The organism is Vibrio floridensis (genome assembly GCF_021852965.1).
Lineage (GTDB): Bacteria > Pseudomonadota > Gammaproteobacteria > Enterobacterales > Vibrionaceae > Vibrio > Vibrio floridensis.
The window spans coordinates 173,014-230,684 of the sequence record NZ_JAKGCY010000001.1; the positions used below are offsets into that span (position 1 = coordinate 173,014).

Genomic DNA, 57,671 nt, shown 5'->3' on the forward strand with positions numbered 1-57,671 from the left:
TTTGACCTCTATCGCGGCGAAACATTGTCGGTCATTGGTGAGTCAGGTTCTGGCAAATCGGTGACGTCGTCCGCCATCATGCAGCTACTGGACAAGCCGGGCCGCATTGATTCGGGTGAAATCCTTTACCATAACGAGCAAGGGCAGATCATCGACATTGCACAAATGGATCCGCGCAGTAAAGAGATGCGCTACATGCGCTGCTTCAACATCTCCTTGGTATCGCAAGAACCGATGGCGGCGCTCAGCCCAGTGCATACTGTGGGCGACCAAATTAAAGAAGTGCTCTGCTTGGTTGAGCCGAACATCACCAAAGCGCAAGCACATTCACGCACGTTGGAGCTGCTGACTCAAGTGCAAATGCCAGAGCCGGAAAGTTTGATCAACAAATACTCGTTTGAACTCTCTGGGGGGCAGCGTCAACGTGTGGTGATTGCCATGGCGATTGCCTCTAATCCAGATATCTTGATTGCCGATGAGCCAACCACGGCGCTGGATGTGACCACGCAGGCGGAGATTCTCGACCTGTTTGCCGCGCTACAACAGCAATTTGGCATGGCGATTTTGTTCATTACCCACGACTTGGGTGTCGTGGCACAGATTTCCGATCGCGTCGCGGTGATGGAAAAAGGGATATTGGTCGAATGTGGCGAGGTACGGCAGATTTTTGAGAACCCTCAACACCCCTACACGTGTAAGTTAATGGAAGCAACGCGCGCTTTGGAAAAACCGTCCAAAGTGAAAGTGCCGTTTGCGCTGGATGTCAACAATCCGCCTCGTCCGATTCTAGATTTGAATGGCGTGAGTAAGATTTTTGAAAAACCGGCAAAAATGTTCCAGAAAAAGCGGTTTATGACGGCGGTCGATAACGCCTGCTTAACCCTTTACCCTGGGGAATCCTTAGGCATCGTTGGCGAATCGGGTTCCGGAAAAAGTACCTTGGGTCGTGCGATTTTGGGCATGTCACCGGCGAGTACGGGCTCGATTCAATATGTAGACGAAGTGTCTGGACGCGAAATTGAACTGTCTAACTACAAGCGTCAGAAACGCGATCCTTTGTTTGCCGATCTGCGTTTAATTTTCCAAGACCCATGGTCGTCGTTGAACCCGCGCATGACAGTGTTTGACATCATTGAAGAGCCACTACTTAAGCTACGCACGGAAATGAACAAAACACAGCGTGAAGAAAGAGTGCGCAACATCATGAAATGGGTAGGGCTTCCGCCAGAATTCTCCAGTCGCTACCCGCATGCTTTCTCAGGCGGTCAGCGTCAGCGTATCGTGATTGCACGCGCTTTGGTCACCATTCCTAAAGTGGTGATTGCCGATGAAGCGACCGCAGCACTCGATGTGTCGCTGCGTTCTCAGGTATTGGATCTGCTGATTGAATTCCAAAATACCTATGGCACGGCGTTTATCCTCATCACTCACGACATCGCAACCGTGAAATATTTCTGTGACCGCGTGTTGGTGCTGCAACATGGTCATATTGTTGAGCAGGGAAGCGTTGAGCAGGTCATTTTCAACCCGCAGCAAGCCTACACCAAGCAGCTCATTGCCGCGGTGCCAGTTGCAGAGCTCCCACCGGAGGAAGCAGCGGCAAAAAAGATTGCATAGCTCCTTGTTAATCATGGGGTGACACCTACAAACAGCCTCCTGTCACCCAGGAGGCTTTTTTTGTCTAAGCAAAACGAAAAGGACCTAAATCATGGGGAAGAATACCTCGATCATTCAGCGCATTCAGTGGCTGGTTGTGTTGTTGACTCTGGTTTTGATTTCACTTTCTGGCTTGTCGATTTGGCAGGGCCAACAGCTCATCCATCAATTAGATCACATTTCTGACAACACCATGCGACAGATGCAAACGCAAGCGGAGGCACTCAGTGTCGTGAGTAATGTGGAGAACCGTATTCTCTCAGTGCCAACGGCTCAGAGTGATCAGCTGGATAGGCTTGCCGCGGAGATCGAGCAAGAGATGTCCTGGTTGCGGCAAAGCGGTTTTGTCCAATCGCTCAATGCCAATACAGACGAGCTGAACAGCCAAACAGCAGGCTTACTTGAGCTGGCGCAATTGGGCACCAGTTTGCGAGTGCAGCTGGAGAAAAAACGTCAGGTGAATCAACTCACCGTGACTAAGGTGAAGCGCAAAATTTACGCATTGGCCGTCAGCTCTGATGATATGAACACCACGATGTTGGCGGACAGTTTGAGTAGCGAAATAGATGGGTTGGACTTTAATACCAATCGAGCACTCACCAGTCATCAACCGACAGAGATTGAGCAACTGCAAGAAAAGAATCGCGCTTTGGCGGTATCGATTCGAGCCAAAAGCGAACAACTGAAAGCCCGCAGTCGTCAATATGGCCAAAGTGATCTGGAGCGAGTTGAGAAAGTGTTAGTGGATGCATTTGAGCCATCTGGTGTGGTACACGAACACCTCACTGTTATTAAAAATCAGCAACTCGTTCAGCAACAAGCCCAGCAGCTAGCGATGCGTTTAACCCATTTGGGGGAGACACTGGAAATCGTGAATCGACAGTTACTGGAAGAAGTGGCGTTCATGGTTGAAGCCACACAAGCGGATCAATCCCGCTATCACATGCAGCTTGTCGGCTTTGTGCTGATTGTTGGTGGCGTCAGCGCCGTGATGGCAGTGAATGTATCAAACACACTCAAACGTAGCCTGCGGTTACTGATTGGTACTATTCAGCGGATGGCGGAGAGTGATCTGACCCAATCGGTGCCCAACTCATTGCCTGCTGAGTTTGGCCGATTAGCCCGCCATTTAGAGCAGTTGCGTCAGTCTCAACTGGCGATGATTGACACCCTTACCCACAGTTCGACGAAATTAAACCAAGTCATCCAACAGAATGGCCAGCGAACTTCAGGCCTAACTCAGGCGTTGCAACAGCAAGCCGAGCGAACAGCGAGCGTCGTTCATCACACACATCAACTCACGCAGTTTATTGGCGATATTGATGATGAAAGTGCATCCGGAGCACGTCAGGCGACACTAGCAAGCCAAGAAGCGTATAACGGTTCTTTGAACGTCAATGAAAATATTGAGCGTCATTTGGCGTTAGAACACAAACTGCAATTGGCGGTAGAGACCATGCATCGTCTAAAGCAGAGTGCCGCACAGATAAATTTAGCGATGAAATTTATTGATGAAGTCGCCCAGCAAACCAACTTGTTGGCGTTAAACGCGGCAATTGAATCCGCGAGGGCGGGCGCGCATGGGCGTGGGTTTGCGGTGGTGTCCGATGAAGTGAGAACCTTAGCCGAGCGCACCTCTGGCTCGGTGGTGGAAGTGCGAGATATTATCGATGTGCTTCATCATGACGTAGACACCGCGGTGGTGCAGATAGAACATTGTAATCGAGAGATGCAGGATTCGATGAACAGTGCCAAACAGGCCGTTGAATCGGTCAACCGTGTGAAAACGTGCCTAGATCTGAGCAGTCAAACTGCGCAATCCATCTCAGCAGCAACGAAGCAGCAGCGCAGCCTCACGCGGCAAATCGCGGCGAAAATTGCCGAAATTCAAAGCGATTCACAGACCAACTTAGACCAAATTAGCCATTTGGTCACCGCAGGAAACGAGTTGCAAACCATGGCTGCTCAGCAGCAAAAATTGGTCGCTCAATACGTTGTGTGAAAAGGCTTAACGGCAAGCTAAGCTTCATCTCCTTGTTACTTCAAATAGCACAATAGCAAAATATCAAAGGGGCGCAATCTTGCCCCTTTGTTGTTACTTTCTCGTCGACTAAGCGTAGGTTTTGGGGGATTTTTGCATTCCCTTGCCGATCACGACTCTGATCACTGCTCCAAGTAGAACCGGAGTCAGTAAAAAGTCCCAATTTTGCCCTGTCATCATAATCAGCAACGGATTCGCACCCGCACGTGGGTGCGTGGTTTTCGTCAGCAGCATTGCTGAGACGGCGAGGCCGCTCGCGAGCGCCAAGCTTACGGGGTTCCCCCCTGTCTAGTAAGCAAAAAATAGCCCAACAAACGCGGTGATGGCGCAATGCATAAACACCCTCAATCGACTGCAACGATGAAGCACAAACGGATACGATGAAAAAAAGCCCGGCGTTGAGCCGGGCAAAATACAGTGGAATGAGAGGTTAAATTATTTGAGTTTTACGCTGTATGAAATCAGCACTTTTGTATCGTTACGATCCGCTTTGTGTACGATGTCGTCGCCACGGAATTTGCTGCGGAAGGTGCGAATATTTAGGCCTTCCAATGCGCCATCCATGAACTTGTAGCCGATGTTCCAATCGAAAGAATGCATAGAGCCATCGTACTCTTTCTCGGTTAAGCTTGAGCGAACATTGGTACCGTAGTTACCACCGATACCCGCGGTCAGCTCTGGCAGATTCCAGCTGGCAAAGTTGTAGTTCAGTGCCAATTTAACCGCTTTGGTGCCATCTACGCTGTAGTCTTCTAGGCCAGAGGTGGTTTGCTGGAAGTTACGGTTATCCGAGTTAGCCCATGGAGTGAGGCGGAAGTTGTAACTTACTTCTTGACCGTCTGTATCGGTGCTGCTGACGCCCGCAATCCAAGTAAAGCCGCCGTGCTTGATGTTGGCGCCAAGGCCTAGGTAGCTTTGCGCTTCTTCTCTGTTTTGTTTGTAACTCGTCGTTAGCTCATTTTTTTCGAGAATTGAACCGTGGTAAAACGCGCTTAAGCCCACTTTGGCCGAACCAAGATCGAAATCGTATTTCCCTAGAGCTTGCCAGTTTTGGCGGAAGTCTTTACCCACACCGTAACCGACGTCAATTTGGCCTTGGTCGAACTTATAGATCGCACCGAGCGTTTGGATGTGGTCTATCGCTGTGTTGGTGGTGTTAGCACCTTTCAATTGGTTTTGGTGCCATTTGGTGGTTATCGGCAAAAACTCCTTGCGCCAATCGTTTTTAAACTGGTCCGCAATCGCGTAGCCGACAATCAAGTTACCAAAATGCGCTTTGGCTTCTAGGCCGCGATAAGCGTGCGGGTTCAGGCCCCAGCTAGAACGAATGGTACCAATGTTGATTTGGGTGTAACCACCACGCAGAGCAAGGCCAGCATCGTCGTTACCAAATTTCGCTTTCAGCGCGGCAACAGAAACAGCGGCATAAGATTTGTCACATGCTTTGCCATCGTAGGCTGGGTTGTTTTGACACTCATGATCAAAGTAAAGGATCTCCGACATGCCCGTGGTGTTGCCAATTTGCAAGTTGGTGTTCGCCCAGATATCCAGACCGATGGTGTCTTTGAAGTAGCCTGATTTGTAGTCCCACGCCAGTTGTAGAGTTTGGTTTTCAATGTTTGGCGACCATTCACCCGTGGTCATGTTTTTCTGTTCGCGGTCACGAATGTATAGAAATGAGTGTAGACGAGAGGTCGAACCGTCGTAAAACGCCTGTTTGGCTTCAGCGGCTAGGTCAACCGCCGCGACACTCTGGTTACGAACATCGTTTGGGTCGACATCATTGGCGAAAACAGTACCGGAAGTTAGGGCGGCCAGTACAGCGGTAGAGATCAGAGATAGATTGATTCTATGTTGCATATCCATATATTCCATTTTTGTGTAGAGGAGAATTCTATTTGCGATGTGAATATTATTGATATTTGTGATTATTTAAACTGAAACATCGTTTTGTGTTTTAAAAACCGGATGTTCATCAAAAATAAAAGATTATTGTGATTTTCGTTTATGCTCTCTGTTTCTTATGGTTTTTCTGTCTTAAATTAAAAAATTGAGCAAGGATAAATAGGGAGATAAGACGACTTTGTTGTGCGGTTCGTTTAAATACAGTGATTCATCTGTAGGTAGGGTTATCTGTTGGAAGTGATTTTTTGATGAATTTGGATTTTTGTTAAGTTTTTGATTTTTATTTTGTTTGTTGGTTTTGTTGAGGGTGTGGAAAAGAGAAAGAATAAGAGCCCCATAAGGGGCTCTTAAAGATTGCAAACAATATCTAGGAAAACTGTCAGCTATATCCAATTTTCACTAATAACTACTTTCATAGGGCCAATATCAATGAAAATTCGCGTGGAGTTGTCGACGATTTTATTTGCAAATTTTGAATAGAGTGATTGCTCTTTTATGTTTCTACTGTCACGTCTAAATAATCGATATGCAATACCTTTTAATGAATAGTGTGATTGTATCTTTTATTTTATTGATGAATGCTTCTGCTCTGGCTTCAATTAATCTGTGCAGTAATCTCTCAAATTTTGACCGATGCTAGCATTCACTTACCCATTTAATCCATTTTGAAATGATGTTTTATAATCAAAATCACATAATTCAAATCAATTAATCATTAAAAATGAAAAGATGTTTCGTTTCTATTGATTGGTTTGGCTTGGTTGTTTATAGTTCTGGCATTCACGCTGTTTATGTGTGCCTTTTCGATGGAATAGCGGCTACTTCAACGTGTTGGGGTATGTGAACAAAGTAAGCCAACGTCGTGGTGGAAAGCGCCATGACAGCGGTTTTGACGTGAAAATTAACCACTTTTAAGCATGCCTCTGCTACCTGCTAAGCAACGCAATGACGGTGTTTTGTGAGGACCAACCAATGGTAGCAGAGGCCGCTGCTTAACCGTTGGCAAGCGCGTTACCCCACCAGTGCGCGCTTTCATCTTCCTTTTTGAAATCGACAGTTGTTAGAGGAATAGTGATGCGCGCTGTGAAACACCGCCAACTATCGCTGCTTTTTCCCTTTTTAAAGTGGTTACCAAAGGTCAACGCTCAATCGTTGCAAGCCGATTTTTGGGCAGGCCTGACTGGGGCGATTATTGTTCTGCCGCAAGGCATTGCTTATGCGATGATTGCAGGATTGCCTGCTGAGTTTGGCTTGTACACCGCCATCATTCCGGCGATTTTGGCCTCATTGTTTGGTTCTTCCCATCATCTTATTTCTGGCCCAACGGCGGCACTTTCGGTGATTGTTTTTACTACGGTTAGCCAGTTCGCAGAGCCGAGCACACCGCTTTATATCCAGCTCTGTTTCACCTTGACCCTATGCGCAGGCGTTATTCAGTTGCTGTTTGGTTTGCTGCGTTTTGGCGCAGTGGTGAATTTTGTGTCCCATTCGGTGGTGCTGGGTTTTACCGCTGGGGCGGCGATTGTGATTGGCGTGAGCCAGTTAAAACACGTACTGGGTTTGCAGTACAGTTCTGGCGAAACCGCGATTGAAAACTTGCTGCTGCTGGGGAGTAATGTTGTTCACTTTGATGCCAAAGAGCTGTCAGTCGGTATGGTCACCATCGTGGTGTGCGTAATGTGCAAACGAATTTGGCCGAAGCTCCCCCATATGCTACTAGCGACACTAGCCTCAATGGCTTTTGCCTTGTGGATGAATCACGCAGGATACCCAGTTTTGATGGTGAGCGAGGTGAGCAGCCGTTCTCTCAGCCTCTCCTCGCCATTTGCTGGATTGAGCCATGTTGAACCCATGCTAGGAGGGATTGTCGCGGTGGCGATGCTCGGTTTAGTCGAAGCGATTTCAATCAGCCGCTCAGTCGCGCTCAAGTCACGTCAATCACTGGACAGCAACCAAGAATTTGTCGGTCAAGGTTTCTCCAACATTGTAGGCTCGTTCTTCTCTTGTTACGTCTCTTCCGGTTCGTTTACGCGTAGTGGCGTTAACTACAGCAGCGGTGCGAAAACGCCGTTAGCGGCGGTATTTGCTGCGCTTTTGTTATTGGTGATCATGCTGCTGTTTGCCCCTTATGCGGCTTACATTCCCATCGCGGGGATGGGCGGCTTACTCTTAGTGGTTGCTTGGCATTTAGTCGATGTTCACCACATTACCACCATCGTCAAACACGACAAAAAGGAAGCGGTGGTGCTGGTTGCCACCTGTTTGGCGGCGCTGTTTCTTCATCTTGAACTCTCCATCTATGTCGGCGTTGGCGCTTCGCTGTTTTTTTATCTACGTAAAACCTCGCGCCCAGCGATTGAACGGCTTAGCCACGATGAGCTGAACCTTGAGCAGCAGGACGACATTGCGGTGATCCGTATTAATGGCTCGATATTTTTTGGCTGCGTGCAATATCTTCATCAAGAGATGCAGAACGTCAGTGCCAAGCATCTGATTATTCTCGGTCGAGGCATCAACTTTATTGATCACCTTGGGGTGCAAATGCTTGAAGACTATGTTTCTACCAGCGGTCGAGCTGTCTATTTTTGTCGCTTTAAAGCCAACGCCAAAGCGTCCCTGTTAAAGGGGGCATCATCGGTTCGAGAAGAACATTTTTCCGAACGATTGACGCCGCTGTTAAATCAAATTTGTAAGAGGTCATTATGAAAGTACTTGTGACGGGGGGCTGTGGCTACATTGGCAGTCACGCTTGTGTCGCTTTGGTCCGCGCGGGGCATCAGCCGATCGTGCTGGATAACTTCAGCAACAGCCACCCCAATGTGGTGGCACGAATCGAAACGTTGATTGGTCAACCGTTGGTGGTGTATCAGGGCGACATTCGTGACCGACTGGTGCTGGATGCTATTTTTGATCAACACGAGATTGGCGCCGTGATGCATTTTGCTGGCTTAAAAGCGGTCGGGGAGTCGGTCGAAAAACCGCTGGAGTATTACGACAACAACCTGACCGGGACGTTGAACTTGCTTGCCGCGATGCGTGTGGCGCATGTTTGTCGGCTGATTTTCAGCTCATCGGCCACCGTCTATGGCGACCCCAAAGCGGTACCCATTACGGAGGCGGCCCCAACGGGTGCCACCACCAATCCTTACGGCACCAGCAAACATATGGTGGAACGCTGCTTAAGCGATTTTTCCGCCGCCAACCCCGACTGGAGCATTACCTTACTGCGCTATTTTAACCCTATTGGTGCGCACCCCAGCGGCTTGATTGGTGAAGACCCGAGCGGCATACCGAACAATCTGATGCCCTTCATTACTCAAGTGGCGATTGGTCGCCGTGAGAGATTGTCGATTTTTGGCGACGACTACCCAACAGCCGATGGCACCGGCGTGCGCGACTACATTCATGTGCAAGATCTGGTGGAAGGGCACGTGGCGGCACTGGAAAAGCGGGGCAATGTCCGTGGTCTGCACACATACAATTTAGGCACTGGAAATGGGGTGAGTGTGTTGCAGATGGTGGCCGCGATGAACCGAGTGTTGGGGCGCGAACTGCCAGTACGCATTGAGCCACGCAGAGCCGGTGATATTGCGCAATGTTTTGCCCAAGCCGACAAGGCCGCGCAGGAACTGGGCTGGAAAGCACAGCACGATTTAACGGATATGGTTGAGCACAGTTGGCACTGGCAGCAGCGCAATCCAAACGGTTACCAATCTTAGTTTGAAAGGAAACATTATGTCTCACGCATTTGATGTCGCCGAGCATCCACATCGTCGTTATAACCCACTAATGGGGGAATGGGTGCTGGTGTCACCACACCGAGCGAAAAGACCTTGGCAAGGTCAACAAGAAACCCTCAATGTTGAGTCATTGCCCAGCTATGAGAAAACCTGTTTTTTGTGCCCGACCAACACGCGCATTGGCGGTGATGTCAACCCGGATTACCAAGGCACCTTTGTCTTTAAAAACGATTTTGCGGCGCTGACCGAGCACACGCCGGATTCTCCGGTGAGTGACGATCCGCTGTTCCAACTGCACAGTGCCAAAGGGGAGAGCCGAGTGATCTGTTTCTCGCCGGATCACAGCCGCACTTTGCCAGAGCTAGCTCAGGAAGAGATTGAGCAAGTCATCACCACATGGATGACGCAAACGGAAGAGCTTGGCCAGCGTTACCCTTGGGTTCAGGTGTTTGAGAACAAAGGCGAAAGCATGGGCTGCTCTCAGCCCCATCCGCACGGGCAGATCTGGGCCAACAGCTTTATTCCCACCATTGTGGAGAAAAAAGATCATCATCAGCAGCGTTATTTTGAACAGCATCGCTCTCCGTTATTACTCGACTACATTGAGCGTGAGTTAGCAAGCGGTGAGCGCATCGTCGTAGAAAGTGACTTTTGGGTAGCATTAGTACCGTATTGGGCGGCGTGGCCATTTGAAACGCTGCTGTTACCGAAAGTGAAACTGAGCCGGTTGACCGAGTTGACCGATGAGTTAAAAGCGGATCTCGCGAAAGTCATCAAACAGCTCACCATTAAATATGACAACCTTTTCCAGTGCTCTTTCCCTTATTCCATGGGTTGGCACGGCGCGCCATTTGTGGCTTGGGAGCCGGAAGCCTATTGGCAAGTGCACGCGAGTTTCCTTCCCCCTCTACTCCGTAGCGCAACGGTGCGCAAATTCATGGTGGGATACGAGATGTTGGCGGAAAGCCAGCGCGATCTCACCCCAGAGCAAGCGGCGGAGCGCCTGCGCAATGCAGCCGACATTCACTACAAGCAAGGTCACGACAAGCAAAGTTAGTTTTTCGCGGGCAGATTATTTGCCGCGCAATGCGCAAAAAAATTTTCGCCTGAGAATGGGATGAAAAGTGGTTTTGATTTATTTGAAGAGGTTTTCTTCTTTTTGAAGGGAGCAGAATAAAAAGGAAAGGAATAATGATTTTAGAGGCGTTCAATTTAGACGGTAAGGTGGCGCTTGTCACAGGGTGCAATACAGGTCTTGGTCAAGGCATGGCATTGGCGCTGGCGCAAGCGGGTTGTGACATTGTTGGGGTGAACTACGCTGGGCCGGATGAAACCCCCGCATTGATAGAAGCCACAGGCCGCCGTTTTCACTCGATTGTGGCGGATCTCAGTGATGCCTCTGTGATTGCATCCGTCGTTGATCGTGCGGTTACCCAAGCAGGACGCATCGATATTCTGGTCAACAACGCGGGCATTATCCGTCGTGACGATGCGATCAACTTCAGTGAGCAAGATTGGGATGACGTGATGAACCTCAATGCCAAGAGCGTGTTCTTCTTAGCTCAAGCGGTGGCTCGCCAGTTTCAAGCGCAGCAGTCTGGCGGCAAGATCATCAACATCGCTTCGATGCTCTCGTTCCAAGGCGGCATTCGTGTTCCCTCGTATACTGCGTCGAAAAGTGCCGTGATGGGCATCACTCGTTTGCTGGCTAACGAGTGGGCATCGCAGGGGATCAATGTCAATGCCATTGCTCCAGGCTATATGGCCACCAATAACACGGCGGCGCTCAGAGCCGATGCTGAACGCAATCAAGCGATTTTAGAACGCATTCCGGCGCAGCGTTGGGGACTGCCCAGTGATCTTGCTGGCCCTGTCGTGTTCTTGGCATCGTCCGCTTCTGACTACGTAAATGGTTACACCATCGCTGTTGATGGTGGTTGGTTAGCCCGTTAATGGGTTGCAAGAGAAAGCTGCTAGTCAGCTTTTTTTTGAAATTAAAATTTAAATTGAAAAGGTGTTTTGAAAAATGTGAGCAATCTATGCGTTTATATAAAAGTATCACTGTAAACTATAGATATATCATTGAGCATAACACCCACTTTGCACGACAAAGGTTTTGAGAGATTTCGGTATGAGTGAAGCGATCACGCTGCGTCCATTGCCAAGGGCGCTAGACGAAGAAAAAGTAGTCAACCATTTATCCACGGTGGTGGCAGCGATTAAACGAAACATTCCAAAGATTGGGGAACGTAACCCCAAGATCGGTACGGCGAACAATCAGTGGGAGTACTGTGGCCAGTTCGATTGGGTTTCTTCATTTTGGACAGGCGAGTTATGGCTCTGCTATCAAATGACGGCTGAGCAATCGTTCAAAAACAGCGCCAAGCTGCGTAAACGTTACTTTGCAGACATGCTGCTGGACCCGTTTTGGTTGGATCACGATCTGGGTTTCCAATACAGTTTGAGCTGCGTGGCGGATTACAAGCTGACTGGTGATGAAGAGTCGAAAATGATGGCGATTCGCGCTGCTGACCATCTGATTCATCGCTTTAGAAAAATTGGTGGTTACATTGTGGCGTGGAATGATACCCATCCGCTCGGCCCTGAAATTACGCAAGGCAAATCGATCATCGACTCGCTGCAAAATACCGCTTTGTTGTTCTGGGCATCGCAAGTGACCGGTTCTCCGGTTTATGCGCAAGCGGCCACGCGCCACAGCGAAACGTTAGCGAAACACATTGTGCGTGAGGATTTCTCCACCTATCACTCGTTTAACTTCCACCCTGTGACTCAGCAGCCCATCAAAGGCGAGACCTTCCAAGGTTTTGCGGATGATTCGTGCTGGGCGCGCGGCCAATCTTGGGCGATTCACGGCTTTGCACAAACCTATCTTTACACCAAAGATGAACAGTTTTTGACCTTGGCGAAAAAGCTCGCGCGCTATGCGGTCGAGCAGATCACCGATGATGGCGTTCCCGTATGGGATTACTCATTGCCCGCGGATGAGATCCAGTACAAAGACAGCTCAGCCGGTGCGATTACCGCGGCGGGCTTGCTGCTGATTGCACAGTGCATTGACGATGCCGAAGAGGCCAAACAATACCGCGATTGGGGCTTGTATCTACTGCAAGGCTTAATGCAGAGCTGCGATTTAACCGCCGATGAGCAAGCCCTTGGGCTTTTGGCGCACGGCGCGTCGTTTGTCAAAGTGGGTTTGTGCGACAACATGTTGCCCTACGGCGATTACTACTACCTAGAAGCTCTAATGCGCGCTAACGGCTACCAGAGCTTCTTCTGGTAAACCGAACTCAATAACTCATTCGGGGGAGCCTTTTCCCCCGTCTATCCCAACTTTTTGGAGCCTATCATGACCCAATTTGCCTCTCGTAAAGGTCATATGACCCTGCCTGTTGAAGAAGGACAGGAAGACGTCGTGCTGGATTTATATCAGCGCTGGCAAGCCGATGCACTGCGCGATAGCGATGGTACAACCATGCCTGATTCATTGGCCGAGCAAGACAGCGATATCTATTCTGTGATGTGTTTGGTGCGTGCGGATCAAGCGTATGCCAATCAACATCCAGAATACCTACACCGTAAATATTTGATGTCATTCCCTGTCACCGCGATGAGTGATCGCGTGGCGATTTTTCCACTCGATGGTTACAGCAAAGACAAGTATGAACTGGACGATGACAGCGATCCAAAACAGTGGTGGGAAGTGCGAAATCGCACTTTGAACAAAGTGATCCCGACGGATAAGTGGACCTTTGACGCACAATATCAGCGTATTGATATTGAAGATGCGATCCCGTATCACGAATACACCATCACTTTCATGGCGCGCCAAGTGTGGGACAGCGTGTCGATGTACAACGCGCTGACCAACGATTGGAAAGGGCCGCGCATCAAGAGCCTTGACCCGTACCACCCAGAATGTCGCGCGCATCTATTGCAGCACTTCGCCCATTGGTTGGAGACGCACCCAAACACCACCGTGGTGCGTTTTACCACCTTCGCTTTCCTATTCGTGATCGATACCGGTGAGAAGAATCAAGACATCTATCGCGATTGGACCGGCTATGGCGAAACGGTTAGCCCACGCGCATTAGAAGATTTTGAACAACGCTTTGGCTACAAGCTTTCTCCGGAAGACTTTGTTGATGCGGGTTACTACAACGGTACCTATAAAGTGCCTTCTCAGCAGTACCGCGATTGGATGACTTTCGTGCAAGACTTCGTGGTCGAATTTGCCGCCGAGTTGGTCAGCATGGCGCACCAAGCGGGCAAGAAAACCGCGATGTTCCAAGGCGATCACTGGATTGGCACCGAACCGTTTCTTGAGAGTTATCAGAAGATTGGCATCGATATTAACGTTGGTGCGGTGGAAGATGGTGTGGCGCTGCGCCGTTTAACCGATTCCGGTGGCGATCAAATTCGTGAAGCACGTTTTTATCCCTACTTCTTCCCTGATGTGTTCCGCGAGGGCAACGATCCTGTGGTGGAATCGATGTCGAACTGGACCAAGATTCGTCGCGCGATGTTGCAAAAACCGTTGGATCGCATTGGCTATGGCGGCTATTTGTCACTTGCAAATCAGTTCCCGCACTTTATCGACCATGTGACGGATATTTCTCGTCAGTTCGGTGAGTATCTCGACAACACGCAGCGCAGTGAATCGCAAAAATTGCCGGGCAAAGTGGCGGTGTTGAGTGCTTGGGGAACGGCGCGCAGTTGGCTGCAAAACCAAGCACGAGACCAGCGTTTTTACGTGCCACCACGCCCTGATGTGATGGAGCTGGTCGGCAATAACTTGCTGGAGTGTTTGTCTGGTCTGCCATTTGAGGTGGAGTTCATCAGCTTCGATGACATCGCTGAGAAGGGCATCGATCCAGACATCAAAGTGATCATTAACACCGGCGATGCCAACTCGGCTTGGAGTGGTGGCGAGTGTTGGGATGATCATAATGTCATCGTGCAATTGCGTCGGTTTGTCGCAGAAGGCGGCGGTCTACTTGGCGTGTCCGACCCTTCGGCATGGCAAAAAAATGGCCGTTATTTCCAGCTGGGGGATGTGTTCGGGTTAGAGAAAGAGACCTCTTTGACCATGGGGCGCGTGGCGATGCCGTTGCAGATCGAAAAACATCACTACCTCAGCCAATTTATTCAGGGTGATGAAGACTTTGGTAACCCAAGTTATGTGTACCCGCAAGCGCAAGACCTCACCGTTCTGGCTGCGCAAGGGCAACATTTGGCGTTGACGGCGCGTGGCTATGGCTCCGGCCGCGCGGTGTACTTGGGGAATCTGCCATTTAGCATGGAAAATGCCCGCCTGTTGCAACACATTTTGTTGTGGCTAACGCAGCAGGAAGAAACGGCACATGCCTGGCTGTCCAATAACCCTTATGTTGACGTAGCGTTCTACCCGCAAACCAACAAAGCGACAGCGGTGAACTTTACCGATGAGACTCAGAAGGTGACGGTATTGAACACCGATGGTGAGCCACAATCGATAACGCTGAAACCCTATGAATGGCGTTGGTTCGATAACTAAACCAAGCAAAGAAGGTAGAAGGTGCTGTCAAAGCACCTTCTTTTCATTCCGATAGACTCACCAAGGAGATGACTCGCATCATGCACTCGCAACATTTGATGCAGATCCGCAGCAAACTGTCACAATCCATCGTCGAGCTACAAGTTTCAATGCTGCACAAGCACGATTGGCATCAAACCATCGCTCAATACCAAAGCGCATTTTCTCACCAAACTGGCTGGCTAGATGCGCCACTTGCGGACGCTGAGCAAGATGGAGAGCGTATTTTTGCCTATTTGCAGCGCGTATTGCTGCTAGCTTGCCAACACTACCAACGACCTTGTGCCTCGATTTTGGAAACGATTGAACAAGCGTTGGCGCACTGGTATAGACACAATCCGACCCACTGGAACTGGTGGTGGAATCAAATTGGCAAACAGCGGCTGCTGGGACCGATTGCTTTGTTGCTCAGCGATGCGCTCTCGCCAGCATTGCAGCAAAAATTGATGGATGATCTGCCCGCCCAAGCGAGCATGACGGGGGCGAACAAAGCCGATCTGGCGAATGGGGTGGCGTATCGTGCATTGCTTGAAAACAATCAAACTCGCTTTGCCCAAGCCATGGCCGATATCGCTGACACTATCGTGTTGACGCAAGAGGAGGGTATACAAGCCGATTTCTCTTACCAACAGCATGGGCCGCAATTACAAAACGGCGGTTATGGTGAATCTTTCCTAAATGTCGCTTTGCCGTGGGTGTATGCGGCGGCTGATACCTGCTTTCGCTTTTCAAGTGATCAGCAACGTTTACTGCTCAGCTATTTCTTACAAGGTTCGATGTGGATGACGCGTACCGGGCGCTGGGATTACAACGTGTGTGGCCGAGCCATCGCCAAGCCTGATTTGGAGAAACCGCACAGTCGCGCGTCTTTGAAAGCGCAAGCGACCATGCTGATGGCGCTGTTTCCTCAACATCGCTTGCCACTCGAAAGTTACCTCGCGCACCTTGATGGCCGTGCGTATCCCTTTGCAGGGTTTAAACACTTTTGGCGCTCAGACTATTCTGCCATGGTGAACCATCGCTTTTCGGTGACGGTGAAAACCAATTCACGCCGCACCAAGCCGATTGAAACGGGCAATCAAGAGAACTTACTCGGTTTCTGGCTCGGTTTTGGCAGCATGAACATCAGCGTGACGGGCGACGAATACCACGATATTTATCCTTACTGGGATTGGGCAAAAATCCCTGGGGTTACCTCACCCAGCGTGGCCATGCCCGCGCACGAATGGGGGCGCATCGAGCAAAACACCGAGTGGACTGGTGGCGTCAGCAATGGTCGATGGGGGATAGCCAGCTTTGAGTTGGATGTCCAGCAAACTCAGGGTTTGAAATCGTGGTTTTTCTGTGGTGATGCCATTGTGGCGCTGGGGGCTGGCATTCGTTCTGAACATCAAAGCCCCATCGTCACCGCGATCAATCAATGCCATGTGCAAACGCCTGTTTTTCACCAGAATGAGAATGGGGTGGAGCGGTGTGATGGTGTTGCCGTTCAAGGTTGGCTTCATCATGCCAATGTCGGTTATCTGCTTGGCGAGGGTAAGGCGTATTTGCGTTGTGATGAACAACAGGGCAGTTGGCAGAAAATTAATGCGCATTTGAGTGATGATAAAGTTGCTGGCAAGGTGTTTAGCCTGTGGATTGAACATGGCGTACAGCCGCACGACGCCGGCTATCACTACACACTGTTACCGGGAGCGACACTGGCGAAAACCCAACAGTATGCCGCTCAACCCGAAGCGCAAGTGCTGCATAATTTGCCTCAGTTGCAAGCGGTTCAGTTTCGTCATGAAGTTGGCTGTGTGTTTCGCCAAGCCGGCCGCCTAGAGCTGGCAAGCTTCGCTCATCAACCCGCTTTTGCGTTGGAAGTGGACAAACCCTGTTTGCTACTTTGTGAGCGCACATCGGTTGGCTTTCGTTTGGCTCTGTCGACGCCGGGCAGAGCCGACAAGGTGCAGATCACCTTGCATCAAGGCGGTCAAGCGTTCGCAGTGACCATCGAAACCTCGGCGCTGCCTGATAAGTTGGGCGAAAGCGTGCTGGTGGATATCGAAGCGGAACCGAGTATGGCACGCGATAGCTGAACCGAAAACCAGACAAAAAAACGCCCTGTGATGAACAGGGCGTTGATTTGATGGTATTTAACGGCGATTACGCGATTTGGCTCTCTTCCATTTCTGGGCAGTCGTCGGCAAGAAAACCACCGGTTTGGTGCGCCCATAGCTGCGCATAAATGCCGTTGTTTTGCAGCAGTTCTTGGTGCGTGCCTTGCTCAACAATATTGCCTTTATCCAGCACGATCAGGCGATCCATCTGTGCAATGGTCGACAAGCGGTGAGCAATGGCAATCACGGTTTTGCCTTGCATCAGCTCGTTCAAGCTTTCTTGGATGGCCGCTTCCACTTCCGAGTCGAGGGCTGAGGTGGCTTCATCCAGCACCAAGAGTGGTGCGTCTTTGAGCAGCACGCGAGAAATCGCAATGCGCTGACGCTGACCACCCGAGAGTTTCACCCCGCGCTCGCCCACTTGCGCATCGTAGCCGACGTTGCCAAACGGGTCGGTGAGGGTTTCGATAAACTCATGTGCGTGCGCTTGCTTGGTGGCGCGCAACAGCTCTTCTTCGCTGGCATCCGGATTACCATAAAGAATGTTCTCGCGAATCGAGCGGTGCAGCAGTGAGGTGTCTTGCGTCACCATACCAATTTGCGCACGCAGCGAATCTTGCGTCACCTCAGAGATGGTTTGGCCGTCGATCTTGATCTTGCCGCTCTCCACATCGTGGAAACGCAGCAGTAGGTTAACCAGCGTTGATTTGCCCGCGCCAGAGCGCCCCACTAGGCCAATTTTCTCACCCGGTTTGATGTGCAAATTGAGATGGTTAATCACGCCTTTGTTTTCACCGTAGTGGAAACTCACGTCGTCAAACTCAATGCCGCCTTGTTTCACTACGAGCTCAGTGGCCTGTGGTTTGTCTTGAATATCAATCGGTTTGGACAGCGTTTTCATGCCATCGACCACGGTGCCCATGTTTTCAAACAGTGAACCCACTTCCCACATGATCCACATCGACATACCATTGATACGCAACGCTAAGCTCACGGCAATGGCAATCGCGCCAATGCTGATCGCACCGCCTAACCAAAGGTGGATGGAGAGCGCGCCAATCGAAAACACCAGCACATAGTTGGTCACCTGCACCGCGATATTGAAGCCGGTTACCAAGCGCATTTGGCGATGAACCGTGTCTAAGAACTCGCGCATGCCGCTTTCGGCATACTCGGTCTCGCGTTTGCTGTGCGAAAACAGTTTCACCGTTTGGATATTGGTGTAGCTGTCGACAATGCGACCGGTCATGGTAGAGCGGGCGTCCGCTTGCGCTGAAGCGACATCTTTGAGCTTAGGGACAAAGTAAACTTGAATGCCGATGTAGATCAGCAGCCAAATCACCATCGGCACCATCAAACGCCAGTCGGCCGCCGCGAGCATCACAATGATGCTGGTGAAATAGACGGACACGTAAACAAACACGTCCATGGTTTTCATCACCGATTCACGCACCGCCAACGAGGTTTGCATCACTTTGGTGGCGACACGTCCAGCAAAATCATCTTGATAGAAGTTCAAGCTTTGATTAAGCAAATAGCGGTGCGCCAACCAGCGGATCGACATCGGGTAGTTGCCCAGCAGACTTTGATGCACCAGCAGTGAGTAGCCAACGATCAGGGTTGGCATCACCACTAAAAGTATCACGCCGTAATAAATCAGCTCACTTTGGTTTTGCTCAAGGAACGTTTGTGGATCGCTGTTGCTCAGCCAGTCGACAAGTTGTCCCATGGCACCAAACAACGACACCTCGACAATCGCGACGATGGTAGACAGCAATGACATCAAAATCAGCGGTTTTTCAAACCCACGAGTGTAGTGGCGGCAAAAAGCCAGTAACCCTTCAGGTGGTTGTTCCGGCGTTCCGGCCGGAAACGGATTGGTAAAGCTTTCAAATCGTTTAAACATAACGCTTCCTAAAAATAACAACGCCCACACTGCCAGAAGGTGCGGGTAAAAAAAGAAGTGGTGGAAGGGCGAAAAGTAGTCTAACGGATTGATGGGCTAAATGTAACCAGTTGGTTATCACTTTGCGGCATATCCTAAGGGATTTCTCAACCTTATCGCGATGAAGTGTGCAGTGAAGTTGCAATATATAGCAATGGTGACCATAAAAATTACTGACAAATGCCTTTTATGTGGTAATTATTACTTTCCCCCGTGTCGGGAAAGCTGAAATTCAGTAAAAACAGAGTTAACAATAAATTTACAATCTGCCTTATCTACTGATAAGGAATGAACAGATGCTGTTACCGAATGAGACAATACGACCTCAGCTTGATGCGACCCAAAATGCAGACTGTGTGGTAATGGTGCCGCCAAAAGAGTTTCGCTTTAATGAAGAAACCGCGCGTGACAACGAATTTCAGAATCAGATCGCCCTCTCTCAGGAAGAGGTGAGAAGCAAAACATTGGCCGAATTCCGCGCAATGGTGAGCAAACTTCGTCAGGAAGGGGTGCAAGTGGTGGAGTTTGACTACCCTGAATCGGACATTGCGACCCCCGATGCGGTATTCCCCAACAACTGGTTTAGTACCACGGCGGAAGGGGGTTTTTATACCTTCCCGATGGCGTGTGAAAACCGCCGCGAAGAAGTGCGCCCACAAGCCTTGATTGAAGCACTGACGGCCGCAGGCCGCGAAGTGCATCGCCAAGATTCGTTGACCGATTACGTGACGGAAGAGGCGTTCTTAGAAAGCACAGGCGTGATGGTGATTGACCATCTGAATCGCACCATTTATGCCGCATTGTCGCAGCGTTGTGATCGCCTCGTATTAGAAGAGTACGCCAAACGCATCGGTTACGAGCGTGTGATCTCCTTCCAAACGCTGTTGCCATCGGGAAAACCGATTTACCACACCAACGTAATGATGGCGATTGGTGAGCAATTCTGTGTGATTTGCGATGAAGTGATCCCGGAATTTGAGCGCCGTTTCGTCTTGAAATCACTGGCCAAAGACAAGCAGGTGATCTCCATTTCCATTGAGCAGATGAACCGTTTTTGCGGCAACATCCTGCAACTGGAAACGGTCAATGGCAGCAAAGTGATCGCGATGTCGCAATCGGCTTATGATGCGTTTTCAGAAGCGCAGCGCAATCAACTGGCAACGCACGGTAAGCTGCTGCCGTTTGACGTGACGACCATTGAAGACATTGGCGGCGGCTCAGTACGCTGCATGCTTGGGGAAGTCTTTTTACCTAAACGCAAAGCGGTGTTGTAAACACCAAACGTCATCGTTTCATCGCGCAGAGCCTTTGCTCTGCGCTTTTTATTGGTGTATTTGAGATTGTTATTCTCTTCCCTGCACTGTGAAATGGGATGGTTCGTCCTCTAGATTGTGGTAAAGTCCGCGCCTGCGTTTTTTAGCGCAGTGTGACTGTTTTTACTGCCTCTTCAACCAAAAGCACAAGGTTAAGCTAATGCCATTTTCTACTCTCTCTTTGAGGTCTGAGCTGATTCACGCCCTGCCAAAAGACTTCAAGAAGCCGACCGATATTCAAGTGTTGGCCATTCCTGAACTGTTGGCTGGTCAAGATCTATTGGCTTTGGCAAATACGGGCAGCGGCAAAACTCTTGCTTATGGTTTGCCTTTGTTGGAAAAGCTAAGGGTCAATCCAGAGCAAAAAGCGCTGATTCTAGTGCCAACGCGCGAGCTGGCGACACAAGTGAGCGAGGCGCTTAACCAGGTTGGTCAAGCGCTTGGCCTTAACGCGGTGTGTTTGTGCGGTGGGGTTGATAAAGAGCAACAACTGCAAGCACTAGCGACAAACCCTCATCTTCTTGTTGCGACAACCGGTCGTTTGGTTGATCTGGCGAACAACGGTTTAGACCTAAGCAATATACATTACCTAGTGTTGGATGAGGCGGATCGTCTGTTGGATATGGGCTTTTGGCCTGACGTGCAAAATATTGCGGGGCTGATTTCAAACCAGCGTCAAACCGCAATGTTCTCGGCTACCTTTTCTGATGAGTTGAAGGGTAAAGCGAAGCTGCTTATGCAGGCACCAAAGCAGGTGGCAGCGCATCAAGAAAACAGCACCAACCAAGATATTGCTGAAACGCTGTACCTCGTCAACAAAGGCAGTAAAACCAAGGCATTGATTGAACTGATTCAAAAAAACGCGTGGACTCAGGCATTAGTCTTTATTGGTGCGAAAGAGAACGCCGATGGTTTGGCGAAGAAGCTGAATAAAGCGGGCATCTCAACCAATGCGCTGCATGGTGATAAGAGCCAAGCAGAGCGAGAAGAAGCGTTGGCGCAGTTTAAATCTGGGCAAACACAGGTGCTGATTGCCACCGATCTACTGGCGCGCGGCATTCACATTGAACAACTGCCCGTGGTGATCAACTTTGAACTGCCGATGCATGCGGAAACCTACGTTCACCGCGTAGGGCGCACCGCCCGTGCCGGCGAACAAGGCGTGGCGTTGTCATTGGTTTGCCACGGCGAAATGGACGCACTCAGCGCGATTCGTCACCTGACTCAACGTGAGTTACCAGTGCAAGATCTGGAAGGGTTTCCAGTTACAGACAAACCGTCAACAGGCGAGAGCAAACGCGCGCCACGCGACAAAAAAGCCAATCGCCGCACGCAAAATAAAAAGAGCGTTAAGCAGTTTCAAAGTAAGGTGAAGCGGCCAACTGCTCACACCCCGAAGTAACGGATGCCGTGACTTAACACAATGGCAAAATAAGTAAAACCACCGGCATGGTGGTTTTACTTTTTGGGTATCGCAAAAAAGATGGCCGCTAAAACGAACCCGTCTCACTGCGCCATCAAGACTGCGTCAGACTTGCTGAGGGACTTAAAGCGATGGCGGCGTTGGCTTCTCGGCGTTGTCGATAATCAGCTGAGCGGCTGTGGCATCGAACAGATAGTCGGTTTCAGCGTCGTCGTCTTGCTCAACAAAGTGGGTCACTCGAACAAAACCTTCGACTTCTGCCAAGTACAGCTTGTTATCATCTTGGTTGAAGTTGCTCCAAGTGGTTTCTTCGGCAATCGAATTGGGGACACCGACTTCACGCAGTGTCTCGCCATGCTGAGTGATGTCACGCCATGCACCCTTATCAGCGTATTGAGTAAAGCTGCCATGCCAGTCATCGCTTCGTGAGTAATAGATCACGGTTCCATTGGCCAATAGTTGTGCAAATACCAGACCGTCATTCAGACCCGCCATGGGGATCAGATCGACAGAGTCTTGTGTACCTTGACGACTGTTTGCATTGGTTGCGACCGTATCCGCCAAAGAAGTAATCCACGTATCTTGTTGGTTCTTGATCGCACTGATGCCATTACACATCTGTTTCAATGTGGAATAACGATCGCTGCCATCGTCTTTACACCAACTGCCTCTGTTGAAGCTATAGAATCCGCCTTCTAAGTTCTCAGATGACACTATGTAAGCATAAGTGTTAGCAGGGAAGTTCAAATCTTGTGGTGTCACACTTGCCCAAACGTCATCATCGGCACTTTTCTTAAGCACTGTGCTCACGTTCAAGCCGCTGAGGTCCATTTTTTTGGCCGAGACTTTTGCATCCTTCACTGTGTTATTGGTTTGAAGAATAATTGAGCCATCCTCATTAAGGACAATCTTAACAATCGCGTCGCTCTCCGCTTCCCATCCGTCTTTGTCGAGAATCAATTGCTCGGTGTTTGTCATGTCGGTGACTGGGATGAAGGTATGGGTCGTGTTATCAAGTTCATATTCTTGATCAACCACTTGATTATTTTTGTCCAGCTTAACTAAACCAAAGCTAAGGCTGGTTGTGTCATCGCTTTCCTCTCCAGCAAACCAATGCAAGCTTTCTGTCAACATCAACTCTGCGAGGTTCGTTTCAGCCGCACTTTTTACCGCTTCGTTGGTGTTGACTTTGTATTCTAGATTTACAGCATTGATGCCGATGTGCTGGGTATCAATGTCTTGTCCTATTTTGATTGGGTCAAAATTTTCACCAGCATTGTCTACGCTCGTGACAACATTCGAGATCGTTTTGAGCACTTCCTCTGCAATCAATGACGTCAGTTTCTCGACACTGATACCAGCCCCAGAGGCGGCTTCTTCTAACTTATCGGTGTTTTCAGCCATGATGGTGGCAGTCACTTGGGCGATGCGATGCAGTCTTGCGAACTCTTGCTGATTCGCAGTATTTGCTGCTTGTGGGCTTTTACCTTCCACATAGTCGGCGGCCAAATCCAGCTTCGTTCCTAGCTTGGCTTGCACAGCGGCTTTTGCTTTTTCAAGTGTCAGGCCATTTTCAATTTCGTTTTGTACCAGCGTGGTTAATGGGCTGACAAAGTGAGAACCAGGAGGTGCAGTGAGGCGGTAGCTCTTGGTGAGAGGCGCGTCACCGTAGTCAGCATCTTTAGTTTGACCTGCAATGACTTCAATCAACACACTGCCAGTGGCAATTTGCTCAGGGATCAAATTGTTTAAGGTGAACTCGCCATTCTCCCCTGTGATGGTGGAAGGTTCATCACTATCACAGGTTTTATTGGCATTGAGGTCCAAACACGCATTTGCGCCAATAAGGTAGCCATCGGCAGCTCGGGCGGTCAGTGATGATTGAGTATGAGTTTTATCAATAATCGTAGCGTCTTTGTCTTCGCTGCTGCACGCTGCCAATGTCAAAGCAACCGCTATAGCCAATATCGAACGTTGAGGGCTCATCGTTAATTTCATCAATATAAATCTCTTTTTCTATCACGCTCGCTTTGATGGGCGAACGCTATTCATTGTTTCCTTCAATGGAACTGGACGATAACAAAACTTTTATTAACAAACCTATCAGCGATCAAATTTCATTGCCCAGATTTCGCTACGAGAGGTTTTCCGTATGTATTTTGCGAGTTACGTCGCAATGTTCAGGAAGTTAACTTACTGATGTATAGACGAAAGTTTAACCAGTGCTAGTGAGGGAGTGCGTTTTACTTGGGGGCCAAAGAGATGCCTGCCATTGTTTTTGATTGTTTTGTCGTTGGAGGCTCAAACATCACAAATCTTGATCTTCTTCCCACCAGTTTGGCAAATCACAACTATGTTTAATTTATCTTTTCATGCATCAGTGAGGATATGTTCATGAGCTTATCTATCGTGCAGCGGATCTCCGCTGGATTCGTGTTAATGCTCCTTTTGCTCATCCTGTTGGGGGTTATCAGTACCCTTAAAATCCAAGGGATTAATGACGGTTTGTCTGAAGTTTCTGATCGCGCGACCCCTTTGGTGGTGGCGGTCGCTGGGCTGAAGGAAGCACTGCAAGAGAGTAACCGCTGGGTTTTGGAGTATCGAGCCAGCGAGGAGGCGGCAGAGTTGCCACAACTCTCGAGTCGATTTAAATCTCAGCAGGCACGTTTTCGTGAGTTAAGCCAAGAGATGAACCAGTTTACCTCGGCAGAAGAAAGCCAAGCGCAGTTCCAGCAAGTGCTGCAGGCAACCAATCAGTTTTACGCCGATTCGGATAAGGTACTGGCGAAACATGGCGAGTGGGTGGATGCCTTAGTCAAACGTCGTGAGCTCGAAATTGCGTTTATTCGTCTTGAAGATACCTACCAATGGGCAGCGGATTTGCTTTTGCAACAGAGCTCGAGCCAACGCTCCATGCGCAATAAAGCGGAATTGATCACCTCTGGGATTGCGCGAGATCTGAAAAATATTCGCCGTGCCGATGCTAAAACCGATCTCAATGCACTTGAAAAGGTACTGAGTAAAGATATTGAGATGGCGCGCAAACGCCTTGAGCGCGTATTAGTGCCAGAAGATGTCAAAGCACGCTATGTGGCGAACCTCAATCGCTTGCAAGAGCTGGCGCTGGGTAAGCAAGGCTTACTTGAAACCATGCGCCGAGCTCAGCAACTGGAAAACGATCTTGTGATTCAAAACCAGCAGGTGGATACCAGCCTTTCCAACAGCTTGGCAAAATTGGATGACATGGCCAGAGCGGCGGGCACCATTGCAGAGCGAAGCCGAACGTTGGCGGATGAAGCGGTGAGCAGTGCCAATTTCTGGATCATGGCGGTCTCGGCGATTTCTGCCGCCGTGGCTTTGATCATCGGTTATACCACCGCAATGAGCATCAAGAACCCACTACAGAAGATCAACAAAGAGCTCGCCTACATGGCCAAAGGGGATATGACGCGGCGCATCAATTATCAAACGGGCTGTGAGTTTGGTGAGCTTTCACGCTCCATCGACATGTTGGCGGACAAAACGGGGGAATTGTTGTCGCAAATTACCGCCGGTTCTCGTCACTTAGTGGAGGAAGCGAGCCGTTCGGCGGAAATCAGTGAGCGGGCCATGGCGCGGGTGCAAGAGCAGAAAAGTCAGACAGACCAAGTGGCTGCGGCCATTACCGAGCTAGAGGTGAGCGCAACGGAGGTGGCTCGCTCAACCGATGGGGCGAAAGATGAAGTGGATCGCGCCGATGCCGAAGCGAAAAATGGCCGCCAGAAAGTGGCCAACACGCGCAAAATCACCGAGCAGTTGGCTCATGACATGGAAGCCGCGGTGGGTATCACGCACAAACTGGGTGAGTTCAGTAACAACATTGGCAGCATTTTGGATGTGATTCGTGGCATTGCGGAGCAAACCAACTTACTGGCACTCAACGCGGCGATCGAAGCGGCGCGTGCGGGGGATGCAGGGCGCGGTTTTGCAGTGGTGGCCGATGAAGTTCGCGCCCTCGCAACACGCACGCAAACCTCAACCGAAGAGATCCAGAAAATGATTGAGAACCTTCAACACTCCAGTAAGGAAGTGGTTGAGGTGATGGGACGCAGCCAAGATCAAACGCGAACGTGTGTGGAGCAGACGCGAGAGATGGACACGGCGCTGCAATCGATCGCCGAGCGCATGAGCGCGATCAAAGAGATGGCCGATCAAGTAGCGCATGCCGCACAAGAGCAGATTTTGGTGAGCCAGAGCGTTGCACACCATGTTACGGGCATTTCAGAAGTGGCGCACGAGACAGAGCGTGAAGCGAGAGAATCGGCCAGCAGCAGCGAAGTGTTGGCGGATCTCGCGGCCAAACAGCAACAACTGATCGCACATTTCAAGGTTTAGGAGGGCGTATGATCAACAAGTGGATTGGAGCGCTGGGTCTCCTATTGTGTAGCCAAGTCATGGCCAGTGAGTTGGTGATTGAAAGTTGGCGAGCGGATGACAAGGCGTTGTGGGAGCAGAAAATCATTCCAGCGTTTGAAGCTTCACATCCGGGCGTCAAAGTGACCTTCCGTCCGGTGAAAAACGTCAACTACATGCCGACGTTGTGGGAAAACCTTAAAGCGGGGAAAGCGGGTGATTTGATTACTTGCCGTCCTTTTGATGATTCCTTAGCGCTCTTTAAAGCGGGGCATCTGGCCGAGATTACCGAAATGGCTGGGATGGAGAATTTCCCGAGCTTTGCGCAAGCACCTTGGCAAACCGATTCTGGCGCGCAAACTTTTTGTGTACCAATGGCATCGGTGATTCACGGTTTCTTCTACAACAAGCAGATTTTCAATCAGCTTGGTTTGAGTGTGCCAAAAACGCGTGACCAATTTTTCTCTGTCCTCGATAAAGTGCAAGCCGATGGGCGTTACGTGCCGTTAGCGATGAGCGGTAGCGAGAGTTGGGTGTCATCCGAATTGGGCTTTCAAAACATCGGGCCGAATTACTGGAAAGGCGAAGATGGCCGCTTAGCGCTGATTAATGGTCAAGAGCGCTTCGATGATGGGCAATACGTGCAGGTGTTTGAAGAGTTGGCGCGTTGGCGTCGCTACTTAGGAACGGGTGGGGAAAACCGAGATTATGGCGCCACCAATGACCTGTTTACTTCCGGCAAGGCGGCGTTTTATCTCGCAGGCTCGTGGGAGATCGCCCCTTTTACCGACAAACTCGACTTTGGCGTGATGCCGCCACCGGTGGCCAACCAGGGTGATGGCTGTTTTTTCACTGACCATACCGACATCGGCATGGGGATGAATCCGGCCAGTAAGAATCCGCAAGCGGCAATGGCCTTTTTGCAATGGCTGACCACGCCACAGTTTGCAGAGCTCTATACCAACTCTTTGCCGGGCTTTTTCTCGCTTTCAAATCACTTCTTTGAGGTGAGCAATCCTGCGGCGCGCGAAATGATGGAGTGGCGCGATCAATGTGATTCCACCATACGTGTGGCCACGCAAATTCTCTCCCGTGGTCAGCCTAAGCTAGGGGATGAACTGGCGGAAGTAAGCCAAGCGGTGCTGCTCGGTAAAATGGCACCGAAAGCGGCGGCAACGCGCTTAGAAAATGGACTGAAAGATTGGTATGCACCCCATAAAAACAGCAAAGCCAAAGGTCAGGAATGCCAATGTTCAGCGGTGACGCCATTGGCAACATCAAGCGTCAGTGTGACAGAATCGGCTGTCGTTTCAGTTGAAGGAGAAGAGAGCCTTTCGGAATAACATCGACTCTGGGGTAGGGCAAAAAGCGGCTGTTTCAGGCCGCTTTCTATTAGTTAGCAGCCTGAACACGGGTGGTTTATTGAGGCTGTTGCAGTTTTGCTTTCGCTTCTTCCACTTTAGAGAAATCAAGCCCAAGTTCTTCCACGGCTTCTTTAATCAGCGCAGGATTTTGCATCACTTGCGTCATCAGCATTTGCAGTTGCTCTTGAGGTAAGCCGAGTTGCGCGATGGTCGCCATAGCGGCCAGTGGGTTCTGCGTTAGGGTTTGAAATAGCTCGTTGATTTGCTCGTCGCTGATATTGTTCTCTTTCAACATTGCTAGAATCGGGTTCATCACAGTTCCTTTTATTACCAAATGAAATAGTCGGGAATTCTAACATTGGCAATGGCTGGCGTGAACCTTGATTCACTCACGACAACATGAGTTATTTGGATACACAAATAGAAAAGCCCAAGTTGAGAAGTCTCTCCACTTGGGCTTTTGCATTGGAACTGAGGCGTTCGCGTGAAACGTGCGAATTACACGTAGTACGCTTCAACCGTACCTTTCAGTTGGATCAGCATTGGGTTGCCGTAGCGGTCTTTCGCTTTTGGAGAAGCGATTTTGATCCAACCTTCGCTAACACAGTATTCTTCAACGTCGTTACGCTCTTTGCCGTTAAAACGGATACCGATTTGGTGATCAAAGCACTCTTTTACGAAGAATGGGCTACGTGCGTTGCCCGATAGACGGTCTGGAAGTGCTGGTTTTGCAGTTGTATCGTTCATGTTCTTTAACCTGAAATCGCTAAAAAGTGCGCCATTGTAGACAGAGCCAGCGCTCTGTTCAAGCTCTCTGCTTGCGGAACGTGGCTGGGCAAGTTTGCACGAAGGAAAAAGCCGCCTTGCGCTGAGAAAACATCGCCCCGATTTCTTTCACGCTCTCTAGTACGCAGGTTAGAGGCGAGCTGTGCAGAGCACCAAATGAAAAGCAATTGTTACAATAAGAGTTCAGTTTAATATTTCATTAAGGCTATAATGAGCTTCCTCTCTAAAATCATTATGGACGATTTTAACTATGACACGTCGTTGTACCGCGTGGATTGCCGCTCTCCCTCTTCTGCTTGTTCCTGTCACTTATGCTTATGATCTTTCAATAGAAGAATTTGATGAAGAGATCCTTGTTTTGCTTAAAAAAGCAGAAGGATCGAAAGAACCCGCTTTGTTGTTCGAAGCATCAGAGATTCTAATGTACGACTCGATCATGCAAGAAAATGCGGATCAAGGTTTGAAGTATTTAAAACAATCTGCCGAAATGGGGTTCGCAGACGCCATCAGTGCGTTGGCAGAACATTATTATGGTGAAGAAAACTATCAAGCAGCACTTCCTCTCTATTTGCAGTTGGCAGAGCAAGGGGATGCAAACGCGCTCTATTCACTGGGCGTTATCTATTTTGATGGTGAAGGTGTTGAACAGGACCAAAAAAAGGCGAACCAATACTATTTGGCCGCTGCAGAGAAAGGGAATGCAGAGGCCATGTTCCAGCTGGCATTTTCGTACAACGATGGTTTAGGGGTTACCCAAGATTTTAAGGCTGCCAATCACTGGTTCGCGAGTGCGGCTGAACTGGGTCATTCGTTAGCGACGTATAACTTAGGGGTGAGCTATTTGGATGGCGAAGGTGTGCTTCCTGATTGTAAAAAGGCCATCACCTTATTCGAGCATGCGATTGAGCAAGATGGGGAAGTCAATGCCTACGCTATGATGGGTAAAGTCTATTCGGACTCTCGCTATATGTCGCGATGCGGCATCAAAGCGGCGGATTACAAGCGTGCGATGGAGTACTTCCAACAGGCCGCTCAGTGGGGAGATGAATACAGTCAGTTTATGATTGGCTCTTTTTATTTCAATGGCTTCGGAGTGGATCGCAGTTACGTCAAAGCGTTGGCGTGGTACAACATTGCCTACGATTATGGTTATGAAGAAGCAGAGCAAGCGATAGAAGATCTAAAAGGCAAGATGAGTGCAAAGCAGCTTGTTCAATCTAGCGAATATCAACAAGCGATTGAAGAAACGCTATAAGAGTTGCGCTTGGTTTTGACCTTATCGGCAGTAAGAGAGGACTGAGTACAGTCCTCTTTTTTATTAAGAAAGAATCAAAAAATAGCCAATTCCACCGATGGACAGCATCCCCAGTAAGAATGAGCCAATTTGCAATAAACCGTCACGTTCCATCAAACCAAGCCCCATGATCATCACTACAAAGGCCGGCGCGATGTTGGTAAATGGGAAAGGCAGCGATATCAGTAAACCGAGTAGCAGAATAATACAACCGTTCACTTGATCGACGACGGGCGCTTCCATGTACTGAATTCGAGGGTAGATATACTGCTCAAGTTTACGTACCTTGGGCTCGAACGCTCGAAGAATCGCTTGTACTTTTTCGTTGGGCAGCTCTCTATCCAAAATGACCCTTGGTAGCCACGCTTTTCTCCGCCCCAAAATCATCTGCAACCCGAGTGTTGCTATCAAGATTCCGCCAATAATCGAAACGAGCGGAAGGACATTAAATAATGCGATGAGCATGAGTAACATACCGAAGGTTCGGTCACCCAATCGATCGGTTAAGTTTCTCAAGGTAATTCCGGGAGATTGAGCTTGTTTAATCAGCTCAACGATGACATCTGACGTTCTGCTACGCTGGTTTTCCGGTACAGCAAATAGCGTCTTGTTGTCATCTCCTTGTGGTTCCAAAATTGAATGTCCTTATTGGTGTTTTTAACGCGCCCATCGTAGGGGAGATTGCCTTTCGCATCAATTCTTCTTGTTGATTTTTTTGTATGTTATTTAACGCACTCTGACATAGTGATTTTTCACCATGTGGTCCGCTAAGCGTTCAGCATGAATATGCTTAAAGTTCAACGCCTTTGGTAAGCGGCCAAACAGGGGAATACCAGCACCTAACAGCACAGGAATGGTGGTGATGATCATCTCATCAATCAAATCCTCGGCCAAAAAGCTCTGTACGGTTTTTCCACCATCGATATAAAGGCGTTGATAGCCCTGTTGGTGTAGCTGTTCAATAACCGTTGGCAACGCCCCTTGCACCAAAAATACCTTGTCTTGATAGCCTTCTGGCACACTTTTCAAGGTATTACTCAACACAAAAACCGGCTTGTTGTAAGGCCATTCCACGCCAAAACTGAGCACCATTTCAAAGGTGTTTCTGCCCATCACCAACGCATCAACACTGGCCATAAAATCGGCAAAGCCAAAATCCGATCCATCAGGATTTGGCACTTGATGCAGCCAGTCCATTTCGTTGTTTGGTCCTGCGATATAGCCATCTAAGCTGGTGGCAATGTAGACAATGTTGGACATCGATTTTCTCCTGTAGGTGATTGAGGGCAGAGTGTGTCACAACCCACTGACAATCACTGTCAGTATGGTGTGCAGCGTCCCAATTTGGGATGGGAAATCCGCTATAATGACGGCACGTTTGTTGTGATACAGGATCCCCCGATGCACTATACCTTAGCAGATAAGAGCGCGATTGAAGCGATAAAAACACTTTTTTGTCAAACCTTTACCGATTCGGAAGGTGAAGCTGAAGGGCAGTTGATTGGCCAACTGGCGTCGAATTTGATCGAGCGAACGCACAATGACGATCTTTTTATCTATATCGCAGCGGAGGGTGAAGCGGTGGTGGGCGCGATTTTGTTTACTCGCTTGCATTACCCCTGTGGTACGCCCGTGTTTGTGATGGCTCCAGTTGCGGTGGCCACTTCCTATCATGGTCAAGGAATTGGACAAGCGTTAATTGCTTTCGGCTTGCAGGAGATCAAAGCACAAGGCGTTGAAGTTGCCGTCACGTATGGGGATCCGAACTTTTATCACAAGACAGGTTTTGTCCCTGTTGATACCCAAACCATCGCTGCGCCGTACTCGTTGCAATTTCCCCACGGCTGGCAAGCACAGTCGCTAACAGGTGAAGCACTGCCCGTTTTAAAAGGGCCTGTGACGTGTGTGGCGGCGTTTTGTGATCCGCAATTTTGGTGATCGGTAATCCAGTTACTAACGCGATAAAAAGGAACAATGATGAATATGAAGCGTTTGAAAGCCGCCGAGGAGGCGTTTCTTCTTCACTATCCGGGCGGGTTTGAGCATCCCGAAATGGTGAAAATCGGCAAGAAGCACCAAATGCCACAGCGTGTCCAGCAGGCGCAAGCGTTCTTTGCGCCAGAAGCGTTCAGTCAGCCTCAGTTAGTGGCCGAGAATATGGTGAAAACCATCACTCGCTCCTCCATGGTGTCGGTTTTTGAAAAACCTAAACTCCGTGATTGGGTTAAGGGAATGAGCCATGACGAGCGAGAAAGCTATGCCTATGCGCTGAAAGATATGCTGCATGGTGATAAGGAGTATGGCTTTAATATGATGCACTCTTTGCTCAAACCCGCGCAGCTAGCAAAGTGGTCACTGATGACGATCTTGCCCAACTACTATGCCCCGATGGATGAAGTGTTTGTCAAACCGACTACAGCGAAAGGCGTGATCGGCTTCTTTGAGCTGCCAGATTTGATCTACAAACCGGATCCAAGCTATGCGTTCTATTGCCGCTATCGTGAGCAAATATTAGCGATGAGGGATTGTGTCGACCCAAGCTTGGCGATCAACAATGCCGCTTTTTGTGGTTTCTTGATGATGACGGTCAAGGGAATGGTGTAATGCATGATAAATGTGTATTAGCCACTGTACCTATTCACTTCAGCCCGCATTATAGCGAGCTGTTTGCGTGGTGTTGGCCAGACGTTAAATGCCATCAACCAATTTCTGTAGCGCATTCAGTAGAGCTTCCTGTTCGCTATCAGCTAACGTTGATAATAAGGATTCATTCACCTCAACGGGCAGATGGATCACTTCACTCTTTAATGCTTTTCCTTTGTCAGTGAGAAAAATGCGAAATGAGCGGCGACTCTCTGGATCGGGTTGGCGTTCGACTAATCCAAGCGCTTCCAGTTTGTCGAGAGTGCGGGTGGTTGTGGAGCTTTCCACTTTGGACATTTGCGCAATTTCGCGCTGAGTCACGCCTTCTTTTTCCCACAAACACATCAATGTTGGCCATAGAGCCACGGTGAGCCCATGCTCTTTTAGACGTTTATCGAACTCTTTTGTCGCGTGATTGGCGATGACATTGATAAGCCAACCAAAACTGGACTGGCGATTAAATTCTTGATTCATGATGACACCATTGAAGTAGCAACTATTGCTATGGTAACTAATCTTGCGCTGATAAGCACTAGTATGGCTTTGAAGTTGCTCGACAAAACGGGTTGAGAGGTCGTGTCAGAGTGCTGCTTCCCAGTCAGCATCGCCAGTAACATCGGTTTCCCCATTAGCTTGTACACCATGATGGCTGCCACATGCACAGCAATGAGCAGAGGCAAAACGTTTGCCAATTGGTGATGAATCAGCGCTGCTATGTCGTAAATGTTTTCTGGCAGAGTAAGTCCAATTACCGTAAACCCATCGAATAGGCCACTCATGATCATTCCTGTTAGGCATTGAACCATCAGTATTGAAAGCAAAGAGATCACCATCAACGCGCCCAGTGGGTTATGGCCAATGGTACTTTCGTGTTTGCCAAGCAAATAGAGAATTACCTTGCGTGGACGGGTAACAAAATGACTGAATCGGCTGCTATCACTGCCCACAAATCCCCAGCAGATTCGCCACAGCAACAGCGTAAAGAGAATTAGCCCAAGTTGAAGATGAGGTCCTTCTCCGCGAGTTCCTGTGGCCATAAGTCCAATGAAAATGGCCGCTTGAAGCCAATGGTATAAGCGTGTTCCAAGATCCCAAACTGTAACTTTTTTCATCGTGTTGATTTCCGCTGTGGTTGATATTGACGTTAATTTACACAACAACTGTTGCATACGCAACAGTTGTTGTGTAAATTAAGTTTCATCGAATGTATTGGGGATCATCAAGGAGAAGAACGTGAGTTTTAAAAATGTGAAAAAAACCGTTGGTATTGCACTCACTCTGACACTGACCGCTGCCACCGTCAGTGCCGAGCAAAGCAGTGTTGGAGATGTGGAATCATCTATCGAAATGAGACAACAGGCTTTCAAAACGATCGAAAACGACACCAAAGCGGCCAAAAGACAACTCAATGAGCGAGATGTCGATTGGCAAGGATTATTGGCAGTGAGCGAGCGTTTGGTGGCTAACAGCGAGTTGTTGCCAGCCACTTTTGTGGCGAATAGTCATCAAGGCAGTAAGGCAAAAGAGAGCATTTGGCGTAATCCAGGGAAGTTTGAACAGCTGCTCTCTGAGATGCGCGAAGGTTATGCCATCGTGCTGAAAGCCAGCCAGAGCCACGATGTTGACTTGGCCGAAAAAGGACTAAAAACGGCGCAAGCAACATGTCAAAGCTGCCACCGAACGTATCGTTTGCGTTGGTAATAACAATATAAAATAGAGAGTAAAGTTATGAAAATTATCACTAAATTTGTTTTGCTAACCACCATGCTATTGGCAGGATTAAACAGCGCTTACGCGTATGATTATGGCGTTGAACTCAAATGGAATACGCAAGATTTCTCACAAGTTCTATCCCAATTTCCGGAACAACGAGCTGCGTTTAGCCGTTTCATTGAAGAGGGAAAAATAAAAGATATGTTTGTACGTGATTCAGCAATTGGCGAACAAAAATTTCAGATACTGCAATTTGTTATGCAAGGTGAGAGCGAACAGGCTGTGCGTGATGAATTGGCGACGTTACCTTTCTTTGAACAAGAGCTAGTGAAAATTAATGCTATCCAACTGTTAGGGGCGAAGTGGTTAGACAATACGCCAGAGCACAATAATTATGGTTTGACTTTCACTTGGAAGGAAGGGATTGAGCCGTTGGAAATAGACAGAGTTTTGGGTATCGATCTCCAGCGTGTAATAACATTCAATCAAGTGGGTACGGTGACGTCGTCTTATATTAATACGCAAGCGATAAACACTGACGTGATTCGTCCGACCTACTTGGTGGCCGTCTTAGCACAAGATGCAGAGCATGCCCTGAAGATGAGCCAACAGTTTGAAGCAGTTCGACTGGGCTATGCCGATGTAGACGTTGTGTATCTTGGAAAAAAGATCAACATGAGCAAGCTGTAAATCCGTGGTGAGACTCCTTGCCGAAGAATGGCTAAGAACAACAAAAAGCCCGCGATGTGACTCGCGGGCTTTGTCGTTAGAGTGGGGCTACCTTTATAGGGCTACTCTTATGGTGTTACCACACCGAACCACATGTCGAATTTATCAAAGACCGACATCAGCGTTTGGAACTGCGCTTGGTTTGAAACACTAAACTCACCGGCTTTGACCTGATCTTGCAGTGTCGCTTGCTTGGTCAGCATTTTCTCAAACGCTTGGCGGGTTAAGTTAATGGTCAAATCCGCGTTATCAAACTGGCTACCAGAGTACGATTTCAATACCGAGTTGCTTAGCTCCATCGAGTATTGGCCGTCGCCTTTGACATTGATGTTCACTTTGATATCGAGGCCATTCGCCGCGTCAGGTTTTACCGTCACGCCGAGGTACTTCATGAACTGATCAAACGGCATATTCTTAGCAATTGCGGCCGTGTCTGGCGTTGCGACTGGTTTGATGCCTTGGCGTAATTCTTTCGCACCGCCAAGATAGTAGTTACGCCAAGGGCCTGATTCCGCCTGATAACCCAATTGCTCCATCGCGTCCGCTTCTAAGTAGCGAGCGTCCATATTGTCTGGGTTGGAGAAAGTCACGTTGTTAAGCAGTGTCACTGCCCAGCGATACTCACCGTTTTTCACCGCTTGTTCAGCCAGCTCAATCACTTTCTCTTCACCGCCCATCGCTTCAACGTATTTTGCGCCTTGTTCACTTGGTGTCAGCGGGTTCAAGTTGGCTGGGTTGCCATCCCACCATGCACCAAAGTAGAAGTCGTACGTCGCGCGAGCATTGTGCGATACCGTGCCGTAGTAACCGCGGTTGTACCATTCTTTGCCTAGCGAATCTGGCAGGGTAATTTGCGCTGAAATCTCATTTGGCGTATAGCCTTTGTTGGCGAGACGCAGGGTTTGGTCATGGACAAACTTGTACATGTCGCGCGTTTTCTCAAGCTGAGTTTGGATCTTCTCTTTGCCAAAGGTTGGCCAGTGGTGAGAGGCGATCATAGTATCGGCTTTGTCACCGTAAGTTTTCAGCGCTTGGTCAATGTATTCAGCCCAAGAAGAAGCATCACGCGTTTTCGCGCCGCGCAGTGTCGAGATGTTGTGGATGGTGTGCGTCATCACTTCCGCCGCCATCATGGTTTTGTATTGTGGGAAGTAGAACATAAATTCCGACGGCGCTTCGGATTCCTGTGCCATGATCACTTCCAGTTCCACACCATCGACCGCCATTTTCTGCCCGGTGATATTGGCAATGTGCGTTGGTTTCACGATGCCGGGCGCACCGGATGAGGTGGTTTTACCCAAACCGCCGTCCACTTGACCTCGGCTGCTCGCTTCAAGCAGGTTGCCATACATGTAAGAAGCGCGACGCGACATGGTGTTGCCCGCCATCAAGTTCTCGGCAATCGAGTGAGAGAAAAAGCCCTCTGGCGCAAGAATATCGACTTTACCAGCATCAATCGCTTCTTGGCTGGTGATGCCAAGGATGCCACCAAAGTGGTCAACGTGTGAGTGGGTGAAAATCACGCCCGTTACCGGCGCGTCTTCCACTTTGTCACGCAGCAATTTCAGCCCTGCCGCGGCGGTTTCTGGTGAAATGAGTGGGTCGATCACGACCCAACCTTTGTCACCGCGGATAAAGGTCATCACCGAGAGATCAAAACCGCGTACTTGGTAAATGCCCTCTTTCACTTTGAACAAGCCATCGATGTTGTTCAGTTTTGCTTGGCGCAGCAGTGAAGGGTTGACGGTTTGAATGTTCTTCTCTTGTTCAACAAAGTCGTATTTGCTGAAGTCCCAAATCACATTGCCTTTGGCGTCTTTGATGGTTTTTTCTGGCCAAGTAGCAATGTAACCGCGTGAGGCATCTTCAAAATCACTTTGATTGGCGAAGTCGAGGTAGCTTTTGAGTTGGTTGTTTTTCTCGATGGTGAACGAAGAAGCTTGTTTAGGCTCGCTGCTGGTTGGGGCAGCGAACGTTAGAGCTGGGAATAGAGTGGCGATAATCGCGAGCGATACAATCGATTTTTGTCGTTTCATGGTTTATCTCTCTCTGAAAGCGGCGCGTTGAGCATCCGTCGTTAAGGAGAGATTAATGAGTGCGGATTAAACAATCGATAGACTAAACCTGAAAAGTAAATTTAGTTTTATTTAATCCACTTTGGCGTTAGCCTTCAACATCGTTAACGAAATGTCGCAGTTGCTTGCATCAGAGCACTCTTAAGCCATTGATGTCCGGAATCTTGTTGCTGGCTATGGTGCCATGTCATGTAGATAGGCAACTTATTAAGCTTAAACGGCAGCGGCATCACTTGCAGTTGGTGCGCTTTGGCCATCAAATCGGCATGCCATTGGCCAGTGACGCAGATCCAATCGGTTTGTGCTGCCAGCATGATGGCGTTGCAGCTGGAACCGGTTTTATAGGCGATGTTTCTTTGTGGTTGTGGCTCCAGCGCCAGTGAGTCAACGATGTCTTGGTTTTGCCTTTTGGTTTCCCACAACAAGTGCTGCTCGGCAAAAAACTGTTGATGAGTGATGGCGTTTTGAATGCGTGGATGATCTTGGCGGCACACCATCACCAGAGGCAGTTCGAACAACAATTCGTTGTGATAACCGTGTTCATCAAACGGCACAGTGGCGAGAATCATGTCCACTTTGCGGGTACGCAAATCCGCTTGGCGATCGCGCTCGTCTAAATGTTCCACATCGGCACAGAGCTTGACGTTTGGAGCGTGCTGCGCGAGGTGATCCATCAAGGGAGGCAGCAGCATTAAATCGATGTCTTTATGACTGGAGAGACGAAAAGTACGATGGCTGGTGTCAGGATTAAACTGCTGACGGGATTTAGCGCCATTAAGCAGCAGGCTAAGGGGCTCTTGGATCTCGGCATGCAGCTCGATGGCAAAATTCGTTGGCGTAATGCCACGACCTTGGCGAATAAAGAGCGGATCTTGGTACTGATCACGCAAACGGTTCAGAGCGTGGCTGACCGCTGGGGCGGTAATGCCGAGCGTTTCTGCTGCTTCGTTTACGCTGCGCGTTTTCATCACCACATCAAAGGTTTTCAGTAAGTTTAGATCCATCGTCATCTCGCTTTGTGCCCATCTTGCGCATCGACTAAACACTGATTTTTACCGATTCACCACCGTGGCTCAAGTCTCTTTATATTTTTGTTTTTGCTTCCAGGAATGAATTAGCCGAGTTTTTGTGACGCGAAAACGCCTCCCCTAATGACGAGCAAGCAATTTGTCAGAGAACTGTTTTTCAAGCTGTTTCAGCCATGTTTGACTCAACAATGGGTGCGATTTTGCAGACACGGCCAACACGATGTCGACCTTAGGCAGTGGTGGAAAATCCTTTAACAGCCTCACTTTGTCACCCATGCTGAGTTTTCCCATCGCACCAATCGCAAGCCCTTGCTCAACCAAAGCGCGCTGTGCCGATGCGGTATTGCAACAAGCCAGTAGTTGGAAAGCTTGGCCGCGTTTGGTGAGGCCATCAATCGCCGCCGCGTGATATTTGCAATCCGCTTGAAAAAGAGCAAGGGGCAGGGCTGAGTGGGCTTCGACGCAAAAGGTTTGACTGGCAATCCACACCCCTTGATCGGAAGTGAGCCAATAGCCTTCTTCACTGTTTGGCGCGCGAGTTAAAATGGCGCAGTCCAGCTCGCCCGCATCAAGCTTTCTTCTCAGTTCGATGCTCGGCTCACTAAAGACTTGGATAGAGCATGTGGGTTGTGCCTCATGGAGCAGGGCAATCAAACTGGGGAGCACTTTCTCGTTGTAATCTTCAGGGCAGCCCAAGCGCAGCGGGCGTTTATCTTGAAAATGTTTGAGCTCCGAGAGGGTTTGATCATGTTGCGATACGAGTTGACGAGCGTGAGAAGTGAGGCGAATACCCGCATCGCTCAGTACTAAATAACGCCCTTCTTTGATGAACAACTCTGCGCCGATTTCTTCTTCGAGCTTTCGCATTTGGGCGCTGAACGCCGACTGAGTACGGCTGATCTGTTTGGCTGCGCGGGTAAAACTGCCCGTCTCAACAAAAGCAAGAAAACTGCGTAGTGCTTCAATATCCATATTGAGTCTAATCCATCGTATTTTTAAATAGGTTGTATCAAAACTATCCGTTGGTCGTGGCAAGGAAGTTGACCTAATCTGCGATTGAACTTAACAGAAATAGCAGGGAATGACGATGAAGTTGTACATAGGAAATCAAAACTACTCGAGTTGGTCGCTCAGAGCATGGGTGATGTTTGCCACTTACAACCTTGAGGTGGAAGTGGAAAAACTGGCGCTGTTCACTCCTGAGTTTTATCAAGCTCTGGAAGGCATTACGCCAACGGCGAAAGTACCGACGCTGGTGGATGGGCCGTGCACGGTTTGGGACTCTTTGGCCATTTTGGAGTACGTCAATGAAACACAACTGGCGGGTAAAGCGTGGCCTGACGATCGCGCCTCAAAAGCCAAAGCACGTGCGCTTGCGTGTGAAATGCATTCGGGTTTTCAAGCTCTGCGCAATGAGCTGCCGATGAACTGTCGGGCAAAACGCAAAGTGATGCTTTCAGCGCAAGCTGGGAAAGACGTTGCGCGCATTGATCAAATTTGGTCGCAGCAGATGGCGGCTCACCCTCATGCTTGGCTGTTTGGCGAGTGGTCAATTGCCGATGCGATGTTCGCGCCTGTGGCGCTGCGTTTTGAAACGTATCAAATCCCGCTCTCGGAAACCGCTCAGCTTTATCAGAACAAGGTGCTGGCGAGTGCGCCAATCCAACGTTGGTTGGCGGAGGCAGCGTTGGAAACCGATATTGTGGAGGAAGATGAAGCGGGAGAGCCGATTTAGTCGCCATTCTCGTATCGCTAGTATGGAAGCAGATAACACGGTTTGTCTGCTTTTCTTTTTGTCTTCTATCTTCTATCTTCTTCCCTAGCCCCTAGCCCCTAGCCCCTAGCCCCTAGCCCCTAGCCCCTAGCCCCTAGTCCCTAGCTCCTCCCCTTTATCTTTAAGTCCATTTATTTTGTGCGGTTATTTATCTGGTAAACACCGCTAAAGAGGGTGCTTTTTCTTAAAAATGCACCTAAAAAAGATATGAAACCGATTGCTTTATGATGTATGTCAAATTGTGGTTAAAAAATCCGAGCTGATTTGGGGCAGGGTATATAGTTAAAAGGTCAGCAGTACGTCGTGCCTATAACTAAGTTGCTCGGAGGAAGCATCGGAATGCGCCATCTCATGCTAATGATCCTGTTGTTCTTTTCATCTTGGGTTAGTGCAAGCAATCCAACCCTCGTCTATTTGGTTTCCGACATGCGCATTCCATTTTGGCAAATCATGTGGGGAGGGATTGAGGATAAGTCTCAGCAACTGGGTTATCACTCGGTGGTGTTTAGTGCCGAAAACGACGCCAAGACAGAGCTTGAAAACGCGATTGAAGCGATCAATCTGAAACCTGCTGGAATCATTGTTTCACCCACCAATTCTTCTGCGGCGGTCACCATTCTTAAAATGGCCGAACAAGCGAACATTCCAGTGGTTATTAGCGATATTGGCACAGAGAGCGGCCAGTATGTCAGTTACATCGAATCCGATAACTATTCTGGTGCGTATCAACTGGGCAAGATCCTCGCCAGTGCGATGGAAAACAAAGGCTGGTCGAATGGTCAAGTTGGGGTCATCGCCATTCCGCAAAAAAGGCGCAACGGCATGGAGCGTACCGACGGATTCTTAGAGGCGACGAAAGAGGAAGGTTTACGCGTGGCGGCTATCTTTCAGCAACGCGATTTCAGTTATCAAGAGACCTACATTTACACCCAGAAGCTACTGCATGACTTCCCAGAGATACGAGCAATCTGGTTGCAAGGCTCGGATCGCTACCAAGCTGCCATCGATGCCATTGATTCATTGGCGAGAAAGGATCAAGTGATGCTGATTTGTTTTGATGCAGAACCTGAATTTGTCGAGATGATTCGCAAGCACCAGTTGGTCGGTGCTGGCATGCAGCAGCCATTTCTGATGGGAGAGAAGGCCGTTATGGCTATGCACATGCATCTAGAAGGAATGTCCGTCAACAAAAAGCAGTTAATCGACGTACTCGCGGTGTCGAGCACCAATGTGGAACAGTTACTTGCCACCATAACGCGCAATGTGCTTGGCCAAGATGAGGGTGACTGATGAGAGATTGGCTGGCTTCTCTTCATAGTAAACGTTCACTAACCCTGTTTCTCAGTGTCAGCCTGATTTTTACTTCATCTGTGGTGTTCGTTCTTTATGGTGTGTACAGCTACTCCTTAAGAAGCGAGCATATGGAAAATGAAATTCGTGGCCAAGCGGAGGAGAGTGCCACACGTTTAAGCTCAACCATCGCCGGTTACATCGAAAGTTATCAGATCCACGAATATGACAAACTGCTTTATACCGAACTGACCACGTCCAATCACTATGCGTTACTCGCCATCTTGGTCGATAACTACCAAATGACGGAACTCACTGGTCAGCAGAGTTACGTGACTGGCTACGTGAAATTACCGTATTCCGAAATTGTCGAGTATCAACCAAATCTACTTCAACAACAGCCCATCTTAGACAACGCTTTGTACAAAAAGAGCGTGACGATTTATAACCAGAATAGAGAGTCGATTGGGCGTGTTGATGTCTATGTGACGGGAGAGCTTTTGTTGTTGGAAAAACGCCATCTTTTGCTCAACATTGTCGCCACCATCTTCTTACTGGTGGTGTTGCAAACTTGCCTCTCTTTATTCGGTATCAAGTGGATTTTGATTCGACCGCTGAATCAACTTTCGCATTCGTTGACGCAACGTGATTGCGATGGATTGCCCCTCAATAAGCTTAAAGTGTCACCCTACTCTGAACTGAAAGTGTTGACGCAAACCGTCAACGGCATGTTGGAAGTCATCTCCGCGACAAGAGACAAACTGCATGTGGAGCATGAACGGCTAGAGAACGTGATTCGTGGCACCAACGCGGGTACTTGGTATTGGAACGTTGAAACGGGAGAGACGCGTTTTAACGGTCGATGGGCAGAAATCATTGGTTATACGCTAGAAGAGATTTCACCGGTTTCGATCGAAACTTGGCTCAAGTATGTGCATCCGAGCGATCTCAGAATGTCCCAACGCCGTTTGACGGACTACTTCGCAGGTAAAACCGATATGTACGAATGTGAAGTGCGAATGAAGCACAAAGATGGCCATTGGGTTTGGGTGATGGATCGTGGTCGAGTGGCGCAATGGAATGAAGATGGCAAACCGCTCGAGATGTTTGGCACTCATGTGGATATCAGCGAAAGTAAGGCACGTGAACGGCAGCTCGAGTTGGCTGCCAATGTATTTAAGTATGTGCATGAAGGCATTGTGATTACCGATAGCAAAGGCAGCATTGTTGATGTGAATCAGGCGTTTACCTATATATCGGGCTACGAAAAATCGGAGCTGCAAGGCCAAACGCTTAAGTTGCTGAAATCGGGTATGCATGATGAAGATTTTTATCATGACCTGTGGGAGTTGCTGCTTTCACGTGGTTACTGGCGTGGCGAAATTTGGAACAGACGTAAAAATGGCGAGGTGCGCCCCGATCTGCTGACCATCAGCAAAGTAGAAGACAGGCGTGAAGATGAAGTTCGTTTTGTGGCGCTTTTCTCGGATATTTCCGCGTTGAAAGAGCATGAGTCTCAGTTAGAAAAAATCGCTCACTACGATCCTCTGACAGAGCTCCCCAATCGCTTATTGCTTAAAGAGAGATTACTCAATGCGATGGAGCGTTCACGCCGTTATAAACACCATTTAGCGGTATTGTTTCTCGATCTTGATGGCTTTAAGCAAGTGAACGACACTTATGGCCATGATGCGGGTGACGATGTGCTCTATCACGTGGCCGCACGAATGAAAGATATGGTACGAGAAGGCGACACGTTGGCGAGATTGGGTGGCGATGAGTTCATCATTTTGATGCCCGATGTGCGTGACAGTTATGACGTTGAACCCATTGCGCAGCGTTTTTTACAATCGGTGTGTCACCCTATCTCGATTGGCCATAATCAGATTTCTCTCTCCGCCAGTATTGGTGTTTCGATGTACTTTGGCGAAGAAAATCTCGATTCTGATGTGCTCATTCGCCGAGCCGATCAAGCCATGTATCAAGCGAAGCTCGCTGGGAAAAACTGTTACATGTTTTACTCGGGGGAGAACCCAATCGAGCAATTTTCCCGTACAGACAAATAAGCATCCTTGTGTCCAGATCCCGAACGAGCGCACCAACATAAGAGCGATGTTTAGCTCAGCATCCCAAGTGCTTTGAGTTTGCGATAGATCGTATTCCGGCTGATGCCAAGCAGTCGTGATGTTTTACTGATGTTACCTTGTGTGGCCTGATAGGTGTTAACCAGTGACTCTTCGACGGTTGATCGAATGTTTTTGACGTGTTGTTCCTCAGTGGCCGTCAGTGCTGGGATTTGTCCAAGCTTATTGGCCAAATGAGGTGGAATATGGTCAAACGTCAGTAAGTGCTCCCCTTGTGCCATGAGAGCAGCGACTTTCAACATGCTGTCGAGCTCACGTAGGTTGCCCGGCCAATCATAGGCGAGTAAAAGAGTCATTAAGTGAGGGCAAAGTTGCTGCTCTGGTTCGCTGTAGCGACGATGGATATGCTCAATTAAAGCTTGTTTGTCGCAGCGCTTGGCAAGGCGAGGCAGTTCGATGACCAATCCATTTAAACGGTAGTAAAGATCTTGGCGGAACTGACCAGTCTGCACTAACTGATCCAAATCTTTGTGTGTGGCGGCAATGATCTGAGTGTCTACTTGTACGCTTTGATTCGAACCGATCGGCAGTACGGTGTTGTCTTGCAGCACATGCAGTAATCGGCTCTGTGCTTCTAATGGCAAATCAGCAATTTCATCGAGAAAAAGAATGCCTTTGTCTGCTTGGCGAATTTTACCTTGGTAGCCTTTGCTATTTGCCCCCGTAAACGCCCCTGCGGCGTAGCCAAACAGTTCGGATTCAATTAGGTCTTTGGGTAACGCCCCGCAATTAACGGCAACTAACGGTCCTTGCTTTCTTTGGCTATTTTTGTGCAGTGCTTTGACAAATTCGTTTTTACCCACCCCCGTTTCGCCAAGGATCAGTAAGCGAATGTCTTTATCGATGACGCGATTGGCTTGTTGCCAACAGTGTTCTACTTGGCTATCTCCGAAGTGCAGATCGTTTGATGGGCTAATGGTGCGGCTGCGGCGCTGTTGGCGTATGAGGGTTTTTGTTTCAAAGACCAAAGTGGGTGTGGTTTTGTTTTGGTTTAAAATGGCCTCCAGCGAGCGTCCGATGACAATCTCCTGTGCCAGCAACTGTCCTGCCACTTGGTTGTGAGCCAAAATTTGTCCCGATTCGTCGGCAATCAAGATGCCCTGCCAGCCACTGTTGAGCAGAGATTTCTCACAAGCAAGATCCACTCGAAAATGACCATCTGGGATCTGATTGAGTAACTGATTTTCAACCAGTTGTACCATGTTTTGTACCAATACTTGGGTAGAGAAATCGTGCTGTTGCTGTTCGCTGGTAATATCCAAGATGCCAATGAGCGTACCCGTATGATCAAACAGTGGGCTGGCTGAGCAACTAATAAAACGGTGATGTTGGATAAAGTGTTCATCTCCAATCACGCTTACTGGTTTTGCCTCAACCAAAGCGGTGCCAATGGCGTTGGTGCCTTTCAATCGCTCTTGCCAACAAGCGCCGGAGCTCAGAGCGATCTCGGTGAGTTTTTCACGAAACTTGGGTTGTCCCCAACTGCCGATGATCACGCCTTGGTTGTCGGTTAGAATCAAACGGCTATCAGTGTGAGCAAACAGTTGGTTAAACAGAGGCAGAGCAAGCTGTGTTACCGCCTCAATGAGGCCATGGTGCTGTTGCTGGCGATCTTTTAGCATTGCAGGGGTTAGCCGAACATCCTCAGGGCGACGACGCTGTTTTAAACCGGCTTGTTCACTTCTGTCCCACGAGCTGTTCAGCCAGTTGGGCTTGCTAACATGTTGAAGTTGCATACTGTTCCATTCTGCCACAGTTTGGGTGTACCAATTTGGAACAGTTGAACAGCGCGTATCACGCCACTCGTTATTCCATTCTCGACAAACCTAAGTTGTTATCGTTTGGTAATCATAGTTTTACATTTAATTAACAACAAGCGTTGTGTTTCTGGCCTGTGACTTGCGTTATGGCTTAGGTAAAGCAGTGCGAATCGACACTGTGTTTTAAACCAAACGAGAAACAAAAGGACGAGTTATGATTTATGCACAACCAGGTAGTGAAAACGCTGTCGTGAATTTCAAAAGCCACTATGACAACTACATTGGCGGGGAATGGGTGAAACCGGTGAGCGGTGAGTATTTCGATAATATTTCGCCGGTTAACGGTCAGGCTTATTGTAAAGTGGCTCGCTCAAGCGCGGCGGACATTAACTTGGCCTTGGATGCGGCGCACAGCGTTCGTTATCAATGGGCGAAAACTAGCGTGACGGAGCGTGCCAATATCTTGCTGAAAATCGCCGATCGCATTGAAGCGCATCTCGAAGAGTTGGCGGTGGCGGAAACGTGGGAAAACGGCAAACCTGTACGTGAAACGCTGGCGGCAGATTTACCGCTGGTGGTCGATCACTTCCGCTATTTCGCCGGGTGTATTCGTGCGCAAGAAGGCAGCGCTGCGGAGCTGGATGCCAATACCGCGAGCTACCACTTCCCAGAGCCGATTGGCGTGGTTGGGCAGATCATCCCTTGGAACTTCCCTATGCTCATGGCGGCATGGAAACTGGCACCCGCGTTAGCGGCAGGCTGCTGCGTGGTTCTTAAACCAGCAGAACAAACACCGACCTCAATTCTGGTGCTGATGGAAAAGATTGGTGATCTCATTCCCGCTGGCGTGGTCAACGTGGTCAACGGCTTTGGCGCAGAAGCAGGCCAAGCACTAGCCACCAGCAATCGCATTGCCAAACTGGCGTTTACCGGCTCAACCGAAGTGGGTAATCACATACTTAAATGTGCCGCGGAAAGCTTGATTCCATCAACGGTGGAACTCGGCGGTAAGTCGCCAAACATCTACTTCCCTGATGTGTTTGATTATGAAGATGCTTATCTGGACAAATGCATTGAGGGCACTCTACTTGCCTTCTTTAATCAAGGCGAAGTGTGTACTTGCCCTTCACGCGTGCTGGTTCATGAGTCGATTTACGATCAGTTCATTGCCAAAGTGGCAGAGCGTGCCAAGAGCATCAAACAGGGCAACCCGCTTGATACCGACACTCAAGTGGGTGCCCAAGCGTCGCAAGAGCAGTTTGATAAGATATTGAGCTACTTGGAAATCGGTCGCCAAGAAGGGGCAAAAGTGGTGTTTGGTGGTGAGATTGCCAAGCAAGAAAACGATCTAGCGACCGGTTACTACATCCAGCCGACTTTGCTGCAAGGTCACAACAAAATGCGTGTGTTCCAAGAAGAGATTTTTGGCCCGGTGATCGCGGTGACAACCTTTAAAGACGAAGCTGAAGCGCTGGCCATTGCCAATGACACTGAGTATGGCTTAGGCGCTGGTGTGTGGACTCGCGATCAAAACCTAGCCTATCGCATGGGGCGTAACATTGAAGCGGGCCGGATTTGGATCAACTGCTACCACGCATATCCTGCACACGCCGCATTTGGTGGTTACAAAAAATCGGGCATTGGTCGTGAAACTCACAAGATGATGCTAAATCACTACCAAAATACCAAAAACTTGCTGATTAGCTACGATGTGAATCCGTTAGGTTTCTTCTAAGCGAACTGGCATTTTATACGACCAAGAAGCCCCTGACGAATGGGGCTTCTTTCTTATTGTGGTCGTTTACACCAGATAAAAAATCAGCCAAAGCGAAGGGCAATGGCTGATGAAATGGGTTGTGAGTGTTGACGTTACTCCTCGTGGCTTGGATGAGTCTCCACTTCCACACGAGTAACCAGCAGTTGGTCAACTTTGTAGTTATCAATGTCCACCACTTCGAACTTGTAACCAGAGTAAATGATGGCATCCGTTCGACGTGGGATCTTTCTTAGCATGTACATCATAAAACCAGCAATGGTTTCGTAGTTCTGCGGGTGTGGGAACTCATCAATGTTCAACGCACGCATCACATCGGTGATTGGCGTCACGCCATCCACTAACCAAGAGTTCGGGTCGCGTGCAACGATTTGCTCTTCGCCTTCGGCCAGCACCCAAGTGCCCATAACGGCGCTTTGCAGATCGTTAAAAGTGACAATGCCCAACACCAGTGCGTATTCGTTCATGATCACGGCAAAGTCAGCGCGGGTATTTTTAAAGTAATCCAACGCTTCAGAGAGGCTCAAAGTGTCAGGAATAATCGGACAACTCTGCACCATGCTGCTGTCTTTGACGTTTAATGTGTGCCCGTTAATCAAACGAGTAAGCAGTTCTTTGGAATCGATGTACCCTTTGATGGCATCGAGTTGACCATCACACACCAGAAACTTGTGGTGAGGATCTTCGGCGATTTTCTTTCTCAGCGTCTCTTCATCGTCTTCAAGCGACAGGAAGGTCAGGCTTTCGCGTGGCGTCATGGCTGAGGTGACGGGCACAGACTGCATTTCAAACACGCTTTCCATCATTTTTTGTTCGCCACGATCGAGCACGCCCGCTTCAGCGCCCGCATCCATCACTGCATAAATATCGTCAGAGGTAATGTCGTCGTTACGCTCAGCAGGAATGCTCAGCAGTTGGAAAATCAGATTGGCTAAGCCGTTAAAGACAAAAATAAATGGCTTGAGAATGGTGATACAGACCAACATCGGGCCGACCAAGGTCATGGCGATTTTTTCTGGCACCGCCATGGCGATGCGTTTGGGCATTAAGTCGGCAAACAAAATAAACATGCTGGTGACTAAAAAGAAGGAGAGGAAAAAACTCACCTGTGCCAACCAAGCCGCAGGGACGATACCGTCAAGAGCGGCTCGGATGTGAGGGGTAAACGCAGATTCACCGACGATACCGCCCATGATGGCAACAGCGTTGAGGCCAATTTGCACCACAGTAAAGAAGTTACCCGGATTGGCTTGCAGTTCAAGCACATTGGTGGCGCGCACATCGCCTTCGTCAGAAAGCTGCTTTAAGCGAATTTTTCTGGCGGCGGCAAGTGCAATTTCCGACATAGAAAAAAAGCAGCTGGTTAAGATCAAGGCAAAGATGATGGAGAGATTCTCAAATAGGCTCATGGCGAGTTTCCAAGTTTTCTTCAGGGTTACCACACCGAATGAATGGGAGAGAAAGGGCGTGGTCTGTCTGCTAAACAAATGAGAGGTTCGGACGGGATACTCAGCAAGCGAGATACTGGCTGTTTCTGCTTATTGGTTCGAGTTCGCCTCGGCCTTGGTATTCTATACCTAAGCCGAGAAGAGATGAAGCTGCTCACCCATTTCTCATGGTGATTTTTGTGCGCTAAAATAACATAAATTATTGAATTGCATGGTATTTATAAATCCAATGAATTATTGACTGAACCTCTCAGATTGAATCTTTTCAGTATGGCATTTTGGAACTGCACTCTCATTCCGTTCAATCTTCATTTTTAAGTTGCTTGTCTCATAAATGATAATTAAATCCTAACCTACTTATTAATAACGATATTTCTTAGATTTTCAGAGAGATATTGTGGGTTAGTGTTGCCTAAATTTGGGCTCAATCTATTCAAATAATAATGAGATAAGCCAATCATGAAGAAAAAACCACTGACACTTCTCATAGCGGGGCTATTGGGAAGCACTGCTGTGTGGGCGCAACCTGAGTTGACGCTGGTACAGATCGGAGAGAAAACCGTCGAGCGTCTGGAATCGATCAAAGCGATGGCTGAACGCGGCGAAGGCGTGTTTGAACGCAATGGCGAACGTTGGATCAATTACCGGGGTTTTGAGTACCGTCTTAGCTACAAAAATGATCTTAAGTTCCCATTTTTGCCCTACCAAGGCGGCGATGACACACCGTATCGTAATGTGATCGATTTTGTCGATCAAAGCTGGGAATTCATGATGTACGACGGTGGTTTTTACCTGATGAGCCTTGAATTCGGTGTTTACGAATCGGATGAGCAAGGCTGTTTTGTTGAATACATACCTGCGGCACACGGATCGAAGCGTGCAGATGGCAGTTACGTTTGGGAGCGTGATGTTATTTACCGAACAGAAACCAACGATTGTGGTGCTTTGGTGAAGCCTGCCATCCATTCTGTCACGGTATCGAGTGTCTCGGATGTGGGCGTATCGTTTGATTGGTTAGGTCAAAACGAGTCGGACACGACGCAGCTGACCTTGACCAATGTGAGTGACGGCAAGGATGTTCGCCATTATGACGCCGTCTCGGCGGGTTTTTTCATCGGTGGGCTCCAGCCTGAAACACAATATGAGATGGCGCTGCGTTCTTGCAATCCAGTGGATTGCGCCGAGCCACAGGTGGTGCGTTTCACCACTCAAGCCTCTCGCGTTGGCTTTGCCGATGAGATCCCAACGCCTAACCATTTGCAAGGCAGTTTAGAAGGCGGTTTGGGCATCACGCAAACGCACACTTCGGTCGCGCCAAATGGCAATGAGCTGACAGGGCAAGGCCATTTGGATGTGATCATGAACCGCGAAGCGATGCTGCTTTTCACGCCATCGCAAGGCGAAGAGATCAACCAAGTGCGTGCAGAAGTGCTCCTTGATGGCGAGGTGATTCACAGCAGCTTGATGTTGCCGCCAAGCGCTCTGGCTGCGTCGGATCAGCCTGACAATGGACGCATGAAAGTGGTGTTTTCTCATCATGCTTGGTCGCTGCCACTGCAATGGAACTGGATGAAGCCGGGTCTATCGCTGCGCTTGACCGACAACTTAGGCCGTGAAGGGGTATTGAGCCAAGGGGAGATCCAATTTGGTGGCGCGCCAGAGTTGGTGATCCAAAACATCGACATGGGCATGCTTATCGAGCCGCGCAATCGCAATACCATGATCCAAAACTTACCGACGCTTGCAGCGGATTACTTCCAGAAGATCCCTGCCTCCAAGTTGGTGATGGCCGATTACACGCCAGCGCATTTTCCGATGGTGACGATGCCAAACGGCGTGGTGTACACCGATAAAAGTGCCAGCACTGGTGGTTGGCACAGTGGCGATATGCGCGAAGCGATTGGTAAAGCCATGGTTTCAACGGGCATCAACAATGCCAACGTCGGCATTTTAACCAGCGCAGGTTACTCACAGCAGTACAACCGACGCTTCAATCACATTACTGCCCATACCAACGTTGGGGTTTACACCAAAAAAGACACCGATTTACCGCAAGTGATTGTGCATGGGGGCAGTGGTGGCGGTGGTATTGTCACGCTAGAAGCCACCACGGGTAATGAATGGTCACATGAACTTGGCCACAACTATGGATTGGGGCATTGGCCGTATATGGCGTCGATTCACGATATGGAATCGGGCTGGGGTTGGGATGCTTTCCATCAACGTTTTATCGGCAACCTACATTGGACAGGCGATGTGTATACCCAACAACAAGGGGACGACATTGTACCGCCATTCAAAGATGCATTCCGATTTATGCGTGATGCGCAAAATGGTGGTGAAAATGAAAGAGTGGGTACGATTAGCCGTTTTACCCTTGAGCACCCTGCACAGTCGCGCAAAGCGCAGCGTTGGATGAATAACGGTTTTAATCTTGATAACAGCAGCCCGAGCGGTTATGTGCAGTGGGATCAGGCCGCGCAGCGCTATCAAACGGTCGAGACCGACACACCTAAACCACAACAAACGGGTGTAGCTGTGATGACGCTATTGGGTATTTATGACCCATATAACGAAAACCCAAGCCAAATTTATCCGCTGGTTTACTCCAATTACGGCAATGTGTTTGAACTGCCGCAAGGCGTTCAAGGGGCGTTCCAGCCAGAGGGTTGGCAGCCTGTGGCAGATTTAACCCCAGCGGAGCTTGAGAGTGATAGTTGGCAAACCTTGCGCATGGATGGTGAGCAGCAACGTGTGTGTAAGTTTACCTTCCAAGCGGCAAACGGTGACAGCGCTGTCTTTGTTGGCGGTGTGGATCAAAGCACCGATCGTTGTTCATCTGGCCGTGATCTCCAATGGCACATTAATTCCAACATGACATCGGCGCAAGGTGACTATGAGTTGCTTTCCAAGTACGGTCGTGGTGCGGTCACGTACACGCCTACACCAGAGGTGGGGGAAGTGACGCTCTGTACACTCAATAAGTCAGGCACCGATCACGATGGTGCGGGTTTTGTGGTGGGTAACAACTGTGAGCAAATCTCAGGCGTGATGCATAAGTATGGCAAGACCTGGCGCTACGCGCTACGTGGTGATGAAGTGCTGCGCCCTAGCTACCAGACTCAAGGTCAGTGCCAGTTAGATGTCGAGTTTGCTAATGGTGCCAGTGAGCGAGTGGTACTGAATGCCTCTCGTCATAGCGTTAATGACAGCAACAAATTTCACGTTAACTTAGCGATGGATAATGGTGTGCCAACGCAGGCCCGTTTAAGCTGTTCAGACAGAAATGGTGAGACTGAGCTAACGCGCTTCACCCCTGAGCAAAATCCACCGATTGCGGATCTCAAAGGGCCGATCATCATTGGCCAAGAGTATGGTTACAGCCAAGTGGTCGACATGGCCCCAACGTTTGCGCAAAACGACACGCTCCTAAACGAAGACTTCGCGACCATTGCTCAGTTTGATGCGTTTGTTGCTGAGCATTATGGCCGTGGATTGCTCAACAATGGCGTAACTCACGCTGAACGTCGAGCAGGCGCGCTGTATGTGTTCGCGAATCCAGAAACGGGCAGCCGCGACTATTTTGTTATGCGCACCGTGGAGGCTCAGGCTTTCCCGACCAATCAAACCAGCAATGGCGATTGGAAATACCTCGGCTCTGCAGATGACTACGTGAACTTCACCTTCAACCCGATTGCCTTCGATCGTGCAGAAGGTCTCCGCATCGAAGAGCGCGTGAAACGCTATTTTTCTGCCTCTCGTCTATTGAGTTGGGAAGAGCGCCACAGCACCGCGTGGGGGAGTACGGAAAACGCCGTTTTTGTTGGGCAAATCGAGGGTGAAAATCACTACTTCATCCAGAAACGCCCTGGCGAAGGAGAGGCATTCCCAACCAACGCTGCATCAAACCAAGATTGGTATTTCTTGGGTAGTGACAGCGCCATTAAAGCTTATCTGGATGAACTCAATCGTGATTTGGCGAGTTTTGAACGCGCTCTGTTGGAATGGTACCAACAAGATGCGATGGGCGTTTGGGGCAGTGATGGTCAACGAGGCAAAGTGAATGATATTTATCAATACGCTTTCCGTGGCGGCTACCATTACTACCGTCTAAAAACCACCAGTTACGGTTACTTCCCTTGGCCAACGGAGAATAACTCAAGCAACCATCAGTGGGCCTATTTAGGCCAGTTCTAATGATGAGTTAGTGGTACCAATCAAGCCAGTCTCGACGACTGGCTTTCTTTTTCTCATTTTTCAAGTTTTTGTGCCATTTTTCGCTTCGATGATGTGTGTTCAATGCCGTTGGCGAAAGCATTTGGCGTTAACCTGAGGTTTACAACGGCGGGAGAAACCACTATCTTACGCCGCGTTATTTTTATTCAACGGATAATTCAAGGACCCCATGGCTGTTTTAGAAATTTTAACCGCACCCGATCCACGACTACGCGTTCAATCTAAAGAAGTAACGGATGTTGCTGCAGTGCAAACTCTAATCGACGATCTGCTAGAGACGCTTTACGAAACGGATAATGGTGTGGGCTTAGCGGCGCCGCAAGTTGGCCGAGAAGAAGCCATTGTGGTGATTGATTTGTCAGAAAATCGCGATGAGCCGCTAGTGCTGGTGAACCCAAAAGTGGTCAGCGGCAGCAATAAAGAGATGGGTCAAGAAGGTTGCCTATCGGTACCAGACTACTACGCCGATGTTGAGCGTTACACTTCGGTGGTCGTGGAAGCGCTCGATCGTGATGGTAAACCATTGCGAATCGAAACCAGCGAGTTTCTAGCGATCGTGATGCAACACGAGATTGACCATCTTTCTGGTAATCTTTTCATCGATTATTTGTCGCCACTGAAGCAGCAAATGGCGATGAAAAAAGTGAAAAAACACAACAAGCTTCGTGCTCGCTAATTGAACAGTAAAAAGGCCGAGTTCAATTGAACTCGGCCTATTCCAGACGCGCAAGCGAAAGCGCCGTAAATGTGCATCGCATTGGATATAGCGACGTTGTATCGGTTTTCTTCCTAGATGTAAATGCCCTAAGATTAAAGTTCAAAAAAAATTCAAATTATTTGGAGTAGAATCTCGGTTTGTTAGGGAAATTCTGAATTTTTATTCGATAACAACCGCGGTGCCACTTGCAGATACCATCAACATGCCATTACTTTGGCCTAAGACTTCATAGTCGATATCAACCCCCACTATCGCATTAGCACCCAGCTCCCGCGCTTTCTGTTCTAGCTCTTGGAAGGCGATGTTTCTTGCTCTTTCGAGTTCTCTTTCATACGTTCCAGAGCGCCCACCGACCATGTCTCTAATGCCCGCAAACAGATCTTTAAACAAGTTGGCGCCGAGAATCGCTTCGCCCGCTATAACCCCTTTGTAAGCAATAATGCGTTTGCCTTCGATGTGCTGAGTTGTGGTTACGATCATCGTGTTTCCCTCTATATTGGTTGAAAAGTGGTTTTAAAATATTCATGGAGGAAATGGGAACCAATCTAGCTTTACTGCTAGGCAATGGCAAGTATGGAATCGACTCAACGACTAAATGCGTGTTTTACCCAACTTCTTAACACCATCGTACTCTCTTGTTTCAGTTTGTTTGGTGAGCAAACCCAGTAAAAGGCTTGATAAGGGTTGCACACGGTTTCTCCTATTTGGGTCAGTAAACCCGCTTCAATGTCATCTTTTACAAACAGTTTGTGCGTCACCAGTACGCCCAAGCGGCGGATCGTTGCCTGCACGGCTTGCGCAGAAACCAAAAACTGCAAATGTCTATCGGTTGCCGGTAGTGTGATTTGCTGTGCTTGGCACCAAATTTCCCAGTCGTTTTTGCGGCGTTCATTACTCACGGTGATGATTCTTGATTGGCGTAAAATCTCTGCCAAGTCGACTGACGAGGAACGAGCGGCCAGCTCTGGGCTACAGACTAAAATCAACTCATCATCTGCCAGCTTTTCGCAATAGTATTCTTGCCATTCGTCTGGTGTGCCGTGAACCAAAGCAACATCGATGCCCTGCTGCTCTAAGCTAAACACACCGGGTAAGTTGGAAAGGCGAACATCAAGCTGTGGGGCATGTAGCTGAAAATCGCCCAAACGAGGTATCCACCAATGCAGAGCCAGTGAGTTGACCATGTTTAAGGTCAGTCGGCCAAGGTTGTTTTCTGCCGCCAGTTGTTCTGTTGCGATGACGATTTGTTCCAATGCGGGGGCCACTTGTTTGTAGTATTTCCTACCGCTGGCATTAAGCGCGACCTGTCTCCCTACTCGTTCAAAAAGTGTTCTGTTGAGTTGTGTTTCAAGTGATTTGATGGCTTGGCTAATGGCAGAATGACTAACATGCAGTACCTGAGCCGCTTCTGTCATGCTGCCAGTTTCAGCGACAGCAACGAAGGCGTAAATAGATTTCAAAGGAATCTGCTTTCTCATTGTTAGTTTTCCTTACAGATATGGTCAAAATTACTCGCTATTCACGCAGACGCTTTGTGCCTAAAATTGGCCACATTATGAGGAGTGGTCCTATGCCTACACTAGAAAAGTCTGTCATTTATATGCTTTTGTCAACAATGAGTTTATCGGTGACAGGGCTGATATCCAAAGCATTGGTGACATTTATTCCCGTTGAGTGGTTTAGTTTTATTCGCTTCGCACTTCCTGCTGTTATCCTGCTTTTTATGTTAAGAATTACTAAACTTAAGTGGCCGAAAAAAGAGGAGATATCTGCGCTGTTGATCCGTGCCGCGTGCATTGCCTTGTGCCAACTGTTTTTTCTTTGGTCGTTGCAGCATTTAAGTCTAGTGGAAAGTGTGGTGTTGTTTGCCACTGGTCCCCTTTTCATGCCGCTACTGGAGCGCGCGTTTTTTAAATCGCCCCTTTCGTTCATGACTCTGACTTTGTTAGCGATTACTTTCATGGGAGTAATTTTGTTGGCGGGTCACAATGGTGAAATTGAATGGCGACCAGAGATCTTGGCGGGGCTCGCGGGTGGACTTTTCAATGCAGGCTCGCAGCTCACTCTGTATCGGGCGAGCAAAAGCAGTATGACACCCAAAGAGATCAACTTTTGGACCTTTAGTGCAGCGGCCGGTTTGCTTGTTCCCGTTGTGGTTGCTTATGAATGGGGGGCAAGTATGGAGGTAGTACAGGCGTGGTGGAATGCGCCAGTCATTGCATCTTTGCTGTTGATGTCGTTTTTGATCATCAATACGCAGGTGAACCGTTCAAAAGCGTATCGATTGGCTCAAAGTGGTTCCGAATTAGCGCCACTGATTTTTACAAACTTGCTGTTTACCGCGATATGGCAATGGCTGTTTTTTGAACAGACATTCACAGTGTGGCAGGTCAGTGGACTTGCAATGATCATCAGTGCCACGGTTGTGAATGCTTTTTGGCCAAAGTGGCGCGCTAGAGCACCCTTAGGGCCAGAAAGACGAGTGTAGATGTTCTCGCCCTCTGACTTACGAATCTTAAAACTGATGCCTCATATACGTTTTTACTTTCTGAATGTGTGTCTCACGGTCAATTTCAGACCACTGTTTCCGGTCAACAAACGCATTGGCGTATTTTTGGTCGAGCTTGTGGATGAGGAAAAGCACGTAGAGTTTAGGATCAATATGACCTGATGTGGCCATATTGGTCATGATGTCGAGTGACTCCGCCAATGATTTGCCTTTTTTGTATGGGCGATCGCTGGAGGTCAACGCTTCAAACACATCGGCAATGGCCATGATGCGTGCTGGCACAGAAAGCTGCTCTTCATTTAGGCCAAGCGGGTAGCCTTTGCCATCCATGCGTTCGTGGTGACCGCCAGCAATCTCCGGAATGTTTTTCAAATGCTCAGGATAAGGCAGTCGATTAAGCATAATTTGCGTCTGGATAATATGGTCATTGATGATGAAACGCTCTTCATCTGTGAGCGTGCCGTAACGCACGGTTAAGTTGTGTAATTCGCCACGATCATACTTATATTCACCCGGAGTGAGTACGTAATCTCGTTGCCAACTTTGTGTTGGGTTGATGTTGTTTTCCCATGGTACTTTGTGCACTTCTTTGTCGGCTAAAAGTGGTTCCATGACAGGCAGTTCAGGTTTGTGGGTGTGGCGCTGCTGTTCTATCCAAGAGATACCGAGTTGGTCATCAAGAGTTCGTTTCCACTCTTTTCCCGCGATGGTTTTTAGGCGTTGGATATCCGCTTCGTCCATCGATTCTCCGCCCACATTACAGCGGGCGACAAATGCGAACTCTTCATCCAGCTGGCGGTGTAAGGTGGTGAGGTGCGCTTTCGCGGCATCGGGGTCTTCGCCTTTGTATCTCGCCTTCCAATAGTCGACTTCACCCTGCAGTTTCAGCACTTCAAAGCGCATTCTCACCTCGTGGATGCGATCGTAAATGGTTTCAAGTTTGGTCGCTTTGTCCACCACATATTCCGGCGTGGTGACTTTACCGCAGTCGTGCATCCAAGCAGCGAGTTTGATCTCTTCCCACTGTTTATTGTTGACATGGAAGTTTGGAAAGTACTTGTTGTCACCTTCGGTGACTTCGGTTAACCAAGTGACTAACTGCGGCACACGTTGACAATGGCCACCAGTGTAGGGCGACTTGGTATCGATGGCGGATGCGATCAGCTCAATAAAGGCATTGAGCATCTCTTTTTGTTGCTGCATTTGGTCGATGTTGTCTTTGGCGATTTCCGCAAAGCTGAGTAGCTCTCTTAAAAAAGCATGCTTGGCAAGTTGGGTTTCACTCGGTGGACGCTCGTAACCCACAGTGACAATCCCAACGAGCTGCTTCTCGCGGTTGAGTAACGGAAAGAGGAAAACATCGGAGTTGAAAATGGTATCTTGATGGCGTTTCAGGGCGTTGGTGTCTCTATCTAAATGAATCGTATCGCCTTCCTTAAGCTGCGCCATCAGCCAAGGGGTCTCGCTGACAAACTCGTTAATATCGACCTTGAACGGAATGATGGCATGATTGGCCGCAAGTACCAGCTTATTTTCCTCTTCGGACTTGATGTACAAAAGGATGGTTTCGGCTTTGGTGACTAAATAGGCCTGATGTGCAATGGTCTTCGCTAGTACGGCAAACTCTTGATTACCAGCGGTATCCCGCAGCAAGCGCAGTAAGTCGTGCAGTGTGTGTTCCATCAGCTCTATGGAGCTGGTTAGGTTGGATACCTCTTTGATTAGACTTTGCGGGTAACGAGTTCGTTTGAAGTTGAAACGAGCAATGTTATCGGTCAGATAAACCAAATTCTGCAAGGGTTTTGCTAAGCGGTTTGCCACCAACCAGACGATACAAAAACAGACGGCAAGGAGCAAAACGGCGGTAATGACTTGCTTGTCGCGCATCGAGAGAAGATCCGCCAAGATTTCCTCTGTTGGAGAAGCTTCGGCTAGGAAAAGCTGCACTTTGTTGGTCAAATGCACGGGCGTTAAAGTTACCGACCAATCCTCTCCGTCGAATTCCGTTGTTTTGAATTGAGGGTCCTGCATGCCGAGGTTGGCGAGCAAAGGGGAAAAAATACTCTGTTTGAGTGCTGTTTGCTGCTGTTCAAACGCTGTCGATGGGTCAATGTCCAGTTGATGTTGCGCCAGTAGTCGGCCTTCTTTATCCAACAATGCCAAGCGGGTTTGTGGAGAATAGGCCAATTGTTTAATTTGATTCGAGAGGCTGGCTAATGTGAAATCTGCACCAACGACGTATTGACCATTTGCTGATCGTCTCGATAGGGTTACGC

At 48.9% G+C, this 57,671-nt stretch carries 41 protein-coding genes and 2 pseudogenes (2 of these 43 only partly in view); 25 read left to right on the forward strand and 18 right to left on the reverse strand.

Annotated elements, in window-relative coordinates; translation table 11 throughout:
• Positions 1 to 1,617: the 3' portion of a dipeptide ABC transporter ATP-binding protein gene (locus LZU85_RS00735; RefSeq protein ID WP_237286109.1), read on the forward strand. 87 nt of this gene lie to the left of the window's left edge; the window shows 1,617 of its 1,704 coding nt (coding positions 88-1,704); its start codon lies off the left edge, out of view; it ends in the stop codon at positions 1,615 to 1,617.
• Between the two features lie 91 nt (positions 1,618 to 1,708).
• Positions 1,709 to 3,658: a methyl-accepting chemotaxis protein gene (locus LZU85_RS00740; protein ID WP_237286110.1), complete on the forward strand. Its 1,950-nt coding sequence runs from the start codon at positions 1,709 to 1,711 to the stop codon at positions 3,656 to 3,658.
• Positions 3,659 to 3,766: 108 nt separating this feature from the next.
• On the opposite strand, the pseudogene LZU85_RS00745 reads toward LZU85_RS00740, so the two are convergent.
• Both LZU85_RS00745 and LZU85_RS00750 read right to left on the reverse strand, forming a co-directional pair.
• A pseudogene (locus tag LZU85_RS00745) lies at positions 3,767 to 4,039 on the reverse strand (HPP family protein); the annotation flags it as partial.
• A 93-nt stretch (positions 4,040 to 4,132) separates the two neighbouring features.
• The gene (locus LZU85_RS00750; RefSeq protein WP_237286111.1) at positions 4,133 to 5,572 is read right to left on the reverse strand and encodes an OprD family outer membrane porin; all 1,440 of its coding nucleotides are present in this window, start codon (positions 5,570 to 5,572) and stop codon (positions 4,133 to 4,135) included.
• Between the two features lie 1,104 nt (positions 5,573 to 6,676).
• Here LZU85_RS00750 and LZU85_RS00755 point away from each other — a divergent pair.
• From LZU85_RS00755 to LZU85_RS00785, 7 genes are all read left to right on the forward strand, one after another.
• On the forward strand, positions 6,677 to 8,308 hold the full coding sequence (locus LZU85_RS00755) for a SulP family inorganic anion transporter (protein WP_237286112.1): 1,632 nt from the start codon (positions 6,677 to 6,679) through the stop codon (positions 8,306 to 8,308).
• The gene (gene galE, locus LZU85_RS00760) at positions 8,305 to 9,321 is read left to right on the forward strand and encodes a UDP-glucose 4-epimerase GalE (RefSeq protein WP_237286113.1); all 1,017 of its coding nucleotides are present in this window, start codon (positions 8,305 to 8,307) and stop codon (positions 9,319 to 9,321) included. Before LZU85_RS00755 ends, galE begins: the two co-directional genes overlap by 4 nt.
• A 16-nt stretch (positions 9,322 to 9,337) precedes the next feature.
• On the forward strand, positions 9,338 to 10,399 hold the full coding sequence (locus LZU85_RS00765) for a UDP-glucose--hexose-1-phosphate uridylyltransferase (protein WP_237286114.1): 1,062 nt from the start codon (positions 9,338 to 9,340) through the stop codon (positions 10,397 to 10,399).
• Between the two features lie 134 nt (positions 10,400 to 10,533).
• Positions 10,534 to 11,295, forward strand: coding sequence for a 2-dehydro-3-deoxy-D-gluconate 5-dehydrogenase KduD (kduD, locus tag LZU85_RS00770; RefSeq protein WP_047111280.1), 762 nt, complete (start codon positions 10,534 to 10,536; stop codon positions 11,293 to 11,295).
• 178 nt (positions 11,296 to 11,473) lie between these two features.
• Entirely contained in the window at positions 11,474 to 12,643 is a 1,170-nt protein-coding gene (locus LZU85_RS00775) for a glycoside hydrolase family 88 protein (RefSeq protein ID WP_011081991.1), read from the forward strand.
• Positions 12,644 to 12,709: 66 nt separating this feature from the next.
• Positions 12,710 to 14,896 (forward strand): 1,3-beta-galactosyl-N-acetylhexosamine phosphorylase, encoded by a 2,187-nt coding sequence (gene gnpA, locus LZU85_RS00780; RefSeq protein WP_237286115.1) that lies wholly within the window; start codon positions 12,710 to 12,712, stop codon positions 14,894 to 14,896.
• An 80-nt stretch (positions 14,897 to 14,976) separates the two neighbouring features.
• Positions 14,977 to 17,016, forward strand: a complete 2,040-nt coding sequence (locus LZU85_RS00785; RefSeq protein WP_237286116.1) for a polysaccharide lyase 8 family protein — start codon at positions 14,977 to 14,979, stop codon at positions 17,014 to 17,016.
• A gap of 67 nt (positions 17,017 to 17,083) precedes the next feature.
• Here the strand turns inward: LZU85_RS00785 and LZU85_RS00790 are convergent, their stop codons facing one another.
• A complete protein-coding gene (locus LZU85_RS00790; RefSeq protein WP_011081988.1) occupies positions 17,084 to 18,943 on the reverse strand; it encodes an ABC transporter ATP-binding protein in 1,860 nt (619 codons plus the stop codon).
• 335 nt (positions 18,944 to 19,278) lie between these two features.
• On the opposite strand from LZU85_RS00790, the gene LZU85_RS00795 reads away from it, so the two are divergent.
• Both LZU85_RS00795 and LZU85_RS00800 read left to right on the forward strand, forming a co-directional pair.
• Positions 19,279 to 20,256, forward strand: coding sequence for an arginine deiminase-related protein (locus LZU85_RS00795; protein WP_015728428.1), 978 nt, complete (start codon positions 19,279 to 19,281; stop codon positions 20,254 to 20,256).
• A gap of 199 nt (positions 20,257 to 20,455) precedes the next feature.
• Positions 20,456 to 21,697, forward strand: coding sequence for a DEAD/DEAH box helicase (locus tag LZU85_RS00800; protein ID WP_237286117.1), 1,242 nt, complete (start codon positions 20,456 to 20,458; stop codon positions 21,695 to 21,697).
• Positions 21,698 to 21,841: 144 nt separating this feature from the next.
• Here LZU85_RS00800 and LZU85_RS00805 read toward each other — a convergent pair whose 3' ends face one another.
• Positions 21,842 to 23,716: a hypothetical protein gene (locus LZU85_RS00805; protein WP_237286118.1), complete on the reverse strand. Its 1,875-nt coding sequence runs from the start codon at positions 23,714 to 23,716 to the stop codon at positions 21,842 to 21,844.
• 396 nt (positions 23,717 to 24,112) lie between these two features.
• Here LZU85_RS00805 and LZU85_RS00810 point away from each other — a divergent pair, with 396 nt between their 5' ends.
• Together LZU85_RS00810 and LZU85_RS00815 are read left to right on the forward strand one after the other, a co-directional pair.
• Positions 24,113 to 26,092, forward strand: a complete 1,980-nt coding sequence (locus LZU85_RS00810) for a HAMP domain-containing methyl-accepting chemotaxis protein (RefSeq protein ID WP_237286119.1) — start codon at positions 24,113 to 24,115, stop codon at positions 26,090 to 26,092.
• 8 nt (positions 26,093 to 26,100) lie between these two features.
• Positions 26,101 to 27,393 (forward strand): annotated as a pseudogene (locus LZU85_RS00815) (ABC transporter substrate-binding protein); the annotation flags it as partial.
• Positions 27,394 to 27,529: 136 nt separating this feature from the next.
• On the opposite strand, the gene LZU85_RS00820 reads toward LZU85_RS00815, so the two are convergent.
• Entirely contained in the window at positions 27,530 to 27,787 is a 258-nt protein-coding gene (locus LZU85_RS00820; RefSeq protein WP_237286121.1) for a DUF2999 family protein, read from the reverse strand.
• Positions 27,788 to 27,972: 185 nt separating this feature from the next.
• Positions 27,973 to 28,221: a DUF3297 family protein gene (locus LZU85_RS00825; protein WP_011081943.1), complete on the reverse strand. Its 249-nt coding sequence runs from the start codon at positions 28,219 to 28,221 to the stop codon at positions 27,973 to 27,975.
• A 289-nt stretch (positions 28,222 to 28,510) separates the two neighbouring features.
• On the opposite strand from LZU85_RS00825, the gene LZU85_RS00830 reads away from it, so the two are divergent.
• Entirely contained in the window at positions 28,511 to 29,515 is a 1,005-nt protein-coding gene (locus LZU85_RS00830) for a tetratricopeptide repeat protein (protein ID WP_237286122.1), read from the forward strand.
• A gap of 63 nt (positions 29,516 to 29,578) precedes the next feature.
• Here LZU85_RS00830 and LZU85_RS00835 read toward each other — a convergent pair whose 3' ends face one another.
• Positions 29,579 to 30,187, reverse strand: a complete 609-nt coding sequence (locus LZU85_RS00835; RefSeq protein WP_176297877.1) for an exopolysaccharide biosynthesis protein — start codon at positions 30,185 to 30,187, stop codon at positions 29,579 to 29,581.
• Positions 30,188 to 30,280: 93 nt separating this feature from the next.
• On the reverse strand, positions 30,281 to 30,814 hold the full coding sequence (locus LZU85_RS00840; RefSeq protein WP_224634749.1) for a dihydrofolate reductase family protein: 534 nt from the start codon (positions 30,812 to 30,814) through the stop codon (positions 30,281 to 30,283).
• Positions 30,815 to 30,847: 33 nt separating this feature from the next.
• On the opposite strand from LZU85_RS00840, the gene LZU85_RS00845 reads away from it, so the two are divergent.
• Both LZU85_RS00845 and LZU85_RS00850 read left to right on the forward strand, forming a co-directional pair.
• Positions 30,848 to 31,492 (forward strand): GNAT family N-acetyltransferase, encoded by a 645-nt coding sequence (locus tag LZU85_RS00845; protein WP_419795947.1) that lies wholly within the window; start codon positions 30,848 to 30,850, stop codon positions 31,490 to 31,492.
• A 45-nt stretch (positions 31,493 to 31,537) separates the two neighbouring features.
• On the forward strand, positions 31,538 to 32,158 hold the full coding sequence (locus LZU85_RS00850; protein ID WP_237286123.1) for a hypothetical protein: 621 nt from the start codon (positions 31,538 to 31,540) through the stop codon (positions 32,156 to 32,158).
• Between the two features lie 84 nt (positions 32,159 to 32,242).
• Here the strand turns inward: LZU85_RS00850 and LZU85_RS00855 are convergent, their stop codons facing one another.
• Together LZU85_RS00855 and LZU85_RS00860 are read right to left on the reverse strand one after the other, a co-directional pair.
• Positions 32,243 to 32,671: a MarR family winged helix-turn-helix transcriptional regulator gene (locus LZU85_RS00855; RefSeq protein ID WP_130350339.1), complete on the reverse strand. Its 429-nt coding sequence runs from the start codon at positions 32,669 to 32,671 to the stop codon at positions 32,243 to 32,245.
• Positions 32,668 to 33,309, reverse strand: coding sequence for a cytochrome b/b6 domain-containing protein (locus tag LZU85_RS00860; RefSeq protein ID WP_237286124.1), 642 nt, complete (start codon positions 33,307 to 33,309; stop codon positions 32,668 to 32,670). Before LZU85_RS00860 ends, LZU85_RS00855 begins: the two co-directional genes overlap by 4 nt.
• 121 nt (positions 33,310 to 33,430) lie before the next feature.
• On the opposite strand from LZU85_RS00860, the gene LZU85_RS00865 reads away from it, so the two are divergent.
• Positions 33,431 to 33,898, forward strand: coding sequence for a cytochrome c (locus LZU85_RS00865; RefSeq protein WP_206636218.1), 468 nt, complete (start codon positions 33,431 to 33,433; stop codon positions 33,896 to 33,898).
• A gap of 27 nt (positions 33,899 to 33,925) precedes the next feature.
• Positions 33,926 to 34,600, forward strand: a complete 675-nt coding sequence (locus LZU85_RS00870) for a hypothetical protein (protein ID WP_038940518.1) — start codon at positions 33,926 to 33,928, stop codon at positions 34,598 to 34,600.
• A 107-nt stretch (positions 34,601 to 34,707) separates the two neighbouring features.
• On the opposite strand, the gene LZU85_RS00875 is transcribed toward LZU85_RS00870, so the two are convergent.
• From LZU85_RS00875 to LZU85_RS00885, 3 genes are all read right to left on the reverse strand, one after another.
• Complete coding sequence (locus tag LZU85_RS00875) at positions 34,708 to 36,675, reverse strand: alkyl/aryl-sulfatase (protein ID WP_237286125.1); 1,968 nt, start codon at positions 36,673 to 36,675, stop codon at positions 34,708 to 34,710.
• 143 nt (positions 36,676 to 36,818) lie between these two features.
• Positions 36,819 to 37,718, reverse strand: a complete 900-nt coding sequence (locus tag LZU85_RS00880) for a LysR family transcriptional regulator (protein ID WP_237286126.1) — start codon at positions 37,716 to 37,718, stop codon at positions 36,819 to 36,821.
• Positions 37,719 to 37,862: 144 nt separating this feature from the next.
• Positions 37,863 to 38,714, reverse strand: a complete 852-nt coding sequence (locus tag LZU85_RS00885; protein WP_237286127.1) for a LysR family transcriptional regulator — start codon at positions 38,712 to 38,714, stop codon at positions 37,863 to 37,865.
• Positions 38,715 to 38,829: 115 nt separating this feature from the next.
• Between LZU85_RS00885 and LZU85_RS00890 the strand changes: the two genes are divergently transcribed.
• From LZU85_RS00890 to LZU85_RS00900, 3 genes are all read left to right on the forward strand, one after another.
• On the forward strand, positions 38,830 to 39,477 hold the full coding sequence (locus LZU85_RS00890; protein ID WP_237286128.1) for a glutathione S-transferase family protein: 648 nt from the start codon (positions 38,830 to 38,832) through the stop codon (positions 39,475 to 39,477).
• 372 nt (positions 39,478 to 39,849) lie between these two features.
• Positions 39,850 to 40,806 carry a substrate-binding domain-containing protein gene (locus LZU85_RS00895; RefSeq protein ID WP_419795954.1) on the forward strand — a complete coding sequence of 319 codons (957 nt, stop codon included), beginning with the start codon at positions 39,850 to 39,852 and terminating at the stop codon, positions 40,804 to 40,806.
• A complete protein-coding gene (locus LZU85_RS00900; RefSeq protein WP_237286130.1) occupies positions 40,806 to 42,872 on the forward strand; it encodes a GGDEF domain-containing protein in 2,067 nt (688 codons plus the stop codon). Before LZU85_RS00895 ends, LZU85_RS00900 begins: the two co-directional genes overlap by 1 nt.
• Before the next feature lie 50 nt (positions 42,873 to 42,922).
• On the opposite strand, the gene LZU85_RS00905 is transcribed toward LZU85_RS00900, so the two are convergent.
• On the reverse strand, positions 42,923 to 44,686 hold the full coding sequence (locus tag LZU85_RS00905; protein ID WP_237286131.1) for a sigma-54-dependent Fis family transcriptional regulator: 1,764 nt from the start codon (positions 44,684 to 44,686) through the stop codon (positions 42,923 to 42,925).
• 238 nt (positions 44,687 to 44,924) lie between these two features.
• On the opposite strand from LZU85_RS00905, the gene exaC reads away from it, so the two are divergent.
• Positions 44,925 to 46,445 (forward strand): acetaldehyde dehydrogenase ExaC, encoded by a 1,521-nt coding sequence (gene exaC / locus LZU85_RS00910; RefSeq protein WP_237286132.1) that lies wholly within the window; start codon positions 44,925 to 44,927, stop codon positions 46,443 to 46,445.
• Between the two features lie 134 nt (positions 46,446 to 46,579).
• Here exaC and paeA read toward each other — a convergent pair whose 3' ends face one another.
• Positions 46,580 to 47,893 carry a polyamine export protein PaeA gene (paeA, locus tag LZU85_RS00915; protein WP_237286133.1) on the reverse strand — a complete coding sequence of 438 codons (1,314 nt, stop codon included), beginning with the start codon at positions 47,891 to 47,893 and terminating at the stop codon, positions 46,580 to 46,582.
• Between the two features lie 498 nt (positions 47,894 to 48,391).
• Between paeA and LZU85_RS00920 the strand changes: the two genes are divergently transcribed.
• Both LZU85_RS00920 and def read left to right on the forward strand, forming a co-directional pair.
• Positions 48,392 to 52,129 (forward strand): M66 family metalloprotease, encoded by a 3,738-nt coding sequence (locus LZU85_RS00920; RefSeq protein ID WP_237286134.1) that lies wholly within the window; start codon positions 48,392 to 48,394, stop codon positions 52,127 to 52,129.
• A gap of 208 nt (positions 52,130 to 52,337) precedes the next feature.
• Positions 52,338 to 52,844 (forward strand): peptide deformylase, encoded by a 507-nt coding sequence (def, locus tag LZU85_RS00925; RefSeq protein ID WP_011081780.1) that lies wholly within the window; start codon positions 52,338 to 52,340, stop codon positions 52,842 to 52,844.
• A 201-nt stretch (positions 52,845 to 53,045) separates the two neighbouring features.
• Here the strand turns inward: def and LZU85_RS00930 are convergent, their stop codons facing one another.
• Together LZU85_RS00930 and LZU85_RS00935 are read right to left on the reverse strand one after the other, a co-directional pair.
• Entirely contained in the window at positions 53,046 to 53,366 is a 321-nt protein-coding gene (locus LZU85_RS00930) for a heavy metal-binding domain-containing protein (RefSeq protein ID WP_176297891.1), read from the reverse strand.
• A 104-nt stretch (positions 53,367 to 53,470) separates the two neighbouring features.
• Positions 53,471 to 54,364 (reverse strand): LysR substrate-binding domain-containing protein, encoded by an 894-nt coding sequence (locus tag LZU85_RS00935; protein ID WP_237286135.1) that lies wholly within the window; start codon positions 54,362 to 54,364, stop codon positions 53,471 to 53,473.
• 92 nt (positions 54,365 to 54,456) lie between these two features.
• Here LZU85_RS00935 and LZU85_RS00940 point away from each other — a divergent pair, with 92 nt between their 5' ends.
• Positions 54,457 to 55,374, forward strand: a complete 918-nt coding sequence (locus tag LZU85_RS00940) for a DMT family transporter (RefSeq protein WP_237286136.1) — start codon at positions 54,457 to 54,459, stop codon at positions 55,372 to 55,374.
• A 27-nt stretch (positions 55,375 to 55,401) separates the two neighbouring features.
• Here the strand turns inward: LZU85_RS00940 and LZU85_RS00945 are convergent, their stop codons facing one another.
• Positions 55,402 to 57,671: the 3' portion of an HD domain-containing phosphohydrolase gene (locus LZU85_RS00945; RefSeq protein ID WP_237286137.1), read on the reverse strand. The gene runs 610 nt beyond the window's last position; 2,270 of the gene's 2,880 nt are visible here — the last part of the coding sequence; the start codon falls outside the window, past its right edge; its stop codon occupies positions 55,402 to 55,404.

Coding starts and splice junctions, on each gene's coding strand:
- LZU85_RS00740 (WP_237286110.1), top strand. CDS start 1,709: ATGGGGAAGAATACCTCGATCATTCAGCGCATTCAGTGGCTGGTTGTG.
- LZU85_RS00750 (WP_237286111.1), bottom strand. CDS start 5,572: ATGGAATATATGGATATGCAACATAGAATCAATCTATCTCTGATCTCT.
- LZU85_RS00755 (WP_237286112.1), top strand. CDS start 6,677: ATGCGCGCTGTGAAACACCGCCAACTATCGCTGCTTTTTCCCTTTTTA.
- galE (WP_237286113.1), top strand. CDS start 8,305: ATGAAAGTACTTGTGACGGGGGGCTGTGGCTACATTGGCAGTCACGCT.
- LZU85_RS00765 (WP_237286114.1), top strand. CDS start 9,338: ATGTCTCACGCATTTGATGTCGCCGAGCATCCACATCGTCGTTATAAC.
- kduD (WP_047111280.1), top strand. CDS start 10,534: ATGATTTTAGAGGCGTTCAATTTAGACGGTAAGGTGGCGCTTGTCACA.
- LZU85_RS00775 (WP_011081991.1), top strand. CDS start 11,474: ATGAGTGAAGCGATCACGCTGCGTCCATTGCCAAGGGCGCTAGACGAA.
- gnpA (WP_237286115.1), top strand. CDS start 12,710: ATGACCCAATTTGCCTCTCGTAAAGGTCATATGACCCTGCCTGTTGAA.
- LZU85_RS00785 (WP_237286116.1), top strand. CDS start 14,977: ATGCACTCGCAACATTTGATGCAGATCCGCAGCAAACTGTCACAATCC.
- LZU85_RS00790 (WP_011081988.1), bottom strand. CDS start 18,943: ATGTTTAAACGATTTGAAAGCTTTACCAATCCGTTTCCGGCCGGAACG.
- LZU85_RS00795 (WP_015728428.1), top strand. CDS start 19,279: ATGCTGTTACCGAATGAGACAATACGACCTCAGCTTGATGCGACCCAA.
- LZU85_RS00800 (WP_237286117.1), top strand. CDS start 20,456: ATGCCATTTTCTACTCTCTCTTTGAGGTCTGAGCTGATTCACGCCCTG.
- LZU85_RS00805 (WP_237286118.1), bottom strand. CDS start 23,716: ATGAAATTAACGATGAGCCCTCAACGTTCGATATTGGCTATAGCGGTT.
- LZU85_RS00810 (WP_237286119.1), top strand. CDS start 24,113: ATGAGCTTATCTATCGTGCAGCGGATCTCCGCTGGATTCGTGTTAATG.
- LZU85_RS00820 (WP_237286121.1), bottom strand. CDS start 27,787: ATGAACCCGATTCTAGCAATGTTGAAAGAGAACAATATCAGCGACGAG.
- LZU85_RS00825 (WP_011081943.1), bottom strand. CDS start 28,221: ATGAACGATACAACTGCAAAACCAGCACTTCCAGACCGTCTATCGGGC.
- LZU85_RS00830 (WP_237286122.1), top strand. CDS start 28,511: ATGACACGTCGTTGTACCGCGTGGATTGCCGCTCTCCCTCTTCTGCTT.
- LZU85_RS00840 (WP_224634749.1), bottom strand. CDS start 30,814: ATGTCCAACATTGTCTACATTGCCACCAGCTTAGATGGCTATATCGCA.
- LZU85_RS00850 (WP_237286123.1), top strand. CDS start 31,538: ATGAAGCGTTTGAAAGCCGCCGAGGAGGCGTTTCTTCTTCACTATCCG.
- LZU85_RS00855 (WP_130350339.1), bottom strand. CDS start 32,671: ATGAATCAAGAATTTAATCGCCAGTCCAGTTTTGGTTGGCTTATCAAT.
- LZU85_RS00860 (WP_237286124.1), bottom strand. CDS start 33,309: ATGAAAAAAGTTACAGTTTGGGATCTTGGAACACGCTTATACCATTGG.
- LZU85_RS00870 (WP_038940518.1), top strand. CDS start 33,926: ATGAAAATTATCACTAAATTTGTTTTGCTAACCACCATGCTATTGGCA.
- LZU85_RS00875 (WP_237286125.1), bottom strand. CDS start 36,675: ATGAAACGACAAAAATCGATTGTATCGCTCGCGATTATCGCCACTCTA.
- LZU85_RS00880 (WP_237286126.1), bottom strand. CDS start 37,718: ATGGATCTAAACTTACTGAAAACCTTTGATGTGGTGATGAAAACGCGC.
- LZU85_RS00885 (WP_237286127.1), bottom strand. CDS start 38,714: ATGGATATTGAAGCACTACGCAGTTTTCTTGCTTTTGTTGAGACGGGC.
- LZU85_RS00890 (WP_237286128.1), top strand. CDS start 38,830: ATGAAGTTGTACATAGGAAATCAAAACTACTCGAGTTGGTCGCTCAGA.
- LZU85_RS00900 (WP_237286130.1), top strand. CDS start 40,806: ATGAGAGATTGGCTGGCTTCTCTTCATAGTAAACGTTCACTAACCCTG.
- LZU85_RS00905 (WP_237286131.1), bottom strand. CDS start 44,686: ATGCAACTTCAACATGTTAGCAAGCCCAACTGGCTGAACAGCTCGTGG.
- exaC (WP_237286132.1), top strand. CDS start 44,925: ATGATTTATGCACAACCAGGTAGTGAAAACGCTGTCGTGAATTTCAAA.
- paeA (WP_237286133.1), bottom strand. CDS start 47,893: ATGAGCCTATTTGAGAATCTCTCCATCATCTTTGCCTTGATCTTAACC.
- LZU85_RS00920 (WP_237286134.1), top strand. CDS start 48,392: ATGAAGAAAAAACCACTGACACTTCTCATAGCGGGGCTATTGGGAAGC.
- def (WP_011081780.1), top strand. CDS start 52,338: ATGGCTGTTTTAGAAATTTTAACCGCACCCGATCCACGACTACGCGTT.
- LZU85_RS00930 (WP_176297891.1), bottom strand. CDS start 53,366: ATGATCGTAACCACAACTCAGCACATCGAAGGCAAACGCATTATTGCT.
- LZU85_RS00935 (WP_237286135.1), bottom strand. CDS start 54,364: ATGAGAAAGCAGATTCCTTTGAAATCTATTTACGCCTTCGTTGCTGTC.
- LZU85_RS00940 (WP_237286136.1), top strand. CDS start 54,457: ATGCCTACACTAGAAAAGTCTGTCATTTATATGCTTTTGTCAACAATG.